This is a genomic window from Nocardia arizonensis, assembly GCF_001310275.1.
Classification (GTDB): domain Bacteria; phylum Actinomycetota; class Actinomycetes; order Mycobacteriales; family Mycobacteriaceae; genus Nocardia; species Nocardia arizonensis.
In genome coordinates, this window is sequence record NZ_LGYZ01000132.1 from 57,207 (window position 1) to 108,109 (window position 50,903).

Sequence of the window (50,903 nt, forward strand, 5' to 3'; positions counted from 1 at the left end):
GGTGTTGACTCCCAGTTCGGTGACGGCGAAGGTGAGCGCGGCTTCCAGGGAGGTGTCGAGTTCGTCGGGGGCGACGAGGTTTCCGACGTTACGAACGGTGAACAGGTCTCCGGGGCCGCTGCCGGTGATGACGTTCGGCACGATCCGCGAATCGGCGCAGGTCAGCAGCAGCGAGTGCGGCTGCTGACCTTCGCGCAGATCGTGGAGGTGTTCACGCAGCAGGGGGGCGTGGTGGCGGTGGTAGTGGTCGACACCGTCGATCACCGGCGCCAGCGCGCCGCCGCGGTCCGGGTCGTGGCGCTGGCGCGCTTTCCAGGGTGCGAGCCCGCGGATCAGCGACGCGGCCGGGTGCCGTTGCGGGCTGCGCTGCGCCGCCGCGGCGAGCGCGGCCGAGCCGATCTCGTCGATGAGGACGATGCCGCCCGCGCCGCGATGGCGGCGCACCCATTCCCCGATCGCCTCGGCGACGGCGTGGTCGAGGAAGTCGGCGGTGATCTCGACGGTGACGTGGCTGTCGGCGGGCACGGCGGCCAGCACTCGGGTAAGGCGCGGCAGGGACAGGAAACTGCACGTGCCCTCGATGGTCACCCGCCATCGGCGCGTGGGCAGTGTGCCCACCGGTTCGGCGTGCACCGACGCGCGCACCGAACGCCACAACACCAGGACCACCGCGAGCAGCAACCCGAGCAGCACACCTTCGAGCAGGTTCAGCAACATGACCCCGGCGATGGTGGTGAGGTAGACCGGCAGGTCTCCGGTGCGCCGTGCCAGGCGGATGTGGGCGATCTTGATCAGCTGGATCCCGATGACGATCAGCAGCCCGGCCAGCGCGGATTTGGGGATCTGCTGCACGAGCCCGGCCAGCGCGAGGGAGAACACGAGGATCCACACCCCGTGCAGGATGGTGGAGGCGCGGGTCCGGGCGCCCGCGGTGACGTTGGTCGCCGAGCGCACGATCACCCCGGTGACCGGCAGTCCGCCCAGCATTCCCGAGACCATGTTGGCCGCGCCCTGGCCGATCATCTCCCGGTTCAGATCCGAGCGCGGCCCGGTGTGCATCTTGTCCACCGCCACCGCCGAGAGCAGGCTCTCCACGCTCGCGATGAGCGCCATCGTCAGCACACCGCCCAGGAACGCGCCCCACGCGCCGTCGGGCAGCGCGGGCACGGCGATCGCGTCGAGGATGGAACCGTCCATCACGACCCGTTCCACACCGAGGGGAAAGACCAGCGACACGACGGTGGCGCCGAGTACACCGACGAGCGCGGCGGGCACCCGCGACAGCGGCGCGGGCACGTATTTCCAGCCGAACAGCACCGCGACCACCGTCAGCCCCACCAGCAGGTCACCGCCGTGCAGCGACCCGAGTTGCTCGGGGAGCCGGGTGATGTTCTGCCACACCGAACTGCGCGAGGATCCACCGAGCAGGACGTGGACCTGTTGCAGCGCGATGATCGCGCCGATTCCGGCGAGCATGGCGTGTACCACGACCGGTGAGATCGCCAGTGCCGCCCTGGCCACCCGGCTCAGGCCGAGCAGGATCTGCACCAGCCCGGCGGCCACGGTGATCGCGCAGGTCACCTTCCAGCCGAAACGCCCCACCAACTCGGCCACCACGACGGTGAGCCCCGCGGCGGGGCCGCTGGCCAGCAGCGGTGAGCCGCCGAGTAGCCCGGCCACGATGCCGCCGGCGGCCGCGGCGATGAGCCCGGCCATGACGGGGGCGTCCGAGGCGATCGCGATGCCCAGCGACAGCGGCAACGCGACGAGGAACACCACGATCGAGGCGGGCAGATCGTGGCGCGCGACCGCGCGGAGGCGGTCGAGGGTGTGAGCGGGCATGCCGGCGGAGGGGTCTGTGGACATGGGCATCCTTGTCGAGTTCGAGACCCGTGCCCCGGCAGGCACGAAAAGGGAAGGGACCGATGTGGACTCGAGCGTCGCGGTGACCGCTCGGCACGGCGCGACTCTACGGACCTATCGTCGGCAACGACAGTGACCGCAGTCACAGATCACGGCATTTATCAGCGGATTCTCAGAGAAATACTATGTCACATAGTATTTCGGTGCGGCGTGGATCGGCGCGGTGATGCCGTGTCGAGACATCGGATTCACCACGAGATCTCCTCGCAGTGCTTGCGGGCGGCCTCGGGTTCGATCTGGATGGTGGCGTGCGCGAGCCCGAACTGGTGGGACAGCAGTTGCTGCGCTTGCCCCAACACCGCGGCGGGGTCGGCGTCGGAGGCGGCCGTGAGGTGGACCGAGGCGACTTCCATGCCGCTGGTGACCGTCCAGACGTGCAGGTCGTGGGCGTCGCGGACGCCGGGCAGCGCGGTCAGCGCCAGGGTGATCGCGTCGATGTCGAGGGCCTCGGGGGCGTGCTGGAGCAGGATCCTGACCGCTTGGCGTCCCAGGTTGAACGCGCGCGGCAGCACGAACAGCGCGATCGCCACGCCGATGGCCGGGTCGGCGTAGCGCCAGCCGAACACCAGGGTGACGATGCCGCTGGCCAGCACGCCGATGGAGCCGAGCATGTCGGACATGACCTCAAGGTAGGCGCCGCGCACGTTGAGGCTCTCCTTGGCTCCCGAGCGCAGCAACAGGAAGGCCGCCACGTTCATCGCCAGGCCGACCAGCGCGACGATGGTCACCGGCAGTCCGGGGACCTCGGGCGGGGACTGGAAGCGTTCGATCGCCTCGTAGCCGACCCATCCCGCGACCGCGAACAGCAGGACCGCGTTGAGCAGCGCGGCGAAGACCTCGACGCGGTGCAGGCCGAAGGTGCGGTCGGGCCGTGCCGTGGCGCGCTGGGCGGCCATGATCGCGGCCAGGGCCATCAGGATGCCGAACACGTCGGTGAACACGTGCGCCGAATCCGACAGCAGCGCCAGCGACGAGGTCGTCAACCCGACGGCCACCTGCGCGACGACCGTGACCAGGCCCAGGCCGGCCGCGATCCACAGTTTGCCGACGTGGCGGCTGGACGCGCTGGCCCCGGCCGGTGCGTGTGAGTGTTGATGTCCCATCGTTGTGAACCTCCCAGCTATAATATAGTCACATTCGCATATGACAAAGTATCGGGTGTGATCTTCCGTGTCGCGCGGGGGTCATCGGTCGCGGGGCGCGGCGTGCGCGGTGGCCGCGGGCGCGCCGGGCGGTGTCCGCCCGTGCAGGTGGCGCAGGTAGTCGTTGTAGGCGAGCAGTTCGGGGTCCTCGCTGGTGGTGTAGCGCTCGGCGACGGTGTTGGCGCGGTGTTCGTCGCGATGCCAGCGGATCGCGAAGATCGTGACGACGATCAGCGCCACCGGTTCGCCGTAGGACCAGGCCAGAGCGCCCGCGGCGTTCTGATCGGCCAGGGGGTCGATGCTCCAGCGCGGTGGTGGTGTCGCGAACAGGGTGATCATCGGCGAGGTCGCCATCATGAGCACGACGCCGAGGAAGACGTGCAGCGGCATTTCGACGAAGATGTCGAAGAACCGGCCGAGGTTGGTCCGGCGGATCGGCAGCGGGCCGGTGGACAGGACCGGGACGATGAACAGCAAGCCGCTGGCCAGGAAGAACACCTCGAGGCCGAGATGGCCGACCGCACTGGCACCGAGGATGTCCATGAGCGGGGTGAGATAGAGCCCGTAGTAGCCGACCAGGAATACCGGGATGGTGCAGGCCGGATGCAGCGCCGCGCGCGCGAGGCGGCTGCGCAGTCCCCCCAGTGCCAGGCTCAGCAGGATCCGGCCACCGCCGTGGTGGGCGGCCGAGCGCAGCAGCAGCACTCCGGGGCTGCCGAGGACCCACAGCGGCGGTATCAGGATCGACAGGGTCAGATGCTGGAACATCCACACGCTGAACAGCCGGTACCCGTACCCCTCGATCCCCAGGCCGGTGACCGCGACGAGGATCGCGCATCCGGTCGTGAACGACACGGTGCGCCACCACGGCCACCGCCGCCCCGCGCGCCGCACCCGGACCACACCCCACCCGTAGCAGGCCGCGAGCACGAGCCCGGTCACCGGCAGGACCGGGACCGGCTGCGGGGCCCAGCCGAGAAAGGCCGTCAGCGACGGCGCGGCCTCGGGCAGGTGGACCGCGGTGGCCAGGGCCGTGAGCGGCATCGGCTTATCGGTCGCGGGGCTTGGGTCGCCCGCCTCGCAGGACCACGGCCAGCCCCGCCGCGATCAGCACGCCCGCCAACGCCAGCACCCACAGGATCGGGAACCCGGTGTCGGTGTCGGTCTTCGTGTCCGCGGTCGCCGGGGCGGGGGGTGGGGCGGCGGCGGTGTCGAGCGCGGCGGCGCCCGCCGAGGGCGAGGGCGCGGCGAGCGCGGTGACGGTGAAACCGTAGGAGCCGGTGATCGGGTGTCCGTCGGCCGAGACCACCCGGTAGCCGACGGTGAACTGCCCGGCGGGCAGTCCCGGCCGCAGTGTGGCGCGCACCGTGGGCCCGTCGACGGTCACGCCCTGCGCGACCCACTGCTCGTCGGCCGGCCCGCCCATCACCGACACCGTGGCGAACTGCTGGGCGATGCGCTGGTTGAACGTCAGCGTCACCGCTGTCGGCGTCGTGTCCAGGACCGCGCTGGGGGCCGGGTCGGAGCCCTCCAGCTCACTGTGGGCCGAAGCGGTGGCGCCTGTGGATGCCAGCGCGGCCGCGATCAGCGCGACTGCCGTCGCTGTTCGAATCATCCGATCCTCCTCGACCGGCGGGTCCGGTCGGCGCCCGCCACCTAAATACTATGCAACATAGTATCTGGGGTTCGGTGCCGCGGGTTGCGGCCCCGACCGCGACGCGGGTGGCGGGGTCGCGTGGAGGTCGGCGACGGTGTGCGGTGCCGGTCGCGGGCGGCGTGGTGCGGCACAATCGGGACGGGGAGAACGCGAGGAGAGCGGTGAAAGGACTGGGCGCACTCGAGGCTCGGGTGATGGACCTGCTGTGGGACAGCGACGAGCCGTTGTCGGTCCACGACCTGGTGGAGGGTCTGGCCGAACCCGGCAGGCGTCCACCCGCCTACACCACGGTGCTGACGGTGGTGACCCACCTGTGGGAGAAGGAGTGGGTGCTGCGGGAGAAGGTCAGCCGCGCCTACCGTTACCGTCCCCGCCGCAGCCGTGCCGAGGCGACGACCGAGGTGCTGCGCGGAATTCTCGACACCACTCCGGACGCGCCCGCGGTGTTGTTGCATCTGGCCCGCACCGCTTCCGCCCGCGAGATCGAGGCGCTGCGTCGGGGGCTGGCCGAGAGCGGCGATCGGTGATCCTGGCGCTGGGCTTGGCGATCGCGGCGGCGGTGTCGGCGATCGCGGCGCCGTCGGTGCTGCGTGCGGTGGAGTCGGTGGCCGCGCCGGTGGCCACGATCGCGGCATGGCTGGGAGCCATCACGACGGTCCTCGTGCTGACCCTGGCCGCGGTGGCATTCGGGCTCTGGCCCGGTCACGCTCCCGGCGAGCGGCCCCTGGAGACCCTGCTGACCTGCCTGAGCACGGTGGAGCATCTGACACCGGCCTCGGCGCGAGGTTTCCTGTGGACGGCCGCGCTGGGCGCGGGGCTCGCGGTGAGCGCGCGGCTGGTGGTGGTCGGCGCCCGCGATGTCCGCGCGCGCGGCCGCTCGATCCGCCACCACACCGAGGTGGTGCGGTTGCTGGGGCGCGCCGATCCGCGGCAGGCACGGCTGATCTGGCTCGAGCATCCGGTGCCGCTGGCGTTCAGCGTCGCGGGCAGGCGCGGCTACATCGTGGCCACCGACGGACTGGCCCGGCGGCTGACACCGCTCCAGCGCAGCGCGGTACTCGCGCACGAGCACGCCCACCTGCGCGGATTCCACCACCAGATCCTCGGCGTGTGCCGGGTCCTGGCCGCCGCCTTTCCTCGGATACCGCTGTTCGCCGCCGCGCCGACGGCGGTGGCGGCCCTGGTCGAACTGGCCGCCGACCGCCGCGCGGCGCGGCTGACCGATCCCGCCTCGATGCGCACCGCGCTGGAGGCGGTAGCGGCCGGATCGAACGCCGGCGGGCTCGACATGCCGCTGGTCGACGAGTCGCTCGAGCGCCGATGCCGTCGGCTGGCCCCCGGCGCTCCCGCGGTCTCGGCACTGCCCGCGGTGCTCGCGGGCGCGGGGGCGATCGCGGCCGGGATGCTGGTGGCCTGCCTGGCGGTCGGTCTGGTCGCCCTCGCGGCCTGCCTGGGACTGCCCTGACGAAGAGCGGAGCCACCTCGGTGACGCGGGGGCTCGCGTTCCGGGCGGCACCCGCGACGACACCGCTGTCGGTGTTCCGGTGGCGGTGCTGGGTGTCAGTTCGCCGGGAGCGGGGTGGTGCCGCGCTGGTCGAGGAGTTGGCCGATGGTGTCGGACTCGGCGGTCTGGGTGGTCAGGATGGTCTCGGCGAGGCGGGCGACGGCGGCGAGTCCGGCGTTGTCGCGGGCGTAGCGGGCCATCGCCAGCCCGCCTTGGTGATGGCGCAGCAGCAGTTGCAGGTACAGCACGTCGGCGGCCGGGCCCGAGGACTGACGCAGCCTGCGCAGTTCCTCGGGGCCGGCCATGCCCGGCATCGCCGAGGCCGCGGTCGCGGTCATGTTCGCCATGTCGTGGGTCGAGGGTGAGGGCCCGGATTCCCGGGCTCGCATCCACGTCATCACCGCGCCGGGCGCGCTCGCCGGTTGCTCCCACAGCGACAGCCACCCCTGCATCGTCCCGATCTGGCTCTGCTGGGTGGTGACCACGTCGTAGGCCAGCGTTCGGATCTCCGGATCGTCGGTGCGCGCCATCGCCAGCGCCGACATCTCCACCGCCTGTCCGTGATGGGCCGACATGTCCTGGGCGAATCCGACATCGACGACCGTGTGCTCGCGCAGATCCGGGCGGGGACTGATCTGCCACCCGACACCGACACCGAGCATCACCGCCGCCGCCAGCGCCGCGAGCAACGCCGGACGCACCGGCAGCCGGGGCCTGCTCCACCGCGACACCGACGGCGGATCGGGTCGAGCGTCGTTGTCCGGGACCGGGGCATCGAGGGTCATCTGTGGTCTTTCACGGAGTCGGGGTGGTGGATGGCGCGGGTGCTGTGTCGACGGGTACCGCGTCGGGGCCTGGCGGATCAGGTTGGAACGGCGGCGGGTCGTCCGGGTCGAAGCCGCCCACGACCGAACAGCTGGCGCCCGGTTCGGGATGGGTGTTCGGGTTCTGACGCAGCGCGGCGACGAACTGGTCGATTCGGCGGTCCTCGACCCGGTCCACGCGCAGCTGGCGGCCCCACGATTGCAGACTCACCCGCGTCGGCTGCCCCGGATACGGCGACATCAGCATGTAGCCCTGCCCACGCACCTTGCCCTCGAGGACGGCGATCTCCTGCGCCGAGAGCCCGCACGGATCGTAGGTGATCCAGACCGCGCCGTGTTCGAGGGCGTGTACCGCGTTCTCCGTGCGCAACGCCACCGTGTAGACCATCCCGCCGCACGCGGCCCAGTACTGGTCGTGGGGCCCGCCCATGGGCGGGCTGCGATCGTAGGCGACCCGCTGCGGGCTGCGCACGTGCTTGCCCGGCGCGTACTCGGCGCGTTCGACCCCCTCGATTCCCACCGACGGATCCGGGGTATCGGAATCGGGGAGGTAGCGCGCCCGCTCCGCCATATCCTGATACTTGGGAACCATGTGGTAAACGAGCACGCCGACGAGCGCGAGCACGCAGACCGCTCCCAGCACGAGCGGCCAGGACGGACCGCGCCGCGGTTCGAGCGCCCGCGGTATCGGTGCCCGTCGCCGGGAAGCACGCGCCGCGCCGCGCCGCCCCGGCGACCACGCAATCCTCATCGTGACCTCACACTCTCTTCCGAGCGCGAACCCGCGCCATGACACTTCGCCGCCCGAAACCGGCCGAGTCAAATACGAGGCTACATAGTTTTTCGTTGTTCGAGAGGAGGCGGTGTGCGCTCCGCTCGATGACGCAACAGGATTCGAACTCTCGCGCAGCTATATCTACGGAGCCATTTCGTACTATGTGACATAGTTTTTACTTAGAAGACACTGAGAATCCACGCGAATGTGGTGTCGATCACGGTGCGTCGCGGCGGCGATGGCTACCTTGCCCTTCGTGCAAGGAATCCCCTCATCAGGTTTCTCGAGCACATCCGCCGCGCCGGGCGGGAATGTTGGGCCCGTCCGGCGCGGCCCCCTCGGACTCGGCGTCGGGCCGGCACCCGACGCCGAGATCCGCGGCGGCGTGACGAGACGCTCGCCGCGGCGGTCCCGGTGATCGAATCGTCGAGGTGAACGCGCGGGATCGACGCGGCAATTCATAGCTTTCGGCTACTACAGTCTGGGGTGTGGGTGTGGGTGTGGGTGTGGGGCAGCGGGTTCGCGGGGCCGACGCGGCGCTCGGCGCACTGTGCGCCCTGCTGCTGCTCGCGTTCTCGCTCATCGGCTGTGACGATCGCCATGCCCGATCCGCACCGGACCCGGAGTCGGTCTCGACATCGCAATCCGCGTCGCCGATGTGCCTGGACGGCCCCGGCGATGTGAACACCGACGGCCGCGTGCCCCATGCCGGGCACTTCACCGCGTTGCCGGGACCGGCCCGCCACGAGCACGACGCTCTCGGGCGCGCGGTGCCGATACCGGCCGCCGCGCTGCCCGGCCCCGACGACGACACCACATCGGCGGTGCCGCGCTGTCACGGCCCGCCCACGGCGGCATCACCCGCGCGGGGAGGGCGGCAGATCCTGGTTCGTCTCTGTATCCAGCGGCGCTGAGGGGCCGGCGTCAGGCCGGGGTGTGCTGGTTGCCCGGCCGGTGAGCGCTGTCCACCCGGCCTCGGACCGCCCGCGAGTGCGCGGTGGTCCCGGATACAGAAAGCGACACCTCATGGACAATGTCGTGCTCGATTCCCCCGCGGGTCTGCGGACCCCGCAACTGGTCACCCGAGAACCACACGCGCTGATCGGCAACACCCCGGTGTTGTGGATCGGAGCGCCGCTGGCCCCGGCCGGGCGCGGGTTCTGGGCCAAACTCGAAGGAGCCAATCCCGGTGGGATGAAGGATCGCCCCGCCCTGCACATGGTGCGCCGCGCGCGCGAGCGCGGCGACCTCGCCGAGGGCGCGCCGATCATCGAATCCAGCAGCGGCACAATGGGCCTGGGGCTGGCCCTGGCCGGGATGGTGTGTGCGCATCCGGTGACGGTGGTGACCGATCCCGGCCTGGAACCGATCGTGGCGCGGATGTTGGGGGCCTACGGCGCGCGCGTGGACACCGTCACCGAGCCCCATCCGGTCGGAGGATGGCAGCAGGCCCGCCGCGACCGTGTCACCGAACTGCTGGCCGCCCACCCCGACGGGTGGTGCCCGGACCAGTACGCCAACCCCGACAACGCCGAGGGCTACCGGCGCCTGGCCCTGGAGCTGCTGGCGCAACTGGGCCGGGTCGACGTGCTGGTCTGCGCGGTCGGCACCGGCGGGCACTCCGCGGGCGTGGCGCGGGAACTGCGCAGGTTCTGCCCCGATCTGCGGCTCATCGGCGTGGACACGGTGGACTCGACGATCTTCGGGCAACCCGCCGCGCCGCGGCTGATGCGCGGACTCGGCTCGAGCATCCACCCCCGCAACGTCGACTACCCCGCCTTCGACGAAGTCCACTGGGTCGCCCCCGCCGAAGCGGTGTGGGCCGCGCGCACCCTGGCGGCCACCCACTACGCCAGCGGAGGCTGGAGCGTCGGCGCGGTCGCCCTGGTCGCCGGATGGGCCGCCCGAGTCCACGACCCGACCACGCGTATCGCCGCGGTCTTCCCCGACGGACCGCACCGCTACTTCGACACCGTCTACAACAACGCCTACTGCGACGAGCACGGCCTGCTCGACGCGCCGCCCCCGGTCGAACCCGACACCATCGACCATCCCCACCGCCATGTCGTCACCACCTGGACCCGGTGCACGACCGTCGTGGATCCCCGCACCGCCGGACCGGAGGCCCACGCGTGAGCATCTGGCACCGGTTCCGCGGATTCGACCGGCCCGCGCGACTGTTGATGATCAACCAGTTCGGCATCAACCTCGGCTTCTACATGCTCATGCCCTACCTCGCCGGATATCTGTCCGGATCGCTGGCGCTGGCGGCGTGGACGGTCGGGCTCGTGCTCGGGGTGCGCAACTTCTCCCAGCAGGGCATGTTCCTGCTCGGGGGCACCCTCGCCGACCGCTTCGGCTACAAACCCCTCATCGTCGCCGGATGCCTGCTGCGCACCGCGGGATTCGCGCTGCTGGTGTTCGCGACCTCGCTGCCGTGGCTGCTGGTCGCCTCGGCGGCCACCGGATTCGCCGGAGCCTTGTTCAACCCGGCGGTGCGCGCCTACCTCGCCGCCGACGCAGGATCGCGCCGCCTGGAAGCCTTCGCGGTGTTCAACATCTTCTACCAGGCGGGCATCCTGGCCGGACCGCTGGCCGGTCTGGCCCTGATGGCCGTGGACTTCCGGCTCGCCGCCGGTGTCGCCGCGGTCGTGTTCGCCGCGCTGACCGTGGCGCAGTTGTTCGCCCTGCCGGGCAGGCCGCGCGAGGCCGTCACCGAGGCGACCTCGGTCGCCCAGGACTGGCGCGCCGTCCTGGGCAACCGGCGCTTCGTGTGGTTCGCCGTCGCGATGACCGGCTCCTACGTGCTGTCGTTCCAGGTGTATCTGGCCCTGCCCCTGCACGCCCGGACCCTGGCGGGCAGCGACGAGAAGTGGCTGGTCTCGGCGATCTTCGTGGTCTCCGGCGTCGTCGCCATCGCCGGGCAACTGCGCATCACCGCCGCATTGGCCGCCCGGTTCACCACCGGCACGGCGCTGGTCGCGGGGATGTCGGTGATGGCGGTGGCGTTCGTGCCCCTGGCCTTGGTACCCACCGCCGAACCGTTCGGGTTCGTCGCGGCGTGTGCGGCGCTGCTGCTCACCGCCGTCGTGCTCGCGATCGGCACCGCCGCGGTGTTCCCCTTCGAAATGGACACCGTCGTCTCACTGACCGACGGAAGGCTCGTGGCCACCCACTACGGGTTCTACAACACCGTCGTCGGTATCGGCATCCTGATCGGTAACCTCGCCACCGGCGCGGTCTTCGGCACCGCGACCGCCCACGGGGCGACCCGCTGGATATGGATCGGCCTGAGCGCGACCGGAGCACTGGTCGCCCTCGGACTCGCACGGCTGCATCGACATTCACAGCCGCACACACCACACACGCACCGAGTCCCGGTCTGACCGGTGATCGATCGCCGACCGCGAGCTGTGGCTCCATCCCCCCTGACCAACGCACCGGGCGGGGTCGCGGCAGGCGCCGTCGCACCCGATCGGCCCACCACCACCGCGAATAACTACGCTGCATAGTATGTCGTGGTACCGGAAGCCTTCCCGTGAGCGTGAGGTCTCGAGCTCACACCTATCGCGTCCGGCGCCGGGCTCGGCCACGCTCGCATTCCTCTGCGCGAGCGTGGCGGGCACGGTCGCGGCGCTGGTCGTCGGGGTGTCGGCGGCGCGGGCGTTGAGTCTGCTCGGGCTTCCCGATCCGGGACCGGCGACGACCTACGGGCTGCCCGCCCTGCGCGCGCTCGCCGACCTGTCAGCGGCCGCGACGATCGGCTCATTGCTGTTCGCGGCATTCCTGACACCGCCACAACCCGGCGGGCTTCTCGATACCGGCGGATATCGCGCGATGCAACGCGCCTCGCTCTCGGCGATGACGTGGGCGTGTTGCGCGGCATTGCTGGTGCCCTCGACGGTGTCGGACACGGTCGGCCAGCCACTCGGTCGGGTGTGGCGTCCGGAAGTGTTGTGGCGTGCGACCGGCCAGATCCCGCTGGCGCAGGCGTGGGCCACCACGGCGGTGCTCGCGGCGCTCCTCGCCGTGAGCGCTCGACTGATACTGCGGTGGCGATGGACGCCGCTGTTGCTGGGTGCGGCGGTGGCGACCATGATGCCGTTGGCGCTGAGCGGGCATTCCTCCTCCGGCGGCGCCCACGATCTCGCTACCAACAGCCTTGTCCTGCACCTGATTTCGGCCGCGCTATGGGTGGGTGGGCTGTTCGCGGTCCTGGTCCACGCGCTGCGCGGCGGCGCGCACACCGACCTCGCCGCGCGCCGGTTCTCCTCGATCGCGACCGTCGCGTTCGTGATCGTCGCGGGCAGCGGAGTGATCAATTCCTGGGTCAGAGTCGCGCCGGGTGAACTGTTCACCACGACCTACGGGCGACTGGTCCTCGCCAAGATCGCCGCGCTGACCCTCGCGGGAGTCCTCGGCGTCGTCCAACGCCGCGCCGCTCTACCGGCACTGGCCGCCGATCCGCGCGACCGCGGTGCGCTGATCCGTTTCGGCGGCATCGAGGTGCTGATATTCGCCGTGACCGTGGGCCTGGCGGTCGGACTCGGCCGCACCCCGCCACCGCCACCGACCGCGGAGCCGACACCGGCCGAGGTGGAACTCGGCTACACCCTGTCCGGAGCCCCGTCGGCGGCCCGGCTGCTGGTGGAGTGGCGTTTCGATCTGATCTTCGGGACCTCGGCGCTGGTGCTCGCGCTCGTGTATCTGCTGGGCGTGCGGCGGCTGCGAGCACGTGGACAGAGATGGCCCTCGGCGCGCACGATCGCCTGGCTGGCGGGGTGCGTGGTGGTGTTGCTCGCGACCAGTTCCGGCGTGGGCCGCTACGCGCACGCGGTGTTCAGCGTGCACATGGGCCAGATCATGGCGTTGTCGGCGCTCGCACCGATCCTGCTGACCCTCGGCGGACCGCTCACCCTGGCCCTGCGGGCAGTGGCACCGGCCGCGCACCAAGACGTGCCCGGAGCGCGGGAGTGGATACTCGCCGCGATGGGTAGCCCGATCTCGCGCGCGCTCACCCATCCGGTCGTGGCCTCGGTCGTTCTCGCCGCAGGGCTCTACGCTCTCTACCCCGGCGGGATCTACCACGCCTTCGTGGATTCGCACGCCGCGCACCTGCTGATGAACCTGTACTTCCTGATCGGCGGGTATCTGTTCTTCTGGGTCCTGGTCGGCATCGATGAGACGCCACGCCCGATCACACCCTCGACCCGGCTCGCGATGGCTCTGGCCGCGCTGCCCTCACACGCGGTGTCCGGTCTGGCCGTGATCACCACGACGACCGTGATGGGCGGATGGTTCTTCGGCAGCCTCGCGCTGGGCTGGAACGACGATCTGCTCGGCGACCAAACCGTGCGCGGCGGAGCGGCCTGGGCGGTGGGGGAGATACCGCTGGTGATCGTGGTCTTCGTGCTTCTCGGCCGATGGGCGCGCGGCCGCGCTCGCCCCGCCGAGCCGACCGACAGGCGCAGCGGACACGATCCCGGCACCGACATCGGCGCCGCAATGCGGCGAGCCCAGCATGCTTCGAGCACGTGAATCCCGCACTGCGCCAGACTCTGTCGCGGAATCCATGACGATCACGCGCGCTGGGTCCGCCTCGATCACATGTCGATGCCGCGTGCCCGCAACCACGCCAGCGGGTCGGCCTTGCCGCCGCCGGTCCGCCAGACCTCGTAGTGCAGATGCGGGCCGGTGGATTGGCCGCGGTTGCCGACGGTGGCGATGGTCTCCCCGGCGCGCAGTCGTTGTCCCGCAGCGACGAAGATCTCGTTCATGTGCCCGTAGACGCCGATCGTCCCATCGTCCTGGAGCACCCTGATCCAGAGACCGAATCCTTGCGCGGGGCCTGCTTCGATCACGGTGCCGTCGGTGACGGCGACGATGGGTGTACCGATCGCGTTGGCGATGTCGAGTCCGTCGTGGTTCGTACCCCACCGAGGGCCGTAACTCGAGGTCAAGGTGCCAGCGACCGGTGCGAGAGTTCGAGGCCGCCTGGCCTCGGCCTCACGCTTGACGCGCACCTCCTCACGATCACGGGCACCCGCGAGCCGATCGGCGAAATCGGCGAGGTCGGGTATCGACGGAAGTTCGAGCAACATCGCCGTTTCCGAGCCGCCCGCGGCGCCCGTGGACCCGTCGTCGTCGGTGACCCGCACATGACCCTGCTCTTTACCGGACACGGCGTGCGCGGTAGAGGTTCCCCCGGCGAGGATCGCTCCGGCCGCCACCGACGCCAGCATCGCGCGTCCGCGAATATTCGTCGGAGCCCGATGACTGCGTGGCCTCCGAACCGGACTCGGCGTAGGCACAGTCACCGTCACTGCGGGATATCTGTCGGTCGGTGGATCGCACACGGGTGGGGCGACATACGGCGGTGGGTATCGATCCGGCCGCGGATGTGGGCTCGGCGGCCCCGCTACCGGCCATTGCGACTGCTCGATCGGGCGAGGTTCGGACATGGTCCTTCGGAAGGAATGCTCGTCGGCCAGCTCTTCGGGCCTGCGGTGTCGCGCCAATCGAGATCCTCCATCGAGAGTGACAGCCGGTGAATATCGGACCCGCCGAAGCAGATCACAAGCATATTACTATGCAACATAGTTTTTTGGTGTCGCCTGAACAACCCGGGAGTCGGCCCTGCGAACAGGCCGCGCGGCGGGGATCGTGGGTCTGCCCCGTGCGCGCCACCAGCCGCCGCGACTGTCGGACCGGGATGCCGCGTCGGCCAGACCTGCCCGGACCCGGCCGACCAAGTCGGGCACCCACCGGTGAACAGGGACCACGCGCGCGGCCACCGGACATCTGTTCGCCGGGATCGCTCGCGCGTCAGCGATTCATCATCGGCCTGTATCTCGTCCAGGATCTGATCCCGATCGCTACATCAGGATCATGGCTGGGGCTGGACTGCGAGGGAAGTAGCTGGTTTTCGCGCCAGTATGCGGAATGTGATCGCGCCGCGGCCGGTGCGGTTGACCGATTCCAGCGTGAATCCCGCGTCGCTGAGGTAGGGGCCGGGGTCGCGGGTCAGGTGGTCGGCGGCGAAGCGCACAGTGATCGTTTCGGCCGCGCGCATGATGGTGTTGGCCAGGCGGTTTCGGGCGGGGCCGTGTTCGGCGAGGACGAACCGCCCGCCGGGGCGTAGGACCCGGAACGCTTCGCGGGCGGCGGCGAGTGGGTCGGGGATGGTGCAGAAGGTGTAGGTCGAGACGACGGTGTCGACGCAGGCGTCGGGCAGGTCGAGGTGTTCGACGTCGCCGTGGCGCAGGGTGAACCGGTCGGTGTCGGTGGCCGGGATTCGGTCGCGTGCGATATCGAGCATCTGCTGGGATAAGTCGACGGCGGTGACGTGGGTGACCTGGGAGTCGTAGAGGGGCAGGTTCAGTCCGGTGGCGACGCCGATCTCGACGACGGTGCCCGATGCCTGCGCCACTGCCCAGGCGCGGGCGTTGCCCAGGAGCAACTTCTCCGACCACGCGATCTGGCGGTCGTACCCGGCGGCGACCCGGTCGAAGACTCGTTCGACCCTGCTGGTCGCGTGTGTACTCGTCACACCGGTCCACTCAACCAGCGCGCTCGTGCCGCCACATCAGGGACAACCCCGAAACCTGTGCCCGCACTGCCCATATCGTGACCCGCGCCCCCGGTGGGTGAGCCGATGTCGCGGCCAGCGAGACCGGTCATGACCGGTTGGTGGTTTCGGTGCGGACGACGGGCAGTCCGATTGTGGTGGGCGCGCAGCAGGCGCAGTCGGCGGACTCGGTCGGCGCGGCGGGCGGGAGTTGTCGAAGGGATACGGGTTCGGGTTCGGGTGTGCCGGGCAGTGCGCGCAGTCGTCCGGCGCGCACGCCGTTGGCGATGACGAAGACCTCGGCGACTTCGTGGACGAGGACGACCGTGGCCAGGCCGAGGACTCCGAAGGCGGCCAGTGGTACCAGCGAGGCGACGATCGCGGCCGAGAGGGCGATGTTCTGGACCATGATGCGCCGGGCGCGGCGCGCATGGGCCAACGCCTGGGGAAGATGTCGCAGGTCGGTGCCCATGAGGGCGATGTCGGCGGTTTCGGCATATGGGGTCCAGTGACGCGAAAAGTCGCGCTTAGCGGTATTTTCCCTGCTCGGGCTGAGGTGTGACGTGAGACCAGGCTGCCGTCGGAATCCGACCCGATCGAGGTGAGCGGGCCGGGTGTCGAGGCGGTGGATCCGACCGAGGCGTTTGATTCTGGTTGATTCGGTCGAACAGCGAGCGCGGTTGTGCCGCTGGTGGTTTCATGTGCGGCTGTGCGTGATGAGGGGGCCGTGGAGTACGGCCGGTTCGGTGTGTTGACGCGGGCCGATTTGGAGCGGTTTTTCTATCTCGACGATGAGGATCGCAAACTGATCGCGCAGCGGCGTCGTGACAGCAATCGCCTCGGCTTCGCTGTCCAACTGGTGACCGTGCGCTACCTGGGCACGTTTCTGCCCGACCCGCTCGATGTCCCCGACGATGTGGTCGCCTACCTGGCCGAACAGCTCAAGATCGCCGATCCGACGTGCGTGAAGTCCTACACAGAGCGCAAGCAGACCCGCTACGACCATCAGGACGAGATCGTCCGCGCGGACGGGTTGACCGAGTTCGCGCAGATCGAGGCCGAGTTGGTGGCGTGGGTCGCCGATCAGGCGTGGATGACCGGTGACGGCCCCAAGGCGCTGACCGCGGGCGCGGTGCGCTGGCTGCGCGAACGCGCCGCCCTGCTCCCGGGCGTCTCGACCCTGGAACGCCTCGTTGCCGAGGGCAAGCAGGCCACCGATGCGCGGTTGTGGACACATCTGGCCTCCCAACTGACCGGCCGGGAAGCCGGAATCCTATTGGAGCTGCTGGAAACCCGTGAAGAGGGCCGACGCAAGGTGGTGGAGCTCGAGCGCCTGCGCAAGGGCGCTTTCACCCCGTCGGTGACGGGCATGCGTCACGCGCTGGCACGGGTGCGGGACTTGAACGCGGTGGTCCCGGCGTCGGTGGACATCGCCGAGGTGCCGCCGCGACGGTTGATCGCCCTCGCCGCGCACGGGATCACCGGCAAGACCTCGCATCTGCGGCGTATGAAGTCGCAGCGGGAACGGTTGCTGGCGTTGTTGACCGCGACGGCGTTCACGTTGCGGGCCAAAGCGGTCGACGACGTGCTCGAACTGTTCGACCTGCTCATGGTCACCGACCTGATGGCGAAGGCCGAACGCCAGTCCAAGGACGAGAAGCTGCGCCGATACCCGCGGGTGACGCGTAACGCCGGGAAGCTCGCGCGGGCGGTGCGGGTGCTGCTGGAGATGAGCGAGGCCGACCCGGGCCTGTCGCTGGAACTGGTGTGGGATCTGATCGAGAACGCCGTGTCCAAGGCCGAGTTGTGGGCCGCGCTGGCCGCGATCGACGAGCTCGTGCCGCAGGCGGATCCGGAGTTCGACTCCCAGCGCCTCGAGGAGCTGGCGGGCCGGTTCGCCACGGTGCGGGCGTTTCTGCCCGCGATGATGCGCACCATCGAGTTCGGTGCCACCGGCGGCGCCGGGCCGGTCCTCAAAGCCATGCACACCCTGGCCGATCTGATCTCCCCGCAACGCAACCGCGGGCGGCCTGCCCGCTGGCTCGACGCCCGCCGTGTCGATCACGATCTGGTGGGCGGGGGCTGGCAGCGCCTGGTCTATCCGGCGGAGCGGCCGGAGAAACCGTGGACGGGGCCGCGTACACGCTGTGCGTGCTCGAGCAATTCCGGCGGCATCTGCGCTACCGCAACATCTTCGCCGAGGAATCCGCCAAATGGCGCGACCCGCGAGCACATCTGCTGTCGGGGATGGCGTGGGAGACCGCCCGTGATTCAGGCATGAACGCGCTCGGGCTGCCGGACAACCCGCGGCCGATGCTGGGCGAGCTGGCCGGGAGCGTAGACGCCGCCTACCGGGAGCTGGCCGCGCGTCTGGGCGACGACACCCCCGCCACCGTGGATTCCGACGGCAAGCTGCACGTGGCCGCGTTGACCGCGATCCCGGATCCGCCCGGCCTGACCGATCTGCGGCGCCGCGCGGCGGCGATGATTCCGCGGGTGGATCTGCCGGAGCTGGTCCTCGAGGTGATGTCGTGGCTTCCGGAGTTCGGCGAATCCTTCACTCACGTCGCCGGCACCAGCGCCCGAGTCGCCGACCTCGGCGTCTCTGTCGCTGCGGTGTTGTGCTCGCAGGCGATGAACGTCGGTCTGGCACCGGTGGTTTCGCCCGGCGCGGACGCGTTGACGCGGGATCGGTCGCGCCACGTCGACCAGCACTACATTCGCGCCGACACCATGGCCGCGGCCAACACGGTGCTGGTCAATGCTCAAGCGAACCTGCCGTTGGCGCAGCTGTGGGGCGGCGGGCTGGTTGCCAGCGTGGACGGGATGCGGTTCGTCGTCCCGGTCCGCTCGATCCATGCCCGCCCGAATCGAAAATATTTCGGCCCGAAACGGGGCGCTACCTGGCTGAATATGCTCAACGACCAGGCCGCCGGACTGAACGGGATGGTCGTTTCGGGTACTCCGCGTGATTCGCTCAACGCCGTCGATGTGGTGCTGCGCCAACCTGAAGGCAGCAAGGTGCCCGACGACATCATCACCGATAGCGGGTCCTATTCCGACATCGTGTTCGGAATCCTGCATCTCTTGGATCGCAAGTATCGGCCGCAGCTGGCGAACCTGCCTGACCAGCGGCTGTGGCGTATCGACCCGGCCGCCGACTACGGGCCCCTGGACAAGGCCGCGCGCGGCCGCATCGACCTGGACAAGATCGGTGAGCATTGGCAGGACATGTGCCGGATCGCGGTGTCGATGCATCGTGGTGAGGTGTCCGGGCACGAGGTCACGCGCATGATCTCCCGCGACGGTAACCCCACGTCACTGGGGCTGGCCATCGCACACTACGGGCGCATCTTCAAGACCCTGCACATCCTGCGCCTGGCTGACGACGAGCCGTATCGGCGCGAGGCCAAGGCGCAGGCGAATCTTCAGGAGGGACGTCACGACCTGGGCCGCAGCATCTTTCACGGCAAGAAGGGCGAGATCACTCGCGCCTACCTCGACGGCATGGAAGACCAGCTCTCAGCACTCGGCCTGATCTTGAACTGTGTCGTGCTGTGGAATTCGGTGTACCTGGACCGCGCGCTGGATGAGCTGCGCGCCCAGGACTACCCGGTCCGCGATGAGGATGCCACCCGGTTGTCAGCGTTCATCCGCAAACACCTCCGTCTGGAAGGCCATTACAGCTTCCACCTGCCCGAGCTCGGCGAAGGCCACCGGGCGCTGCGGGATCCCGACGTCCCAGACGATGACGACTGACACCGTCTGAGCTTCCCCCGCTTTCACGGAGGGCTTCCGGCAAAGCGGGGGAAGCTCAGTCCGGGGGGCGGGCGGGCTGACCGACGCTGTGATTCCGCGGGTCGATCCGCCCGCCGGCTCGCGGTTTGTCTTGCTGTCACATGCCCGGACAGCAGGGGCCCATCATGCTGCACATCCAGTCGCAGATCATCTTCAGCGGGTTCACGTAAATCACCTCCCTTGCAGTGGTGTGTTCGGGACGCGTCAGCGGCGCGATCGGCGACTTGCTGCTGACGCCGGCACCATGGTTCGCGGAGCCGCCGAGGGCATCTCGGCTGACCGGTGAACCGCAGCGATGCTAGACCTTCCATTCGAATGGAAGGTCAAACCGCGTAAGTTGCCGGTGATCGGTTGACCAGGCAGATCGGGGGTCACTGATTGTTTGTGTCTGCATCGGTGCGGCGCTGGACCGGACCAGCGCTGTGGTCTTCCCTGGCGGCGGCCCTATCGCCTGCTCGGAGGGTGTTTAGTTCGCGGGTCAGTGCCGCGATTTGTTCATCGACGCCGGTCTCGGCACGCCGGTGGCGGCGCATCGGCCGGATACAGGTGACGTAGGTGACGGTCGCCGCGGCCGTGGCCAGGATCGCGGCGTACCAGGTGGATGTCACGACGAATTCCCGGGCCGGTGCTCAGGTTGGCGGTCGGCTTTGAGGCGCTCGATTTCGGCGCGCAGCGTGTCGAGTTCGATCTGGCGGGTGTCGTCGCCGGTGTCGTGGCGGTTGCCGCGCATCATCATGAACATCATCGCGCCCATCCCGATGGGGCAGGCGAGGACCGCGAGGGTGAGTAGTACGGAGTTCATTTCTCGTTCCGTTTCCGACTCGAGGTGAACCAGGAATCCCGGGTTCACCAAAGGTTGTGGGGCTGCTGCCCGGTGGGTCGGCTGCGCTGGGCGGCCGACCCACCAGACAGGGCAGGTCGTTACGAGTCGACGGTGGCGGTGTAGCCGAGTTCAGCGACGGCCGCGATGACATCGTCGGGGGTGGTGGCGGTGTCGAGGTCGACGGTGGTGCGCGCTCTTTTCATCGACGTTTGGGTGTTGCGGACGCCGGGGAGGTCGGCCAGGGTGTCGTCGATGAGCAGCGCGCAGCTGCCGCAGTGCATGCCCTGGACCCGAAAAGTGTGTGTGGCCATAGGTTTTCGATCCTTTCGTCAGGCGATGGTGAGCAGGCCGGAATACATGCCCATGCCGCAGGTGTAATCCAGGCGGCCGGGTTGCAGGACCCCGAGGTCGATGCGGGTCTCCCCGGTGCTCGGCAGGACCTTCTGGATGCCGAGGCTGGGGATGACCAGCGACCGGATGCAGCCCTGGACGCCGTTGGTCTTGACCACCAGGGTGGTCGGGACACCGGCTTTGGCTTCGACGTTGCCGGGGGTGTAGGCACCGGTGCGGGCGGTGATCGTCACCAGCTGCACGCCGTCGGTGACGGTCGCGGCCGTGGCGTCAGCGGGGGGTTGACTGGCACCGAATGCTTCGGCGATGCGTCCGGCAGCCAACGGGGAGCCGGCAAGTTCGAGACCGCCGTTGAGGGTGTAGAAGCCCATGCCGAGCACGACCAGTCCGGTCGCCACGGCCAGCCGGCCGCGCCAGACGGTGGCCGCGACCCGGGCGGCGTACCCGAGGACGGCGAACAACGGTCCGGTACCGAGCACAAACACCGCCATGGCCGCCGCACCCCACAACGGGGACCCGGACGCGAGAGCGAGCGCTTCCACCGACAGGGTGATCCCGCAGGGGAGCAGGATCGTCAGCACACCGAGCACCGCGGGCGCGAATGCGGTGTGCAGGCGGGCGCCGCTGCGCACGATCCGCATCCACGAGGCGGGTGGTTCCACGACGATCCCGCGGAACCCGGGCACGCCGAGTTGGGCGAGGCCGAACACGATGATCAGCAGCCCGGCCCCGATCTGGAGCCAGGTGCGGGTACCGATCGACAGCTGCACGGCGCCGCCGAGGGCGCCGAGCGCGGCACCGAGCAGGGTGTGGGAGAGCAGTTTTCCGGCGAGGAAACCACCGACCGGTGCCAGATCGTCACCGAGGCGGGCCCACACCCGCGGCGGGGATTGCACGGCTGCGGTCTTGCTGGTTGTGGCGGTCGCGGTGCGCTGACGGGTGATGACGCCGGTCAGCAGACCGCCTTGGACGGCGGCACACGAGACGCCGCCAGCGAACAGGCCGGTGGCCAGGACAGGAACGAGATTCACGAAACGAACTCCTGCGTGAGGTAAGTACGGAGACATACACAGACGGCTCCCGCGGCGTTTATCGAACGCACGACGGGGGACGGGTCGGTCGCAGTGCGACAGACCCGCGGCATCTGCGGTTTATGTCCGCAGCACGCAGAGTTCAGCGAGGCTGGGCGGGCGCAGCAGCACCGTGCGCGGCTCGGGCCCCGCCAGCGGAAGGGGAATACGGATCGCGTGGGCGCGCCCGTGGTGGCGCAGCAACGCCACACCGGCCAGCAACGCGAGGAACACCGCCAGACAGGCCATCACGATTGCGGCCGGGGCCACGGGCTGTGAATGATCCGATCCGGCCGTCACCGACGCGGCGCTGGCCTTAACCATCACCGCACCCTGATCGTGATCGGCGTGGTTCATGCTCTGGTCGGCACCGGTTTGCGCCGGACCGCAGTGACCGGCCGCCGTGGCCGAGGCCGTCATGGACATGTCCATCGGCGCAGCGGCCCGGCAGTGCCCACTCCCGATCAGCGCGATCCCGACCAGCGCCGCCAGCACGACGACGAGCCGGAGAAGTCCGGCTCGCCGCACTGCGGGCGTAGCGCTGGTCACGACAGTGAGCCTACTGGTCACATCCGTGCACCGGCGGGTGTGGGCGGGTACGTGTTCGGGGATAGGTAGCCAGAGGTGAGGGCTGAACCCTCGAGGGGTGCGCAAGACCGAGCTGTTGCAGGGCATCCGCCGAGTCTCTGTGGCCGAGCGGTGGGCCGGGGCCGATCCCTGTGGCCGTTGCGCTGTGTGATCGGCCTTGACTCTGTACTCGAGTACAGGGTTGAGAATGTTGGTATGCGTAGCAGTGAGCTGGCCACCTGCGCCGGGGTGAACGTGCAGACGCTTCGGTACTACGAACGCCGGGGTCTGTTGGCGTCGCCGCCGCGTTCAGCGTCGGGGTATCGGGCGTATCCGAGCGAGGCTGTGGCGGTGGTCAGGTTCGTCAAGCGCGCCCAGGATCTTGGGTTCACTCTGGAGGAGATCGGTGAACTTCTCGATCTTGCCGATGGCGGACCGGATGATTGCGACGTGGCCCGGGAGCTGGCCGAAGCCAGGATGGTTCAGCTCGCCGAGCGGATCGTGGATCTGCAGCGGATGCAGCAGTCGCTCTCGGAGCTGGTTGCCACCTGTGAACGCCCGCGTAGCGACCGGAGCTGTCCGCTTCTGCACACCCTCCACGATGAGGAAGGCGAACGATGAAGCTGGAGATTCTGCAGGTCCCCGACTGCCCCAACGTTTCGGTGTTGGAGCAACGGATCCGGCAGGCGATCGGCAGCGAGCCGGTCGATGTGGAGGTCGTGCACCGCGTGCTCGATACCGCGGCCGGAGCTGCCGCTGCGGGAATGACCGGCTCGCCGACGCTGCTCGTCGACGGCATGGATCCTTTCGCCGTACCGGGTCAGGCGCCGAGCGTGTCGTGCCGTCTGTATCGGTCCGAGACCGGGTCGGTGAGCGGGGCGCCGTCGGTGGTAGCGCTGCGCGAGGCGCTGCACTTGGGGGACTCCTCCACTACATCGGGCAACGCACCGGGTGTTGCTGTGGATTGCTGCGCTCGGGCATCGGGTGAGTCTTCGGCGGCGGGGACGTTGAGCGCGTGGCGCGCGGCAGCGCAGCCCACCGACCCCGCCGAACGGGCAGTTCATCACGCGATCCTGCGTGGTTTCGCCAGCGAGGGCCGGGCACCGGCGGCGGCGGAGCTGACCGCGGTCGCCGCCGAGCACGATACTTCGGCGGAGCAGGTCCTCGAGCGTCTGCACACAGCCGATGTGATCCGCCTCGGCATGTCCGGCAGCGTCGAGTCGGCTTACCCGTTCTCTGCCTCACCGACACCGCACCGGGTGCGGATCGCGGCCGGGGCGCAGGTTTATGCGATGTGCGCCGTCGATGCCCTGGGTATCGCTGCCATGCTCGACACCGATGTCCTGATCGAATCGGTCGACCCGTCGACGGGCGAACCGATCACGGTGACCGTCCGCGACGCGGTCGTGGCGGCGCAGCCTCAGACAACGGTTGTGTTCGTCGGCGCACGGGCAACTGCCGGCCCGTCCGCCGACACCTGCTGCGGCTACCTCAATTTCTTCAGCGACCGGCAGACCGCGCAAAACTGGGCAGACACCCACCCAACAGCTCGCTGGGATCATCCTGGACCTCACCGACGCCCAGCAGCTGGGCACCCGCATCTTCGGGAACCAACTGCGCGTCTGACTGCGCTGCCGACGATCGGGGTTGGCTCGCGTGGTCCCGACCCCATTCTGCTTCAAGGACACAACTCGCCCCCCACGCCGGCGGGGGAACCACCAGTTCCATCGGCCCAGTAACTGCATCAGGGCCGGAACCAGCACGAGTCGCACGATGATCGCGTCGATGGCGACCGCGGCACCGAGAGCCAGGCCGAGTTGTTTGAGTTCGAGCGTGCTGGCGGTGAGGAAGCTGCCGAAGATGACGACCATGATGGCGGCCGCCGCGGTGATGGGTCGTGCGGTGCGGGTGAGACCGGAGGCGACGGCGAGTCGGTTGTCGCCGTGGGTTTCCCAGTGTTCGCGGATGCGGCGGATGAGGAACACCTCGTAGTCCATCGACAGGTTCCTCACCGTGCGGTGGTGATCATTTGCGGTCCGACTGTCCTCGACAGCATAGGCATTCGGCGATGACAACGCGCAGCACTGATGGTTGCCGGCCCCGCTCCTGGGTGACCGTCTTCACGCGATGTCAACGGTTGATGGTGTTAGCATCGCTTGATGACGATTAATAGTAGGGGTGATTGCCCACCCTCCGGGGAGGGGGCTCTCGAGCCGGCGGTGGCGCTGTTCCACAGCCTGTCGGATGCGACGCGGTTGGCGATCGTGCAGCGGCTGGCGGGCGGGGAGGCGCGTGTGGTCGACCTGATGAGCGGGTTGGGCTTGGCGCAGTCGACGGTGTCGGCGCACGTGGCGTGTTTGCGGGACTGCGGGCTGGTGGTGGGGCGCCCCGAAGGGCGTCAGGTCTTCTACAGCCTGACCCGCCCGGAACTGATGGACCTGCTGGCCTCGGCGGAGACGCTGTTGGCGGCGACGGGTAACGCGGTAGCGCTGTGCCCGAACTACGGCACCGAGGCACCGGCCGCGGGCGAAGCGACAGGACGGAAGGGGCGGCGATGAGCGACGCGTGCGGTTGTGGCCACGACGAGCCGACGACAGGAGAAGAGGGCGAGGAGCAGGCACCGCAGCGCCTGTGGGAGGTCGGTGAGCTGCGGGCCGCGGCGGTCGCGGGCGTGCTGCTGCTCGCGGCGCTGATCGCGGGGTGGGCCGCTATGTCGCGCCCGGTGGTGCTGACGCTCGAGGTGGCGGCGTTGGCGGTCGGCGCGTACACCTTCGTGCCGTCGACGCTGAAGCGCCTGGTCAAGGGCAAGATCGGGGTCGGGACGCTGATGACGATCGCCGCGGTCGGTGCGGTGATCCTCGGTGAGGTCGGCGAGGCCGCGATGCTGGCGTTCCTGTTCTCCATCAGCGAAGGACTCGAGGAGTACTCGATCGCGCGCACCCGTCGCGGGTTGCGTGCGCTGCTGTCGCTGGTGCCCGATCGCGCCACTGTATGGCGTGACGGCGTGGAGACCGAAGTGTCCCCGGCGGAATTGGCGGTCGGGGACACGATGGTGGTCAAGCCCGGTGAGCGGATCGCCACCGATGGTGTCATTCGCTTCGGGCGCACCGCCCTGGATACCTCGGCGATCACCGGTGAATCGGTGCCGATCGAGGTCGGTCCCGGCGCCGAGGTGTTCGCCGGTTCGATCAACGGCAACGGCGTCCTCGAGGTCGAGGTCACCACGACCGCGCAGGACAATTCCCTCGCCCGGATCGTGCGGATCGTGGAGGCCGAGCAGACCCGCAAGGGTGAGGCGCAGCGCCTGGCCGACAAGATCGCGAAACCGATGGTGCCCGCCATCATGATCGCGGCGGCGGTCATCGCCGTTCTCGGCAGCATTCTGGGGGATCCGAAGACCTGGATCGAGCGGGCGCTGGTGGTGCTGGTCGCCGCGTCGCCGTGCGCGCTGGCGATTGCGGTGCCGGTCACGGTGGTGGCCGCCGTCGGCGCGGCCAGCAAGCTCGGCGCGCTGGTCAAGGGTGGTGCGGCGCTCGAGGCGCTGGGCAAGGTGCGGGCTGTGGCGTTGGACAAGACCGGCACCCTCACCCGCAACCAGCCCGCCGTGGTGGAGGTCGCCGTGATCAACGGTGCGACCGAGGCCGAGGTGTTGGCGGTGGCCGCCGCGTTGGAGGCGCGCAGCGAACACCCCTTGGCGCGTGCGATTCTCGCCGCCGTCGATACGGTGCAACCGGCCACCGAGGTGGAAGCGGTCACCGGCGCCGGGCTCACCGGCCGGATCGAGGGTCGACCGGTCCGTTTGGGCCGACCCGGCTGGATCGAGGCGGGTCCGCTCGCCGGTGAGGTCGAACGCATGCAGCAGGCGGGCGCGACCGCGGTGCTGATCGAGGACGACGGCGCGTTGATCGGCGCTGTCGCGGTTCGTGACGAGTTGCGGCCCGAGGCCGCCGAAGTGGTGGCGCGGCTGCATGCGAGTGGTTGCCAGGTGGCCATGCTCACCGGCGACAACGAGCGCACCGCCGCCGCGCTGGCCGCGCAGGCGGGCATCGACACCGTGCACGCCGACCTGCGCCCGGAGGACAAGTCCCGCATCGTCGCCGAGCTGCGCACGCGACGATTCACCGCCATGGTCGGTGACGGCGTGAACGACGCGCCTGCCCTGGCCACCGCCGACCTGGGCGTCGCGATGGGCGCGATGGGCACCGACGTGGCCATCGAGACCGCCGATGTCGCCCTGATGGGCGAGGACCTGCGGCACCTGCCGCAAACCCTCGACCACGCGCGGCGCGCGCGGGCGATCATGCTGCAGAACGTGGGGCTCTCGCTGGCCATCGTCACGGCGCTGATCCCGCTCGCGCTGTTCGGGGTGCTCGGTTTGGCCGCGGTCGTGCTGGTGCACGAAGTCGCCGAGATCGTCGTCATCGCCAATGGCGTGCGCGCCGGTCGCACCACGCCGCTGGCACCGGCACCGGTCGGAGCCGCCCCGCAGGTCGGCGCGCTGGCCGGCACCGGATCATGAGTATCGACCCCGTAGTGACGCCCTCCCCGGCCACCGGTCGGGCGGCGATCCGGCACCGTGTCACGGTGTATGTGATCGCCGCCGGGATGGCGGGCATCGATCTGGCGGCCAAGGTGTGGGCCCAGCGCCGATTGGCGGGCAATCCGATCGAACTGGGGCCCGTGGACCTGCGGCTGGCGTTCAACCCCGGTGTCGCGTTCTCGATGGGAGCGGGCGCGCCCACCGGGGTGGTCCTGGCCGTGACGGGCCTGATTACCGCCTGCATGGCTGTGGCCGTGTGGCGGTGGGCACCCACGGCCAACACGTGGTGGCGCACCGGTTTCGCCGCGATTCTCGGCGGCGCGATCGCCAACGTCGTCGACCGCGCGCCCGACGGTGTGGTCACCGACTACCTGCGCACCGGCTGGTGGCCGACGTTCAACCTCGCCGACTCCCTCATCGTCGTCGGCGCCATCGGCCTGTGCGTTCTCACCGTGTTCGGCAGCAGCCCCGATGGGCGCCGAACCGACGACGACGCCTGAGCACTCTCGGCCCGGAACCTGCGGCGATGCTGATGGGAATGGAGCACGGTCCCGCCGGGGGTCGACTGCGACCCTCCGCGGCGGCCCGTCGCTCTGGTCATGATCGGCTCGCGTCTTCGCGACCACCGGGGACGGCACGGTGGCAAGGGCAAGGAGGATGCCCACGAGCTACCCGGCGGACACACCTGGGCAGTCTGGTCCACGGGACTGCGGATCGAAATGGATTGGCTGACACGACGAATGGGGCTGATCCGATGAGCCCGGCGGCGATCGCGCCCGGTCGACCTCCCAGCCGAGCCGCAGGTGATGGCCGTGCCGAACGCATACCGGGGCGATCACGATGCCTGCAAGGATATGCGAACCAGTGGAAGGTGAGGTCGAACGGCGAATCGGGTGGTACCCGGTGACAATCGTGGGGGTGGCTGGGAACATCGAGTTCATGCGTGCGAGTAGCGGGGGCGGTGACGAACCGGAATTCGAGCAACGCGTCGTCAGCCTGATCCACCATGTGCTGACCGAGGCGGGTGCCGACGGGACGATATACCGGGCGGTGACGCGGATTGCCTCGGAGACGCCGTGGTTGCATCCGATCATGCTGGTCTATGCACGTTTCGGTGTCGTGGTGCTTGCCGCCGTTCTCGCGGCGGCGTGGTGGCGAGCGGGGCCGGACCGTCGTGCGATCGGTGGGCTGGTCACCGTGTCGATTGCTGCCGGTCTGGCATTTGTGGTCTCGCGCGTCGCTGCCGAGGCGATCGCGCTCCCGCCGCCGTGCAGCACGGTGGCGGGAGCGTATGTTCTCGAGCGCTGTATGGCCGGTGAAACCCATACGATGCCCGATCCCCGTATCGCGGTCGTTGCGGCCGTGGCGGCGGTGGTGATGCCGATGAACCGGCGCCTGGCGGTGTTCGCGGTGATCTGGTCGATCGGGTTGGCGTTCTCGCGTGTGTATGTGGGTACCGCCTACCCGATCAGCGGCCTGGTCAGCCTGGCCGTCGGCGCGAGCGTCGGCGCGGCCGTCACCATCGTCGGCGCTGCGGCACTGCGGGCTGCTGCGCACCTCGCCCGCCGACGTCGCCCGCCGAGCGGGGCTCGACCCGGCACGGTGTCACGCTCGCCCGTTTCTGCTGGTGTGCAAAGCATTTCGTGATCAGGGGCGTCACCGTCATCGGGCGGGGCGGGTGTTCGCTGCCGCTGCCGGAGATTCGACGGTGTCACCCAGCTTTCCCGATCGCCGCAAAACGAACAAGGCCGTGGCCGAGGCCGCTCCGACGGCGAGCAGTGCGGCCCAGGCGAGGCCGTCGAGCCCGGTGCGGGCGGCGGCGTCGAGCGCCGCGCCGGTGCCGAGATTGCCGAGCAGGATTCCGACACCGACCACGGTGTTGTAGAAACCGTAGTGGGTCGCTACCAGACGCTCGCCGGTCAACGCGATGATGGTGTCCATCTCGAACGGGAACACCGCCGCGCTCCCGACAGCCAGGAGCGCCGCCGATACCGACATGGCTGCGGTGCTGAAGGGCCCGGAGCCGGGTATCAGCAGCAGTGGCAGGAAGGCCGCCGCCAGGATCGCCACGCCGGTAACCAGACCACGGTCGCGTCCCAACCGGCGGGTGAACCAGTCGGTGATGCGCAGCTGCCCGGCGACCGCGAGGACGCCGTACACGATGAACAGCATGGTCACCGTCGCAGTGGCGTCAGCCTTGCCGGCTACGCGGGCAGCCTGCAACGGCAGGGCCAGATACACCTGGAACGACAACACGTACGAACCGATCATCGCGACGGAGAAGGACACGAACGGCCGGTTGGTCACCACCGTGCGCCAGTCGTGCAGCACCGAGCTCCGTCTGGAGACCTGGCCGGGGTCGTGCGGTGGGAGCGCGGCAAGTTGGGCGAGGGTGAGGACCGCGAAAACCGTGGCCGCGACCGCGGCGGTCGCCCGGAAATCGACGGCCATCATCGCGAGTCCGACCAGCGGCCCCGCCAGCATGCCCGCCTGGTAGAAGACGTTGAACAAGGCGAAAGCTTCCACCCGGCGATCGGTGGCCTCGGCGGCGAGATATGCCCGCACCGCGGGATTGAACAACGCCCCCGCGAACCCTGTTGCGGCCGAGGCGATCAGTAGCGCCGGCAGGGCGTCCGCCAGTGCCAGCAGCGCGAAGCCCACGGTGCGCAGCAGGCATCCGGCCACGATCAGCGGCTTGTAGCCGAGCCGGTCGGCGAGGGTGCCGCCCAGCAGGAACATGCCCTGCTGGGCGAAATTCCGCACACCCAGCACGATCCCGGTTGTCAGGCCCGCCACACCGAGCGAGCCGGACACGTATCCGGCCAAATAGGGCATGAGCATGTAGAAGCCCAGGTTGATGCCGAACTGGTTGAGCATCAATATCCGGGCGGGCAGGGTGTAGCCGCGGTAGGCGGTGACCACCGCGATCATCGTGCGACCGTCGCTGCGGTGGTCCTGTTGTGCGCCTGCGGGTTTCGTGGGTCGACGACGGTCGTGCAGCGAGTCCAGGTCCGCACCACGTGTTCGGTCGGATGGGCGATGTTCTCGGGTTCGATGGGTGCTGCGACGCCCAGCAGGCCATGGCGATCGCAGTAGTCGTCATTGAAGACGGTGTCGAAATAGCGGTGAGGGCCGTCGGGGAATACCGCGGCGATCCGCGCGTGCCCGGGGTACTGCCCGGCAGCCCATCCGGCTACCAAGGCCACCGCGCCCACGCTCCACCCGCCGGTGGTGTAGTGGGTGCGGGCCAGGGTGCGCGCCGCCCACACCGCCTCGGCCGGGGCGACCCAGTGCACCTCGTCGAAGGCGGCATGGTCGACGTTGCGGGGGTGGATGCTCGATCCCAGGCCGCGCATGAGACGGGTGCCGGCCGGTTGACCGAAGATGGTGGAGGCGACGGTGTCGACGCCGATCAACCGCATCCTGGGATGGAACCGCCGAAGCACTCGGGCGATTCCGCCCGAATGCCCGCCGGTGCCGACCGAGCACACCAGGACATCGACGCGGCCCAGCTGGGCCAGCAACTCGAACGCCAGCCGATCGTAGGCATCGACATTGTCGGGATTGCTGTACTGGTCCGGGCACCATGCCGTCGGGTCGGCGGCAAGCAGTTGGGCGACCCGGTCACGGCGGGCCTGCTGCCAGCCGCCGCAGCGATGGGGCTCGGTGACCAGCTCCACGTGCGCGCCGTAGGCGGCCAGCAGGTGCAGCATCAGTGATTCCATGCCCGGGTCGGTGACCAGGGTGACCGGATGCCTGTACACCGATGCGGCCAGTGCCAGCCCGAGACCGAGTGTGCCGCTGGTGGATTCGACGATCCGGGCACCCGGCCTCAGCTCGCCCCGCGCGCGAGCGCGTTCGACCATGTGCAGGGCGAGTCGATCCTTCATCCCGCCGGGATTGGCTGCTTCGAGTTTGGCCCAGAATCCCCGGTTCCCCGGCGCGAACGGGGCACCGATCCGCAGGACTGGTGTATTGCCGACCAGCGCGTTGGGCCGCAGACAGCGGTATGCGGTGGTCACCGACGAGGTAGGGGTGGTGCACAGGGTGTCGAGCACAGCGTCGTTCATGGCGGACTCCGTTCCGTTCGGCACAGCGATGACCCGGGCAGCGGTCACCGGCAGACGGGCAGCTCACGTCGGCCTGGCGCTGACCGGTCAGCGTCGGCAGATGCCGAAACGGATGAGAAGAGCGCTACCGCTCTCGGTGCGAAGAGCGCGGGACGGAGGGCTTCGCGGCCGCGCCGCCGCCCACCCCGTGACGCCGACCAGGATCAGGACACCCGAGGAATGTGCGGGAGTCTGGACGTCTCGGTGGGAGGTGATCGTCGCGGCAAAGACGGCCTCATGGGCCGGGTGCGTGCAACTATCGGCTGGATTCGCAGGGCCCGCGGCCCCTGCCACCACCGTGGTACCCGCGGTCGGCGCGGCGACCGGGGAGCCGGGACCGAACACCCGGCAGTCGGTGACACCGAGCGTCAACACCACACCCGCCAGCGCCGCCACCAGGACCGGCCACACGTTCGATGTCCGCACACCACTGGCCACGGCAGCCGATCGTACGCCGCCCACGCAATACCCGGTTCGCGCCCGCACGCTCTACCCGAAGCCCCACTGAACTGCGCTTATATGTCTCTCAGTCAACTTACGCGTCGCCCGGAGCCATCGGAGTCGGCGCGCACGACGATGCGGAACGCGGTCCAGGCGACGTCTCGAAGCGCCGACGGGAGTCGGCGAGCGAGCCCCGCCGTAGGAATCGCGCCCCACAATCCCTCGCGGAGAAACACTTCGAAGGGCGTATGCAGAGCCGGCGTGTCGTCACGTGTTCGAGAGCGCAGCCGACGGTGCTGCGCGGCGAGCGGAGGATCTCGAATAATCATCGATAGAAACCGATTGTAGAACTATTTTTTGATAACATCGTCTGTGCACGATTGATTGGTGATGGTAGTCGCCGCAACGCACGTTCACCTCGCGCCCTGTTTCACTGGTTCGGGAGATCCCATGTCCGAGATCAACTCTCACGCGATGGCCGGGCTGTCCGCGACTCGCCGCTGGTCGGGCCTGGCGGCGCTGGTCATCGCGCTGCTCACCGTCGGGCTGGACCTGATGGTGCTCAATGTCGCGCTGCCGACGCTGGCGGGTGACTTGGGCGCGAGCACCACCGAGTTGCAGTGGATCGTCAACGCCTACACGCTGGTGGTCCTGGATCGGCAGGCAGTGAGCACGCTGCGCGGGATGTCCTTCACGGCAGCGACGCTGATCTCGCCCACCCCGTTCGGGCGACGTGATCGAGGCCGGGCCGCCCACGCCGGATGGCGGCTTGACGGACTGATGAAACACCCGCTGCACCAAACCATCGAGATGACTGCCGGCGTCACCCCGCTGCTGCTGCTCGGCATCCCCGTTCCGGTCGCTGCCGCGCTGTCGCTCGCCGTGGCCGTGCAGCTGCTGCTTCAGCATTCCAATGCCGACTACCGCGTGGGTCCGCTCAAATATGTGCTGGCCCTCAACGAAGGCCATCGCTTCCACCACCTCAAATGGGCAGGCATCGGCGACGTCAACTTCGGACTGTTCACCCTCGTCTGGGATCACCTGCTGCGCACCTACAGCTACGACCCCGCACGCCGTTTCAGCAGCGAGGACATCGGCATGGCCGCCAAACCCGACTATCCGGTCGGCTACCTGGCCCAACTCGCCGAACCGTTCACAGCTCACGGGGGCTGCCAGTTCACCGCCACCGCCCTCCAGCTCCCGACACAAACAGCGGACACAGCGCCCACCGAATCCCGAACCCGGTAAACCTCCTGCGCGAACGGCACCGATCTGCGTGCGAGGACGGTGCGGTAGCTACTCCGGTGCCCCGATGAGGAGGGGGCGCAGGAAGGACGCGGACTCGAGGGGACAGATGTGTCGGTATTGGTTGGTGTTGGTGCTGCCGGGCTGGGGCGACATCGCTACGGGGTCCGGTGATCATCCCGGTCCGGTGTGCCGGGCCAAGGTGCGGCGCAGTTTGCGTTCGGAAACCCTCCCATGGGAGAACGGTTCGCCGTCGACGAGGACGCCGGGGGCGAACAATACCCCGGCGGTGGCGGCCAGGCGTTGTCCGTCCTCGGTGCGCAGGTCGATCTCGGTCACGGTCAGCGGATAGTCCTGACCGACCCGGGCCAGGACCTGCTTGGCGTGCTCGCACAGCCCGCAGTCGGATCGGGTGAGCAAGGTGATGGCGATGGTCATGGTCGGCGTTCGGTGCGCAGGTCGGCGAGGAGTTTCGCGGTCGGCAGGTACATCGTGTGTTGGGGTGCGCCATCGTAGTCGGCGCGCCAGGCGATTACCCCGTCCGGGCCGACCAGCACGAAGCTGTGCCCGTCGCGCATCTGGCCCATCATCCCGTAGGAGTTGGCGTCGTAGGCGCGGGAGACCTTCAGGTCTGGATCCGACGCCACGACGGTGGTGAGGTGTTCGTCGGCGGCCTTGCGTCCGATCAGCGCGGCCGGGTCGGTGGTGATCGAGACGACCGCGTCCACCCCGGCGCTGGTCAAGGCGTCTGTGTTTCGTTCGAGGTCACGGATCTGATCCCAGCACGGCTGACAGGTCAGCCCCTCCTGGAAATACAGGAGCACGCTGCGGCCGCGGTAGGCGGTCAGGCTCACCGGCGTTCCGGCCCCGGATGCCAGGGTGAAATCGGGGGCCATTTCTCCGGTGCCGGGGTCCCCGGCCACGTGCGGGTAGCCACTGGCGCCCGCCCCGGGATCGGTGGCAGGCGAACCGGTTCGAAACACCACGTACAGGACCGCGACGACCACGACCACGACAAGCGCGACGGCCGCGACGGTGGCCGCAGGCGGGTGAGACCCTCGCGGCCCTGTCACCGATTGCCTTCGAGTCCGGTTCGAGCCGGTGGTTCGGTGCGCCGAATCCTGTGATCGAGGTTTGCTCATGATTCCTCCTCGATATCGTTGGAGCCCACTGCATCTCGCGAGGTCCGAGTAACGGTCGGTCGCATCGCGCGCCGGCCGAGGAGGACGGTTGCGCCGATCAGGATGAGGGCGAGTCCCCAGCCGGGCAGCCACGACAGTGCCTGTGCCACAGGGCGCTGAGGTGTTGTAGCCACGCCGACAGTTCGGTTTGCCAGCCGCCGCTGGGCATACCGGGCCCGGTGAACGCGAGCACGATCGCCAGTGCACCCATCGCGATCATCAGCGCGCCGCTGGCCGCGGTTCCCAGCGACAGGGTGCGCCGATGCTTGTGCCATCCCACGGTGAGGGTGTGGTCGCCGAGGAGCCGGGAGGCGTGTTCGTGGCGGCTGTCCCAGATCACGGCGATCACCGCGAGTGGGGCGACCATGCCCGCGACGTAGGCCAGCCCGACCGACAACGCGACCGGGAAAGACGCGGCCGCCCCCGAGAGCACCGCCACCCCGGCGAGCACCGGCGCGCAGCACGCCGAGGCCGCCCCGGAGAACACGCCCAGCAGATACGCAGACCGGTAACTGCCCTGGGTCGCCGCGCGCGCACCGGGCATCGGCAGGTTCGGGCGCCACCCGGCCAGCACCGCGATCCCGCCCACGATGGTCAACACGCCACCGATGGAGAACACCCACGCGTGCCCGCCGAACAACAGGCGGCTCAACACGCTGGCGCCGAGCCCGATCGGCAGGATCAGCGTCGCGACTCCGGCGCCGAACACCAGCGTCGCTGGGACGACCCCTCCCCGATGACGGAATCCGGTGGCCAGGTACGCGGGTAGCATCACAGACACGCAACACGGTGCCAGCAAGGCCACGACGCCGCCGAGGAACGACGCCAATAACGTTGTCCCGACCAGCAATTCGCTCATGACCGCTCACCTCCTTCGCGCATCGCCAGCCCTCATCCGGTCCATGAGCTGGTGAGCAGATCGGCGTGCGCCTGCTGGTTGACCTCCAACGCCAGCAACCCGATCCCCGCGACGAGTAGTACCAGGTGGCGTGGTGCTGCGACGGTGAGCCAACGGCCGGTCAGCCGCCCGGCCACCGCCCGCACGGCGAGCAGCGCGGCGGCGAGGACGACGATCGGCCCGGCCGGGTTGTAGCGCAGCGCGCGGACAAGGTCGCCATGGCTGAACAGATACACCGAGCGGGTGCCACCGCACGCAGGGTCCATGATCCCGAACCGGTGCAACGGTCCGTGCAGATCCGCCGACGGTACCCCGGCTACCGCCAGGACGACCACGACCGCGAGCAGCGCCGCCGCGGTCCAGGTCGCCCAGACGACGCTGTCGGTGTGCCGGAAACCCATGTGGTTCATTCGCGGTGGGCCTTGCGTACCCAGTGCGCGACGCTGCGTTCGAGCGCATCACGTTCCTCGGCCAGCGTCGCGTTCTCCGCCCGCAGGCGCTCGAGTTCGGCGCGTTCGCCGTCGTCGAGCCCACTCCCGCCGGATACACCGCGCAACGGTGCGCCGGCCGCTACCGTGCCGGGCTCGGAGGCCGGTTCGGTGACGGGCGTCGCCTTGAATCCGCGCAGCCGCAGACTGTTGGACACCACGAACACACTCGAGAACGCCATCGCGGTCCCCGCGATGAGCGGGTTCAGCAGCCCGAGCGCTGCCAGGGGCAGGGCCGCGATATTGTAGGCGAAGGCCCAGAACAGGTTGCCCTTGATCGTGCGTAACGTGCGGCGCGCCAAACGGATCGCGTCGATCGCGGCCATCAGATCCCCGCGCACCAGGGTCAGGTCGGAGGCTTCGATCGCGACGTCGGTACCGGTGCCCATCGCCAATCCGAGGTCGGCCTGGGCGAGCGCGGCCGCGTCGTTGACGCCGTCGCCGACCATCGCCACTACCCGGCCCTCACCTTGCAACCGGGTGATGACCTCGACCTTGTCCTTGGGCAGCACTTCGGCGATGACCTCGTCGATGCCGACCTCGGCGGCGATCGCGCGGGCGGCGGTGTCGTTGTCCCCGGTCAGCAGTACCGGACGCAGGCCGAGCTCACGCAGGTGTCGAATCGCTTGCGCCGATGTGGGTTTCACGGTGTCGGCGACCACCATTACCGCGCGTGCGACCCCGTCCCAAGCGACGACGACCGCGGTGCGGCCCAGTGATTCGGCCCGTTGTTTGTGCTCTTGCAGTCCGGTGGGGAGGTCGATGCCGTGCTCGGTGAGCAGCGAGGTGCGGCCCACCAGCACCGTGCGCCCTTCGACGACTCCACGCACGCCGAGGCCTTCCAGGTTCTGAAAGTCCCCAACCGCGGGGAGATCGCCGACGCGTTCGATCGCGCCGATGGTGATCGCGCGGGCGATGGGGTGTTCGGAGGCGTCCTCGAGCGCCCCGGCCAGCCGCAACACCGTGTGTTCGTCGACCTCGATGCCGGTCTGAACACCGAGCAGAGCCATCTTGCCGGTGGTCACCGTGCCGGTCTTGTCGAGCACGACGGTGTCGATGCGGCGGGTCGACTCGAGGACTTCGGGGCCTTTGATCAGGATGCCCAACTGGGCGCCGCGTCCGGTGCCGACCAGAAGCGCTGTCGGGGTGGCCAATCCGAGCCCGCACGGGCAGGCGATGATCAGCACCGCGACCGCGGTGCTGAACGCGAATGCTGCACCCACGCTGGCACCGAGCCAGAACGCGAGGGTGCCGACCGCGAACGCGATCACCACCGGTACGAACACCGCCGACACCCGGTCGGCGAGCCGCTGAATTTCCGCCTTGCCGGTCTGCGCGTCCTCGACCAGGCGTGCCATCTGCGCGAGCTGAGTGTCGGCGCCGACCCGGCTGGCACGCACTATCAGGCGGCCACCGGCATTGACCGTGGCACCGACCACCGCGTCACCGGGACTGACCTCGACCGGGACCGATTCACCGGTCAGCATGCTCGCATCGACCGCCGAACTGCCCTCGGTGACAACACCGTCGGTGGCGATCTTCTCTCCCGGGCGCACCATGAACAGGTCACCGACGATCAGCTCGTCGATCGGGATGCGTTGCTCGCGGCCGTTGAGTAGCACGGCGACGTCCTTGGCGCCGAGTTCCAGCAGTGCTCGAAGGGCCGCGCCGGCGCGGCGTTTGGCGCGGGCCTCGAAGAACCGTCCGGCCAGGATCGCTGCGGTCAGCACCGCGGCGACCTCGAGGTAGATGTTGCTGCCCGCCATCCCGCGTTCGACGGTCAGCGAGAACCCGTGGTGCAGACCGGGTTTACCCGCGTCACCGAAGAACAGCGCATACAGCGACCACCCGAATGCGGCCCCGGCACCCACCGAGATCAGGGTGTCCATGGTCGCGGCGGCGTGGCGCAGGTTCGTCCACGCTGCCGTGTGGAAGGGCCAGGCGCCCCATACCACCACCGGCGCGGCCAGGGTCAGCGACAGCCACTGCCAGTTCGTGAACTGCAGCGGTGGCACCATCGCCAGCAACACGACCGGAATCGCCAATGCCACCGACACTCGCATGCGTTGGCGCAGCGAGCGGGTGTGTTCGTCGTATTCCTCAGGCTCGGAGGGTGTTTCACTGTCGGGTGCGCGCTCCGATTGTGGTATCCGCGCGGTGTATCCGGTGTCCTCGATCACCCGGATCACTGCCGAATCCGCAGTGTCGGAATCGAGTTCGACGCGCGCCTTCTCCGTGGCGAAATTGACCGTGGCCACAACGCCATCCATTTTGTTGAGCCGACGCTCGATCCGGGCCGCGCACGACGCGCACTTCATCCCGCCGATCGCGAGCTCCAACTGCCGCGACGCTATCGCCTGCACACCCTCGACGGTGTCACTCATCGGCCAACCTTCCCGCCGTGCTTGTCACCGTGGGTATCCGCTCCGTGCTCCCCGGCAGCGGCAGGCGGCCCGCCGGGAGCCTTCGACCCCGTGTCGCCTCCTCCGGTAGGCAGGCCGGCCTGACCGGCTGAACCTCCCGGTTTGCCCGGCCCACCGGGTCCGGGCCGATCGTCGTGGGCGTCCGGCCGCTCGGCAGGGACCGTGCCGCCCACCGGATGTGCCGCACCTGCGTCGTTGCCACCGGTGCCTGTGGTCACGGCGCCGGGAGTTGTCGGGGAGCCCATCGCACCGCCGCTGGGCATAGTCGCCACGGTGACCGCTTGTGCGGGCATCGGCAGCCCGGTATCGGCGAGGCGACGAGGGTCAGCCGAGCGAGTGTCCCGTGTCGGGTCGGCCAGTACGCTCTCGAAGGGGACCGGTCCTGGCGCCGCAGCCATCACAGGCACCCCGGATACCGGCCCCGACGCAGCCTCGATGAGCGCGGTGACTGTCTGGCCACCCGTGGCTGGCGCGGGTGCGGTCCAGGTCGGCGCATCATCGGTCGCCGGTGCAGGCCCGATCGCGGTGGTGTGCTCGGACGACTCGCGGCGTCCGGGTTCGTGTGAGGGCGAATTCGCATCTACCGGTCCGAGGGTTCGACCGCCGACCCAACCCGCCGCCGCCACCGCAGCCAGCATGAGCGCGTAGCCGGCCAACCGTGCTGCGACCCTCATCGGACCAGCTCGTATCCGGCGTCGGTGACCGCCGCCGCGACCTCCTCGACTGTCAGCACTCGCGCGGCGTCGACCACCACCCGACCGGACGCGACGTCCACCGCGACGCTTTTGACGCCTTCGATGCCCTCCACCTCGCGGGTGACCGCGTCGGCGCAATGCCCGCATGACATCCCGCGCACCGTGTACACGAACTCGCTCACCTGAGAACCTCCGTCGATCCACACGCTTCCCGCGCGATGACCCCAGCATGAACCTTCCAGTACGATGGAATGTCAAGGAGAGAGTGCGAGGAGGACTGGGTGAAGATCGGCGAACTGGCCGCAGCCGGCGGGGTCACCGCGAAAACGATCAGGTTCTACGAGAACGAGGGCCTGATGCCCGACCCCGAGCGCACCCCCACCGGCTACCGCGACTACGGTCCCGAGCACCTGGCCCGGTTGCAGTTCATCCGCCGCGCCCAAGCCGCTGGGTTGAGCCTGCGCGAAGCCGGTCAGATCCTGTCGGTCCACGACCGCGGCGAACAACCCTGCGGCCACGTCCGAGCCATGCTCGGCCAGCGCCTGGACCAGGTCCGCGCCCAGATCGCCGAACTCATCACCCTCGAAACCCATCTGCAAACACTGCTCGACACCGCTCGCGCCGACCAGCCCACCAGCCACGACGACTCCGCCGTCTGCTGGATCATCGAATCCGACATCCCGGCCCCGAGCCACTTGCCGCCCGGCACTGAAAGGCCAGGTCGCGGCATGGAAGCCGCGATCGTAGGCGTCGACGCCGTTGTCCGGGAGAACCGAGATGGCGATGGACCACAACCCTGACCTCCGCGCATCCGACGCCGACCGTGAACAGGCGTTCCAGACCTTGCGCGCCGAGGTCGCCAGCGGCCGGATCACCCTCGACGAGTTCTCCGACCGCGTCGCCCACGCCTACCGGGCCCGAACGGTCGGCGACCTGCAAGCCCTCACCCGCGACCTGCCGACACCCGCACCGCAGCCCACGAGCCCCGCACCCGCCTCGGCCATCACCCTGCCCGTCGTGGTGATCGCCGCGATTGCGCTACTGGTCGTGCTCGGGGTCGCGGTACTGCTGTGGATGACGGTGATGATGCAGCACATGGGCCCGATGATGGGACGCTGACCAACCAAGCCGTGCCACTCCCATCCGTGGGTTATCGCCTTCGTCGGGCGGCCGGATCGGTCTGAGCCTGCCACCGGATCAGGGCCTCCACGGACGGGCGAGAGTATTTCCCGAGGGACCGGACCGAGGTGTGCCCGCTCATCCGCATCAGCATCGGCGTCGACGCCCCCTCTTCGGCGGCGTGGGTGAGCTTCGAATGCCTGAGCTGATGCAGCGTGAACGGGCCACGGTTGAACTCGCTGGTGTGGCGTTCGAATAGCTCGGCCGCCCGCCGATACGACAACCGCCCGCACAGCATCGACGGATCGATATCATCCACGGCCACACCGGGTTTGGCCTTGCGATCGGTCAGGAACACCGGGCCCTTCTTCCGGCCGGCCAGCAGTCGCGGCAATAGCCGCGCGGTACCGGTCTGCCACGCCACCACATCCCTCGCCCCGCCTTTGCGGGTCACGGTGCCGCACCGGTTCGCCATATCCAGATCCTGGATATCGAGCATCAACAGCTCGTCGGCACGGGCGGCGGTCTCATAGAGCATCGTCCACAGAACCCGTTCGCGCAGCGGCACATCCGCCGCGAGCAGCTGGGTCACCTCGTCACGGGTCATCGCCCGAGAGTGATCAGGTGGCACCTTCCGCGGCACCAACCGGACCAGCGGATCCCCGACCAGCCACTCCTGTTTGCGCCAGTACTCGCACGCACCCCGCAGAGCGGCCAGGCGCACGTTGAACGTCTGCGGCGACTTGCCGCCCCATTTGAACGTGAACCAGCCACCCACCCGCTCGGCCTCCAGCACGCCCACATCCGAGTCGGCACCGAAGTCGCGCACAAGCTGATTGAGGGCGATGGCGTAGCCGCGGCGGGTGGTTGGCGACCGGCATAGTCGCCAAGTACGTCCCGACAGCGTCGGCCAGCCGCACGCCCCGCACCGGCAACGCCCGCACCTGACCCACGTTCAGTCCTTTCGCCCGGGTCACCGGAGCCCAATCGGCGCTACCGCAGATAATTTACGGAGTCGCCTCGCCCGGGGAGAGGCATCACGCCAGCTCGAGACCGAGGTTACCGCAGATAACAGGCCATTGTCTGCGGTAACTCCTTAGCGCGACTTTTCACGGATCTGGCCATTGTGATTGCAATTTCATCGGATGCAAGACTCCGGTCGGTCTGCATACGAAGGGGCGCCCTGCCTCGAGTGCATGAGATGAATCGGCAAATACCTCAGGTCAATGGGACTGCCGAAGGTTCGGTGAGTCAGGGCACCGGTCCGGGATCGCCCGAGCCTACCAGTCATTCCTGGGAGCGCTGGGGTCGCCAGTGCTCGCCGTCGACCAGGCGATTTGCCTAGCTGATTAGGTTTGATGAAATATTCTTACGTTTGATGTAAGCGCTCGTGAAGGGTGGTGCATTGGGCGTAGACGGCAAGGTGCCGGGATCGGCGGCGCTGCATCTGGTGGACGGGCTGTCTCTGCTGCGGCCGGAGGAGCAGGTGCTCACCGCGATGCTCGACGGCTGGCGCAATCAGCAGCTGGCGCGGAATCTGGCGTTCTCCACGATTGGCGGTCGTGAGCGAGGGGTGCGGGCGTTCGCGGATTACGCGGACGCCTTTCCGTGGCATTGGAAGGCGCAGCATGTCGACGAATGGCTCGGTGACCTGCGGGCGGTGCGCAATGCGAAGCGGTCGACGCTGCGCAACTATCAGGAGGCGGTGCAGCTGTTCTGCGCCTATCTGATCGACCCGGCCTATCAGTGGGCGACGGTGTGTGAGCAGCGGTTCGGCACGCACCCGGTGCAGGTGGTGCACGAGTGGAACACCGCCGAGCACATCGACGAGGCCGAATCCGATTCCGGCAAGCGGGCTTTCACCCGCAAGGAGTTGATCGCGCTGTTCGACTACGCCGACGAACAGGTGGTGCGCATCCGCGAGGCCGGGCGCAAGGGCTGGCTCCCAGCGTTCCGCGACGCCGCGCTGCTGAAAACGGCCTACGCATTCGGCTTGCGGCGCAACGAAATTCGGATGCTCGACACCGCCGACTTCGGGCGTAATCCCGATGGTCCGGAGTTCGGGGAGTACGGGGCAGTCTATGTCCGCCACGGCAAGGCAAAGAAGGGCTCGACGCCCAAGCGGCGCAGCGTGCTGGCGATCTGGGACTGGTCGACCGAAGTGCTGGCCGAGTGGATCGAGGAATACCGGCCACTGTTCCCTACCGCCGGGTCACCGGCGTGCTGGCCGTCCGAACGCGGCCCACGGATCGGCCTGAGCACGCTCAACACACGGCTGGCCGCCTACCGTGACGAGCTCGGCTTGGACCCTGCGCTGGACTTCCACTCACTGCGGCGAAGCCACATCACCCACCAGGTCGAGGATGGTTTCGACGCTAGATTTGTCCAGGAGCAGGCCGGCCACGAACATGCTTCAACGACGTCGATTTACACCTGCGTGTCCTCGGACTACCGCACCCGCACGCTACGGCGGGTGCTGGATACGACCGTAGCAGCCGCGCTGAAACAGCCCGGGAGGAAACGATGAAACGTCGAGTCAGCTACCAGTGGCGGTTGCGGGAGACGATGGCCGCGGCGGGCATGTTCGCCGCCAACGACCTGGAACCGCACCTGCACGACCGCGGTATCAAACTGTCCTCGGTGCAGGTCTGGCGGCTGGTGACCCAAACCCCCGAACGGCTGTCGCTGCCGGTCCTGGCCGCGCTTTGCGACATATTCGATTGCACCCCAGCGGATCTGATCGCCACCAAGGCCGAGAACCAGGCCCGCAAGGCCGTCGCCGGCGACAAGGTCGTCGACATGAACACCACGATCCGGCCCAAACGCGCGCGCATCCGCGTCGAGGAATGAGACCCTCTTACAAGAACGCCGGACAGTACGAGCGCTGGCACGTCCGCGACTGCGTCCGATGCGGTCGGCGCGCCGGCAAGGCCGCGAACTGGGAAGGATCGATCTGCCGCACCTGCTACGCCAAGGCAGTGCGGTGTCACGGCCACTGTCCCGGATGCGGCAGCGACCGACTGCTCCCGGGCCGCCGATCCGGCGACGCGGCACCGATCTGCCGGGACTGCGCCGGAATCACCCGAGACTTCTTCTGCGACAGTTGCGGATTCGAAGGTGAACTGCACGGCGGACGACTCTGTACCCGCTGCACCCTCGCCCGGCAGCTACGCGAACTGCTCGACGACGGCACCGGCCAGATCCACCCTCAACTCGCCCTCTTGGTTGACGCCGTGCTCGGCATGCCCGAACCCCTGACCGGACTGAAATGGCTGCGCAGCACCGGCGTTCGCGGCCTGTTGGCTGACCTCGCGGCTGGACGGGTGCCGATCACCCACGACGCCCTGAAAGAGCTGCCCAACCAGCGGGCCGTCGCCTATCTGCGTGATCTGCTGATGAGCTGCGGCGTCCTGCCCACGGTCGACAAGCAGCTGTTGCACGCAGAGGCGCTGTTGCACCGCAAATTGACCGAACTGGCCGACAGCCCGCACTTCCGGATGCTGCGGCAATTCACGCTCTGGCATCAACTTCCCCGGCTTCGCCGCCGCGCACGACGCGGCCCGGTTGTCGACGCCGGCCGCTATTACCTCGGTGCGGTTGAGGAAGCGGCCCGGTTCTTGGCCTGGCTCGATGAGCGCGGCACCCAGCTCGGCGAGTGCGCCCAGGCCGATGTCGACCTCTGGCATGCCCAGGCCCTCGCGCACCGTCGCCAGTTGGCGCGTCCGTTCCTGATTTGGGCGAAAAGCACCGGACGTATGCCCAAACACGGCATCCCGACCACGACGGCCGGAGCCGGGAAACCCATCACCCAGACCCGTCGCCTCGCCCTGCTACGCCGGGCACTGACCGACCCGCGTCCGCCGCTGCGGTCCCGCGTTGCCGCCGCGCTCATGCTGCTCTACGGCCAGCCCGTCGCTCGTCTCGTCCGACTCACCATCGACGATGTCGTCAACGACGACGGCCAGGTGCTCATCCGGCTGGGCACACCACCGTTGCCGGTCCCCGAACCGCTGGCCGGAATGCTGCCGGAACTCGTCGACAACCGGCAGAACATGACCACCGTCAACCCGGAAAGCCAATGGCTGTTTCCCGACCGCCGGGCAGGGCAACCGGTGCATTTCAGCACCCTGCTCGGACATCTCCGCCAAGACCTCGGTCTGCCCGCTCAGGCCACGAAGTCGGCCACGCTCCGCCAGCTCGTCCTCCAAGCACCAGCACCCGTCCTCGCCGACGCACTCGGCTTCTCCGCCAAGCACATGACCCGGGTCTGGGGCGAGGCCGGTGGAAGCTGGACGACCTACTCCACCAGGGAAACCGGCCACCACTCAACGACGTGATCCGGGGGAATACAGACCAGTTGAATACGGATCCTTACCAGTCGAACACTGCGCCAGAAAGGGCGAAACACATTGCAGAGCAATCTATCTCGCGAATCGAGGGTGTCAGATATCGCTTAGCGCGACTTTCCTCGTCACTGGACCCCATATGCCGTTTCGATGGCGACGTCGGTGCCCATCGCGCCCATCGCGATCCCGACATCGGCGGTGGCCAGGGCGGGGGCGTCGTTGACGCCGTCGCCGACCATCGCGACCGCGCCGGAGCCGGTGGCGCGCAGGGTGTCGATGAGGGCGGCCTTGTCGCTGGGGTGCAGTTCGGCGTGGACGTCGTCGATACCGGCTCGGGCGGCCAGCGCGGTGGCGGTGCGTGCGTTGTCCCCGGTGAGCATGGTGACCGAGATCCCGGCCGCGCGTAGCGCGGTGACGGTGTCGGCGGCCTCGCGACGCAGTTCGTCACGGATCGCGATGACACCGAGCACGGCAGACCGGTGTTCGATGACCGCGACGGTGTTGCCCGCGTCCTGGAGCCGGTCGATCTCGGCGCCCAGGCTGGGCGCGGGTATCCAGGCGGGTTTGCCCAGCCGGGCGGGCGCACCGTCGACGGTTCCTTCCAAACCCGCGCCGGGCACTGTGGTGACCTCGGAGGCAGGGGTGACGGTCGGGGCGGCGGCGAGGATCGCGGCGGCGAGGGGGTGTTCGCTGTGGGCTTCCAGCGCGGCGGCCACGGCGAGAACCCATGCGGTTTCGATGCCTTCGGCGGTGACGATCTCGGTGACCACGGGCTGGTTGCGGGTCAGTGTCCCGGTCTTGTCCAGGGCGACGGCACCGACCGCGCCGAGGGTTTCCAGCGCCGCTCCGCCCTTGACCAGGACACCGAGTCGGCTGGCCGCGCCGACCGCGGCGACGACGGTGACCGGGACCGAGATCGCCAGCGCGCACGGCGCGGCGGCGACCAGGACGACCAGTGCCCGTTCGATCCAGACCGCCGGATCGCCGAGCAGGGCTCCGATTCCGGCGATGAGAGCGGCCAGGACCATGATCGCGGGCACCAACGGTGCCGCGATGCGGTCGGCGATCCGTTGCCGGGTGCCCTTGCGCTGCTGGGCGTCTTCGACGATGCGGACGAGTTTGGCCAGCGAGTTGTCCGCGACGGTCGCGGTGGCTTCCAGGGTGAGGACGCCGTTGGCGTTGATCGAGCCCGCGTACACGGTATCACCCGGCCCGACTTCGACCGGCATCGACTCACCGGTGATCGCCGACGTGTCGATCGAGGACCGTCCCTCGCGCACGATCGCGTCGCTGGCGACGCGTTCCCCTGCGCGGACCAGCATGCGATCCCCGACGACCAACTCCGCCGGGTCGATCGGTGTCGGGATGCCCTCGCGCAGGACGCTCACCCGGTCGGGGACCAAGGCCAGCAGCGCGCGCAGGCCCCGGCGGGCGCGGGCCAGGGAGTAGTCCTCGAGGGCCTCGCTGATGGAGAACAGGAACGCCAGCGCCGCCGCTTCGGCGTACTGGCCCAGTAACAGCGCACCGATCAGCGCGATGGTCATCAAGGTGCCCACCCCGATGCGGGCTCGGGCGACCCCGCGCACGGTAGCGGGCACGAAGTTCCATCCACCGATCGCCGCGGCGGCGAGGTAGGCCAGCGTCGCCGCGGTGTCGGCACCGGCCAGGTCGGTGAGGAAGCCCGCGATCAGCAGGACTCCGGCCACCGCCGCGAATTGCACTTCACGGACCTGCCACAACCGCTGCCGGACCTGTTCGGCGCCGGATTCGTGTTCGGAGGTCTTGTGTTCGTCGGGGCCGCAGCACGCGTCACTCATCGGATCTGGCCGTTCACATCGGCGGTGAGGGCGGCCTCGAGCAGGGCATGGGCACGCGGGTCGAGCCGGTACATCACCAGCTTCTTGTCCCGGCGGGACTCGACCAGTCCCGCCGATCGCAGGTGGCGCAGATGATGCGACACCAGCCCCTGGGAAGCTCCGACGATCCAGGCCAGATCACACACGCACAGCTCATCGCCCACGTGCAGCGCGTAGGCGATCCGCAGACGGGTGGGATCGCCCAGCGCCCGCAAGCGCTCGGCGCGCAGCGCGATCTGCTGTGCGGCGGGCAGGCTCGTTCGCAGGGACTCGGCATGGTCGAAGTCGATGCACAACAGCTCGCAGCGGTCGTCGGTCATAGTGTCAATCTAATATCCGTTGATATGTTCGGGCAATGGGTGGGGTGTGCGCCCACCCCCGACACCGCAGCGCTACCCTCTCCGGTATGCCGACCAGCCCCGATGCCCACGCGGTCCCGCGTGCCCGCATCGGCTGGCTGTTGGCCGCGCTCGGCGCGGTCCTGGCGATCCTGCTCGCCCAAGCCGGGAGCTGTCACGACTCGGTCACCGTGTGCGGGGACGAGACGATCTGCGCGACAGTGATCACCGGCCTGGGCCAGGCGGGGGCAGCGATGGCCGAAACCGTCGACCCGACACCGGAGTTCGCGGACTTCGGTGTCCTGCTCGCCCACGTCGCCGCTGATGCCGCGCCTGTCGTTCCGATGCCGACAGATCCGGCCGAGGTGCTCGGGCTGTGTGTGGCGCTGCTGCTCGCGCTGCTCGCCGCCGCTGTCGCGCTGACACGGTCGGGCGCGCTGCGCGCGGTGGTGGCGGGTGCCGAGCCTGTTCGAGTTCGTGCATCCGCCAGGACGCCGGTCGCGGTGTCGCTGACCATGTTGTGCGTGCTGCGGACATAGCCCACCTCACCCTCACCACCGCCGGACCTCACGGGCTCATGAGGCACTGACCGGCTGGGGCTGGCGTGCGCCCGATTCCGCGACGCGCTGCGCCCGGCGGCTCGAGCCTGGTTCCCCCCTTCTTTTTCGTTCCCTGTCCCAGGGATCTCCCCGTTGTTCCGATGGCGTGCTCGCTCGCGGGCGAGCGACGCCGTCGCCGTGTCGTGTGTCGACACGATGACGAAAGGTCGACGCGATGCTCGCGAAGATGACGCTCAGCACGAAAGTCGCCGCCCTCGTGGTGGTCGCGACGCTCGGGGTGATCCTCACCCTGGTCCTGATCAACCGCTCCTCCACCGAGACGGCCGCCACCGGGGGCGGCTCGGCGCTGGTGCGCCCCGACAGTCACCGACTCTCGATCGCTCCCGACGGCAAGGTCACCGTGGTGGAGTTCCTCGACTTCGAATGCGAGGTCTGCGGCGCGGCCTTCGCCGGGGTGGAACAGCTACGCGCCGAATACAGCGACCGGGTCACCTTCGTGGTGCGCTACTTCCCGATCCCGAGTCACCGCAACGCCGAGACCGCCGCACGGGTCGTGGAGGCCGCCGGGCAGCAGGGGCAGTGGGAACCGATGTACCGCAAGATGTTCCAGACCCAGGCGCAATGGGGCGATCAACAGGTCTCCCACGCCGACACCTTCCGTGGATTCGCCCGCGAACTCGGACTCGACATGGCCCAGTTCGAGGCCGCCTGGACCGCCCCCGACACCGGAACCCGCGTGCTGGCCGACCGCGCCGACGGCATGAGCCTGGGCGTACAAGGCACCCCGACCTTCTTCATCAACGACACCCGATTCACCGGACGACCCACCTACGCGGCACTCAAAGCCGCCATCGACACCGCACTGGCCGCATGAGCACGCCCACGACCCCCGCCACGCGCCGTCACCGCACACCGGTGCGCGCCACATCCGAATCCGGTTGCGCAGAAAGGGGATATCCCATGTCCGACCAGACTCCGGATCCGACTCGACCACTCGCCGCGGCCGCCGATATCCGCCCATTACAGACCTTGTCGCGGTCACGTCCGTCTCCATCCAGGGGTGTGGCCAGAGCGGTCGTGGTGTTGATCGTCTCGGTGACAGCCTGGATCGGCGCCATCACCACTGCCGCCGCCCACAGCGAGTTGATCGACTCCGACCCCGCGCCCGGCGCGGTGCTCGCCCAGGCCCCGGCAGCGGTCACCTTGACGTTCAACCAGAAGATCGGCGAGCAGTTCGCGACCGTCATCCTCGTCGGCGCCAACGACACGACCTGGCACGACCGGGTCAGCGTGGACGGCACCCACGTGCGGGCTTCGGTCCGCCCCGCCATCCCCTCCGGGGACTACACCGTCGGCTACCGCGTGGTCTCCGCCGACGGACACCCGATCTCGGGATCGTTCCGGATCACCGTGACCGCCACCGCCGATACCACCGCGCTCACGCCACCCGCGTCACCGCCTGCCGCCGCACCTGCGGCGACCGCGCCACCCGCCGAGCAGGCCGGGTTCCTCGTCCCGGCGGTCTTGGCGGCGGTCCTGGTCGTGCTGGTGATCGCCGCGGTCGTCGTACTCCGCCGTTCACGCAAGACCCGATGAACACCGAGGTGCGCACCGACCCCCGCCACCCGTCCCTGCCGTCGACCGCCGCCCGGCGCTACCTCGCCGTGGCGATCGTGCTGGTGGCCACCCTCCTCGCGTGGTGGGCCTCGACCACCCCCGAACCCAGCGCGCTCGCCGACAACGACACCATGGTGATCTCACCGTCGCCGGATCCGAACGCCGGCGGTGCCCTCGCGCAGTGTCCAGGCCAGGCCGCCCCGAGTGGTGCGAGAACCGCGCTGCACGGCATCCGCGCACGATGTCTGGGCGGTAGCGACGCCGTCGACCTCGGTGCCGCGCTCGCCGACGGGCCGGTCCTGATCAACCTGTGGGCATCCTGGTGCGGGCCGTGCCGTACCGAGATCCCGGTCCTCGACGCCTACGCCCGCCACCCCGACGCGATCACGGTCGTGGGCTTCAACATCGAGGACCGGCCCGACACCGCTCTCGCACTCTGGCGCGGCCTGGGCGTCACGTATCCGTCCTTCGTCGACCTCGCCGACGCGCGCGCCGCGCTCGCGGCCCCGCCGGTGCTGCCCCTGACCTACCTGCTGCGCGCCGACGGCACCCTGCGACGGATCACCACACCGGCGGTGTTCGACCACCTCGACCAGATCCACACCGCCGTCCAGGAGAACCTGTGACCTTCCCACTATCCCGCGTCGGCATGCTCGCCACGGCGGTCGCGATCAGCGCGACGCTGCTGAGCGGATGTTCTCTGCTCGACCCGCCCCGTTCGTCGAGCACCTTCGACTTCGTCTCCCCAGGCGGCAAGACCGACATCTTCTACGACCCACCCGAGACCCGGGGCGAGATCGCGCCGTTGGCAGGCCCGGACCTGATGACCGACCAACCGATCTCCAGCGCCGACCACAGCGGCAAGGTCGTGGTGATCAATATCTGGGGACAGTGGTGCGGTCCCTGCCGTGCCGAAGCCGACGACCTCGAACGCGCCTACGCCGCCACCAAGGACTCCGGGGTCGAATTCCTGGGCATCAACGTCCGCGACCCCCAACGCGACAAAGCCCGAGACTTCGTCACCGACTACAAAATCGGCTACCCCTCGATCTACGACCCCTCCATGCGAACCCTGCTCGCCCTCGGCGGGAACTTCCCGACCAGCGTCATCCCCGCCACCCTCATCCTGGACCGACGCCACCGCGTCGCCGCGGTCTACCTGCGCTCCCTACGTACCGAAGACCTCCAACCGGCCGTCGAACGAATCGCCGCCGAACCATGACCCGACCCCGCCATGTCCCCGCCCGGCCACTGGCCGCGACCCGCACCCGACACATCCAGGACCACCCGTGACAGCGCTGGCCTCCGATATCGGCACCACCTTCCAGAACCTCACCGCCACCGGCCCCCTCGCACTCGCGATCGCCGCCTGCATGCTCGCCGGACTCGTCTCCTTCGCCTCCCCCTGCGTGGTACCGCTGGTTCCCGGCTACCTGTCCTACCTGGCCGCGGTAACCGGAGCCGAAGCACCCGCAACCAGCGTCGCCGTGGCCCGCGCAGCGCCCCCGCCCGGGCGCTGGCGTGTCACCGGGGCCGCGCTGCTGTTCGTGGCCGGATTCACCGTGGTGTTCGTACTGGCGACCGCGTCGGTATTCGGCGCGATCACAGTCCTGCGGGTCAATCAGCAGCTGCTCCAACGCGGCGGCGGTGTCATCACCATCGTCATGGGTCTGGCGTTCCTCGGGCTGATCCCCGCGCTCCAAAACGACACCCGCCCTACCCCGCGCCGAATATCGACTCTGTCAGGAGCGCCCGTGCTCGGCGCGGTATTCGCCCTGGGATGGACCCCGTGCCTGGGCCCGACACTGGCCGGAGTGCTCTCGGTATCCGCAGGCACCCACGGCACCACCGCCGCACGCGGTGTCACCCTCATCGCCGCCTACTGCCTCGGACTGGGCCTGCCCTTCCTCGCGCTGGCCTTCGGCTCGGCCAAAGCCCTGCACGGACTGTCCTGGCTGCGCAGACACACCCGCACCATCCAGATCACCGGCGGAGTCCTACTCCTCGCCATCGGCATCGCCCTGCTCACGGGCGCCTGGGAGACATTCGTCGGCTGGCTACGCAACGAATTCGTCACCGCAGTCGTCCTACCCATCTGAACCCCCACCCCAGAATCGCTACCAAACATGATCGCGGCGACGACTTGTTCAGTGCCCAGCGACCCGAGCGCCTCAGCACCGAGATAGACGGCGTGGCCCTTCTGATGACTGCGGGACCGATGCCTGAACACGGCAACGAACCACCTGGGGGACTTCCCCTCCCGCTCCATCTGGCTCGTATCCACTGGTCAGACAGCAAATCGACACGCAAGCAGGTCGACCATGTCATCAATCACTTATGACTGCGTCATCACGAAAAAGTGATAAATCGGACAAAAAATCGCCTAAAAAACCCTCTACCTGCACTTTTAAGGTGTGAGAATGGAGCCGCCTGGGGGAATCGAACCCCGCACCGCCTCCGTGAGAACGCCCTGATCAGCGGTCCATGGTGCCGCATCTTCGCTGCTCAAACCACGTTTCAGAACGCGTCACTGCATTTCAGAACTTAAACCTACCATCAACTGATGACATGGTCATCACAGACAAATCGGACTCGCCCGGCGCTTCTCTGATGACGGCGTCATCACCCGTCACCACGGCGTAGGCGCGCCGACTGAACACCCGCGAAATTTCGGGCAGTAGTCGATGCAACGAACATCCGACCGGGCATGTGATCTACGAACCGATCCGCAACCTCGGCCGCCAACCGCGTCGTCGCCGCGTCGCTTGTAGCGGTCACGGCCGGACTTCGCCGATTCTGCGGATACTCCCACCCACCTATCTGACGCCCGGCAGTCGACGCCGAGATGTGATTTGACACACAGATCACACCTTGGCCGTCTCGCCACACTCAACCCTTCACGTCCACCGTGTCACCTCCGAGCGGAAACCCACCTGGATTTACCAGGTATTTGCCAGTTCGCGGCCTTTCGAACCGACCGTCCGGGGCGTATCCGGGAAAGGAAACAGACCATGCGTTACGCAGATTCGGATCATCGACACATCCG

Annotated in this window: 50 protein-coding genes and 3 pseudogenes (1 of these 53 only partly in view); 26 read left to right on the forward strand and 27 right to left on the reverse strand. The window is 68.8% G+C overall.

From position 1 onward, the window contains the following. The 4 genes from APZ21_RS30975 to APZ21_RS30990 all read right to left on the reverse strand — a co-directional run. Positions 1–1,866 carry the 5' portion of a SulP family inorganic anion transporter gene (locus tag APZ21_RS30975; protein WP_051030366.1) on the reverse strand. Its footprint begins 384 nt before the window's first position, so only the first 1,866 of its 2,250 coding nucleotides appear in the window; its start codon is at positions 1,864–1,866; the stop codon falls past the left edge of the window. 245 nt (positions 1,867–2,111) lie between these two features. Beyond that, on the reverse strand, positions 2,112–3,026 hold the full coding sequence (locus APZ21_RS30980) for a cation diffusion facilitator family transporter (protein ID WP_040714315.1): 915 nt from the start codon (positions 3,024–3,026) through the stop codon (positions 2,112–2,114). An 81-nt stretch (positions 3,027–3,107) separates the two neighbouring features. Next, positions 3,108–4,109, reverse strand: coding sequence for a cytochrome c oxidase assembly protein (locus tag APZ21_RS30985; protein ID WP_040714316.1), 1,002 nt, complete (start codon positions 4,107–4,109; stop codon positions 3,108–3,110). 4 nt (positions 4,110–4,113) lie between these two features. After that, a complete protein-coding gene (locus APZ21_RS30990) occupies positions 4,114–4,680 on the reverse strand; it encodes a copper resistance CopC family protein (RefSeq protein ID WP_040714317.1) in 567 nt (188 codons plus the stop codon). A gap of 203 nt (positions 4,681–4,883) precedes the next feature. Between APZ21_RS30990 and APZ21_RS30995 the strand changes: the two genes are divergently transcribed. Together APZ21_RS30995 and APZ21_RS31000 are read left to right on the forward strand one after the other, a co-directional pair. Beyond that, positions 4,884–5,249, forward strand: coding sequence for a BlaI/MecI/CopY family transcriptional regulator (locus APZ21_RS30995; protein WP_040714318.1), 366 nt, complete (start codon positions 4,884–4,886; stop codon positions 5,247–5,249). Continuing rightward, positions 5,246–6,187 carry a M56 family metallopeptidase gene (locus APZ21_RS31000; protein ID WP_040714319.1) on the forward strand — a complete coding sequence of 314 codons (942 nt, stop codon included), beginning with the start codon at positions 5,246–5,248 and terminating at the stop codon, positions 6,185–6,187. The genes APZ21_RS30995 and APZ21_RS31000 overlap by 4 nt, the downstream gene beginning before the upstream one ends. Positions 6,188–6,282: 95 nt before the next feature. On the opposite strand, the gene APZ21_RS31005 is transcribed toward APZ21_RS31000, so the two are convergent. After that, positions 6,283–7,011 carry a DUF305 domain-containing protein gene (locus APZ21_RS31005; protein ID WP_040714320.1) on the reverse strand — a complete coding sequence of 243 codons (729 nt, stop codon included), beginning with the start codon at positions 7,009–7,011 and terminating at the stop codon, positions 6,283–6,285. 10 nt (positions 7,012–7,021) lie between these two features. Continuing rightward, the gene (locus tag APZ21_RS31010; RefSeq protein ID WP_040714321.1) at positions 7,022–7,801 is read right to left on the reverse strand and encodes a DUF3105 domain-containing protein; all 780 of its coding nucleotides are present in this window, start codon (positions 7,799–7,801) and stop codon (positions 7,022–7,024) included. A 512-nt stretch (positions 7,802–8,313) separates the two neighbouring features. On the opposite strand from APZ21_RS31010, the gene APZ21_RS31015 reads away from it, so the two are divergent. From APZ21_RS31015 to APZ21_RS31030, 4 genes are all read left to right on the forward strand, one after another. Then, positions 8,314–8,739 carry a hypothetical protein gene (locus APZ21_RS31015; RefSeq protein WP_040714323.1) on the forward strand — a complete coding sequence of 142 codons (426 nt, stop codon included), beginning with the start codon at positions 8,314–8,316 and terminating at the stop codon, positions 8,737–8,739. A 112-nt stretch (positions 8,740–8,851) separates the two neighbouring features. Further along, on the forward strand, positions 8,852–9,961 hold the full coding sequence (locus APZ21_RS31020; protein WP_054816785.1) for a PLP-dependent cysteine synthase family protein: 1,110 nt from the start codon (positions 8,852–8,854) through the stop codon (positions 9,959–9,961). Then, a complete protein-coding gene (locus APZ21_RS31025) occupies positions 9,958–11,211 on the forward strand; it encodes an MFS transporter (RefSeq protein ID WP_082393594.1) in 1,254 nt (417 codons plus the stop codon). Before APZ21_RS31020 ends, APZ21_RS31025 begins: the two co-directional genes overlap by 4 nt. A gap of 127 nt (positions 11,212–11,338) precedes the next feature. Further along, the gene (locus tag APZ21_RS31030) at positions 11,339–13,363 is read left to right on the forward strand and encodes a cytochrome c oxidase assembly protein (RefSeq protein ID WP_040714325.1); all 2,025 of its coding nucleotides are present in this window, start codon (positions 11,339–11,341) and stop codon (positions 13,361–13,363) included. Positions 13,364–13,428: 65 nt separating this feature from the next. Here APZ21_RS31030 and APZ21_RS31035 read toward each other — a convergent pair whose 3' ends face one another. The 3 genes and pseudogenes from APZ21_RS31035 to APZ21_RS31045 form a co-directional block, all read right to left on the reverse strand. Then, entirely contained in the window at positions 13,429–14,067 is a 639-nt protein-coding gene (locus tag APZ21_RS31035) for a M23 family metallopeptidase (RefSeq protein WP_040714327.1), read from the reverse strand. 644 nt (positions 14,068–14,711) lie between these two features. Beyond that, positions 14,712–15,374 carry a class I SAM-dependent methyltransferase gene (locus tag APZ21_RS31040; protein ID WP_040714328.1) on the reverse strand — a complete coding sequence of 221 codons (663 nt, stop codon included), beginning with the start codon at positions 15,372–15,374 and terminating at the stop codon, positions 14,712–14,714. A 127-nt stretch (positions 15,375–15,501) separates the two neighbouring features. Beyond that, a pseudogene (locus APZ21_RS31045) lies at positions 15,502–15,885 on the reverse strand (cadmium-transporting ATPase); the annotation flags it as partial. Between the two features lie 216 nt (positions 15,886–16,101). On the opposite strand from APZ21_RS31045, the gene APZ21_RS35880 reads away from it, so the two are divergent. Both APZ21_RS35880 and APZ21_RS35885 read left to right on the forward strand, forming a co-directional pair. Next, positions 16,102–17,673: a DUF4158 domain-containing protein gene (locus APZ21_RS35880; RefSeq protein WP_239476937.1), complete on the forward strand. Its 1,572-nt coding sequence runs from the start codon at positions 16,102–16,104 to the stop codon at positions 17,671–17,673. After that, positions 17,568–19,151 (forward strand): transposase, encoded by a 1,584-nt coding sequence (locus APZ21_RS35885; protein WP_239476949.1) that lies wholly within the window; start codon positions 17,568–17,570, stop codon positions 19,149–19,151. The genes APZ21_RS35880 and APZ21_RS35885 overlap by 106 nt, the downstream gene beginning before the upstream one ends. Positions 19,152–19,561: 410 nt before the next feature. On the opposite strand, the gene APZ21_RS31055 is transcribed toward APZ21_RS35885, so the two are convergent. The 5 genes from APZ21_RS31055 to APZ21_RS31075 form a co-directional block, all read right to left on the reverse strand. Then, positions 19,562–19,798, reverse strand: coding sequence for a hypothetical protein (locus tag APZ21_RS31055; RefSeq protein WP_054816786.1), 237 nt, complete (start codon positions 19,796–19,798; stop codon positions 19,562–19,564). Further along, entirely contained in the window at positions 19,795–19,992 is a 198-nt protein-coding gene (locus APZ21_RS31060; protein ID WP_040714330.1) for a hypothetical protein, read from the reverse strand. Before APZ21_RS31060 ends, APZ21_RS31055 begins: the two co-directional genes overlap by 4 nt. A 119-nt stretch (positions 19,993–20,111) precedes the next feature. Next, entirely contained in the window at positions 20,112–20,324 is a 213-nt protein-coding gene (locus APZ21_RS31065) for a heavy-metal-associated domain-containing protein (protein ID WP_040714331.1), read from the reverse strand. A gap of 18 nt (positions 20,325–20,342) precedes the next feature. Beyond that, the gene (locus tag APZ21_RS31070; RefSeq protein ID WP_040714332.1) at positions 20,343–21,395 is read right to left on the reverse strand and encodes an urease accessory protein UreH domain-containing protein; all 1,053 of its coding nucleotides are present in this window, start codon (positions 21,393–21,395) and stop codon (positions 20,343–20,345) included. A 120-nt stretch (positions 21,396–21,515) separates the two neighbouring features. Further along, positions 21,516–21,983, reverse strand: a complete 468-nt coding sequence (locus APZ21_RS31075; RefSeq protein ID WP_156371420.1) for a hypothetical protein — start codon at positions 21,981–21,983, stop codon at positions 21,516–21,518. A 234-nt stretch (positions 21,984–22,217) separates the two neighbouring features. On the opposite strand from APZ21_RS31075, the gene APZ21_RS31080 reads away from it, so the two are divergent. Both APZ21_RS31080 and APZ21_RS36200 read left to right on the forward strand, forming a co-directional pair. Further along, positions 22,218–22,622, forward strand: coding sequence for a MerR family transcriptional regulator (locus APZ21_RS31080; protein ID WP_040714379.1), 405 nt, complete (start codon positions 22,218–22,220; stop codon positions 22,620–22,622). Continuing rightward, positions 22,619–23,740: an alkylmercury lyase family protein gene (locus tag APZ21_RS36200; RefSeq protein ID WP_306307404.1), complete on the forward strand. Its 1,122-nt coding sequence runs from the start codon at positions 22,619–22,621 to the stop codon at positions 23,738–23,740. Before APZ21_RS31080 ends, APZ21_RS36200 begins: the two co-directional genes overlap by 4 nt. Positions 23,741–23,758: 18 nt before the next feature. On the opposite strand, the pseudogene APZ21_RS33475 reads toward APZ21_RS36200, so the two are convergent. Beyond that, a pseudogene (locus tag APZ21_RS33475) lies at positions 23,759–23,998 on the reverse strand (MMPL family transporter); the annotation flags it as partial. A gap of 162 nt (positions 23,999–24,160) precedes the next feature. Between APZ21_RS33475 and APZ21_RS31090 the strand changes: the two are divergent. The 4 genes from APZ21_RS31090 (at position 24,161) to APZ21_RS31105 (ending at position 28,188) form a co-directional block, all read left to right on the forward strand. Further along, positions 24,161–24,559 (forward strand): ArsR/SmtB family transcription factor, encoded by a 399-nt coding sequence (locus APZ21_RS31090; RefSeq protein ID WP_051030369.1) that lies wholly within the window; start codon positions 24,161–24,163, stop codon positions 24,557–24,559. Then, positions 24,556–26,520: a heavy metal translocating P-type ATPase gene (locus tag APZ21_RS31095; protein ID WP_040714337.1), complete on the forward strand. Its 1,965-nt coding sequence runs from the start codon at positions 24,556–24,558 to the stop codon at positions 26,518–26,520. The genes APZ21_RS31090 and APZ21_RS31095 overlap by 4 nt, the downstream gene beginning before the upstream one ends. Before the next feature lie 14 nt (positions 26,521–26,534). Then, positions 26,535–27,041, forward strand: coding sequence for a signal peptidase II (locus tag APZ21_RS31100; RefSeq protein ID WP_239476939.1), 507 nt, complete (start codon positions 26,535–26,537; stop codon positions 27,039–27,041). A gap of 364 nt (positions 27,042–27,405) precedes the next feature. Then, complete coding sequence (locus APZ21_RS31105) at positions 27,406–28,188, forward strand: hypothetical protein (protein ID WP_054816788.1); 783 nt, start codon at positions 27,406–27,408, stop codon at positions 28,186–28,188. A gap of 15 nt (positions 28,189–28,203) precedes the next feature. Here the strand turns inward: APZ21_RS31105 and APZ21_RS31110 are convergent, their stop codons facing one another. The 3 genes from APZ21_RS31110 to APZ21_RS36565 form a co-directional block, all read right to left on the reverse strand. Further along, positions 28,204–29,472, reverse strand: a complete 1,269-nt coding sequence (locus tag APZ21_RS31110) for an MFS transporter (protein WP_040714340.1) — start codon at positions 29,470–29,472, stop codon at positions 28,204–28,206. After that, the gene (locus tag APZ21_RS31115) at positions 29,469–30,611 is read right to left on the reverse strand and encodes a PLP-dependent cysteine synthase family protein (RefSeq protein ID WP_040714341.1); all 1,143 of its coding nucleotides are present in this window, start codon (positions 30,609–30,611) and stop codon (positions 29,469–29,471) included. The genes APZ21_RS31110 and APZ21_RS31115 overlap by 4 nt, the downstream gene beginning before the upstream one ends. Before the next feature lie 87 nt (positions 30,612–30,698). Next, a complete protein-coding gene (locus APZ21_RS36565; RefSeq protein WP_476739090.1) occupies positions 30,699–31,136 on the reverse strand; it encodes a hypothetical protein in 438 nt (145 codons plus the stop codon). 405 nt (positions 31,137–31,541) lie between these two features. Between APZ21_RS36565 and APZ21_RS36525 the strand changes: the two genes are divergently transcribed. Continuing rightward, positions 31,542–32,339, forward strand: a complete 798-nt coding sequence (locus tag APZ21_RS36525) for a sterol desaturase family protein (protein ID WP_371852309.1) — start codon at positions 31,542–31,544, stop codon at positions 32,337–32,339. 171 nt (positions 32,340–32,510) lie between these two features. Here APZ21_RS36525 and APZ21_RS31130 read toward each other — a convergent pair whose 3' ends face one another. From APZ21_RS31130 to APZ21_RS31155, 6 genes are all read right to left on the reverse strand, one after another. Then, positions 32,511–32,774, reverse strand: a complete 264-nt coding sequence (locus APZ21_RS31130; protein WP_040714342.1) for a glutaredoxin family protein — start codon at positions 32,772–32,774, stop codon at positions 32,511–32,513. Continuing rightward, on the reverse strand, positions 32,771–33,409 hold the full coding sequence (locus APZ21_RS31135) for a peroxiredoxin family protein (RefSeq protein ID WP_204249189.1): 639 nt from the start codon (positions 33,407–33,409) through the stop codon (positions 32,771–32,773). Before APZ21_RS31135 ends, APZ21_RS31130 begins: the two co-directional genes overlap by 4 nt. Positions 33,410–33,575: 166 nt before the next feature. Further along, a complete protein-coding gene (locus tag APZ21_RS31140; RefSeq protein WP_204249190.1) occupies positions 33,576–34,376 on the reverse strand; it encodes a cytochrome c biogenesis CcdA family protein in 801 nt (266 codons plus the stop codon). A gap of 32 nt (positions 34,377–34,408) precedes the next feature. After that, positions 34,409–34,825, reverse strand: a complete 417-nt coding sequence (locus APZ21_RS31145) for a DUF2752 domain-containing protein (protein WP_051030372.1) — start codon at positions 34,823–34,825, stop codon at positions 34,409–34,411. Beyond that, positions 34,822–37,287: a heavy metal translocating P-type ATPase gene (locus tag APZ21_RS31150; RefSeq protein WP_082393596.1), complete on the reverse strand. Its 2,466-nt coding sequence runs from the start codon at positions 37,285–37,287 to the stop codon at positions 34,822–34,824. The genes APZ21_RS31145 and APZ21_RS31150 overlap by 4 nt, the downstream gene beginning before the upstream one ends. 709 nt (positions 37,288–37,996) lie before the next feature. After that, positions 37,997–38,203, reverse strand: a complete 207-nt coding sequence (locus tag APZ21_RS31155) for a heavy-metal-associated domain-containing protein (protein WP_040714345.1) — start codon at positions 38,201–38,203, stop codon at positions 37,997–37,999. A 99-nt stretch (positions 38,204–38,302) separates the two neighbouring features. On the opposite strand from APZ21_RS31155, the pseudogene APZ21_RS31160 reads away from it, so the two are divergent. Together APZ21_RS31160 and APZ21_RS31165 are read left to right on the forward strand one after the other, a co-directional pair. Continuing rightward, positions 38,303–38,713: pseudogene (locus APZ21_RS31160) on the forward strand (heavy metal-responsive transcriptional regulator); the annotation flags it as partial. A gap of 91 nt (positions 38,714–38,804) precedes the next feature. Further along, entirely contained in the window at positions 38,805–39,140 is a 336-nt protein-coding gene (locus tag APZ21_RS31165; RefSeq protein ID WP_162240399.1) for a DUF1707 SHOCT-like domain-containing protein, read from the forward strand. Between the two features lie 31 nt (positions 39,141–39,171). Here the strand turns inward: APZ21_RS31165 and APZ21_RS31170 are convergent, their stop codons facing one another. Beyond that, complete coding sequence (locus APZ21_RS31170; protein ID WP_239476941.1) at positions 39,172–39,936, reverse strand: tyrosine-type recombinase/integrase; 765 nt, start codon at positions 39,934–39,936, stop codon at positions 39,172–39,174. Positions 39,937–40,545: 609 nt separating this feature from the next. Here APZ21_RS31170 and APZ21_RS31175 point away from each other — a divergent pair. The 3 genes from APZ21_RS31175 to APZ21_RS31185 are packed head-to-tail and all read left to right on the forward strand — an operon-like array spanning position 40,546 to position 43,477. Next, positions 40,546–41,667 carry a tyrosine-type recombinase/integrase gene (locus APZ21_RS31175; RefSeq protein WP_239476943.1) on the forward strand — a complete coding sequence of 374 codons (1,122 nt, stop codon included), beginning with the start codon at positions 40,546–40,548 and terminating at the stop codon, positions 41,665–41,667. Next, positions 41,664–41,990, forward strand: coding sequence for a helix-turn-helix domain-containing protein (locus tag APZ21_RS31180; RefSeq protein ID WP_040712494.1), 327 nt, complete (start codon positions 41,664–41,666; stop codon positions 41,988–41,990). The genes APZ21_RS31175 and APZ21_RS31180 overlap by 4 nt, the downstream gene beginning before the upstream one ends. Further along, positions 41,987–43,477: a site-specific integrase gene (locus APZ21_RS31185; protein WP_051030118.1), complete on the forward strand. Its 1,491-nt coding sequence runs from the start codon at positions 41,987–41,989 to the stop codon at positions 43,475–43,477. The genes APZ21_RS31180 and APZ21_RS31185 overlap by 4 nt, the downstream gene beginning before the upstream one ends. A 134-nt stretch (positions 43,478–43,611) precedes the next feature. On the opposite strand, the gene APZ21_RS31190 is transcribed toward APZ21_RS31185, so the two are convergent. Beyond that, positions 43,612–45,303 (reverse strand): heavy metal translocating P-type ATPase, encoded by a 1,692-nt coding sequence (locus APZ21_RS31190; RefSeq protein WP_051030117.1) that lies wholly within the window; start codon positions 45,301–45,303, stop codon positions 43,612–43,614. After that, on the reverse strand, positions 45,300–45,662 hold the full coding sequence (locus tag APZ21_RS31195) for an ArsR/SmtB family transcription factor (protein ID WP_040712493.1): 363 nt from the start codon (positions 45,660–45,662) through the stop codon (positions 45,300–45,302). Before APZ21_RS31195 ends, APZ21_RS31190 begins: the two co-directional genes overlap by 4 nt. An 86-nt stretch (positions 45,663–45,748) precedes the next feature. On the opposite strand from APZ21_RS31195, the gene APZ21_RS31200 reads away from it, so the two are divergent. From APZ21_RS31200 to APZ21_RS31225, 6 genes are all read left to right on the forward strand, one after another. After that, positions 45,749–46,219: a hypothetical protein gene (locus tag APZ21_RS31200; RefSeq protein ID WP_040712492.1), complete on the forward strand. Its 471-nt coding sequence runs from the start codon at positions 45,749–45,751 to the stop codon at positions 46,217–46,219. Positions 46,220–46,466: 247 nt separating this feature from the next. After that, on the forward strand, positions 46,467–47,114 hold the full coding sequence (locus APZ21_RS31205; protein ID WP_040712504.1) for a DsbA family protein: 648 nt from the start codon (positions 46,467–46,469) through the stop codon (positions 47,112–47,114). A 188-nt stretch (positions 47,115–47,302) separates the two neighbouring features. Continuing rightward, the gene (locus tag APZ21_RS31210) at positions 47,303–47,836 is read left to right on the forward strand and encodes a copper resistance CopC family protein (protein ID WP_040712491.1); all 534 of its coding nucleotides are present in this window, start codon (positions 47,303–47,305) and stop codon (positions 47,834–47,836) included. Beyond that, entirely contained in the window at positions 47,833–48,483 is a 651-nt protein-coding gene (locus APZ21_RS31215; RefSeq protein WP_051030116.1) for a TlpA family protein disulfide reductase, read from the forward strand. The genes APZ21_RS31210 and APZ21_RS31215 overlap by 4 nt, the downstream gene beginning before the upstream one ends. A gap of 23 nt (positions 48,484–48,506) precedes the next feature. Continuing rightward, positions 48,507–49,079 carry a TlpA disulfide reductase family protein gene (locus APZ21_RS31220; protein WP_040712500.1) on the forward strand — a complete coding sequence of 191 codons (573 nt, stop codon included), beginning with the start codon at positions 48,507–48,509 and terminating at the stop codon, positions 49,077–49,079. Positions 49,080–49,146: 67 nt separating this feature from the next. Beyond that, a complete protein-coding gene (locus tag APZ21_RS31225; protein ID WP_040712490.1) occupies positions 49,147–49,956 on the forward strand; it encodes a cytochrome c biogenesis CcdA family protein in 810 nt (269 codons plus the stop codon). Positions 49,957–50,903 lie beyond the last annotated feature (947 nt).

Bases quoted from the DNA above. Each gene is read 5' to 3' on its own strand.
- APZ21_RS30980 (WP_040714315.1), bottom strand. From the start codon at position 3,026: ATGGGACATCAACACTCACACGCACCGGCCGGGGCCAGCGCGTCCAGC.
- APZ21_RS30985 (WP_040714316.1), bottom strand. From the start codon at position 4,109: ATGCCGCTCACGGCCCTGGCCACCGCGGTCCACCTGCCCGAGGCCGCG.
- APZ21_RS30990 (WP_040714317.1), bottom strand. From the start codon at position 4,680: ATGATTCGAACAGCGACGGCAGTCGCGCTGATCGCGGCCGCGCTGGCA.
- APZ21_RS31005 (WP_040714320.1), bottom strand. From the start codon at position 7,011: ATGACCCTCGATGCCCCGGTCCCGGACAACGACGCTCGACCCGATCCG.
- APZ21_RS31010 (WP_040714321.1), bottom strand. From the start codon at position 7,801: ATGAGGATTGCGTGGTCGCCGGGGCGGCGCGGCGCGGCGCGTGCTTCC.
- APZ21_RS31020 (WP_054816785.1), top strand. From the start codon at position 8,852: ATGGACAATGTCGTGCTCGATTCCCCCGCGGGTCTGCGGACCCCGCAA.
- APZ21_RS31030 (WP_040714325.1), top strand. From the start codon at position 11,339: ATGTCGTGGTACCGGAAGCCTTCCCGTGAGCGTGAGGTCTCGAGCTCA.
- APZ21_RS31035 (WP_040714327.1), bottom strand. From the start codon at position 14,067: ATGCTGGCGTCGGTGGCGGCCGGAGCGATCCTCGCCGGGGGAACCTCT.
- APZ21_RS31060 (WP_040714330.1), bottom strand. From the start codon at position 19,992: ATGAACTCCGTACTACTCACCCTCGCGGTCCTCGCCTGCCCCATCGGG.
- APZ21_RS31065 (WP_040714331.1), bottom strand. From the start codon at position 20,324: ATGGCCACACACACTTTTCGGGTCCAGGGCATGCACTGCGGCAGCTGC.
- APZ21_RS31080 (WP_040714379.1), top strand. From the start codon at position 22,218: ATGCGTAGCAGTGAGCTGGCCACCTGCGCCGGGGTGAACGTGCAGACG.
- APZ21_RS36200 (WP_306307404.1), top strand. From the start codon at position 22,619: ATGAAGCTGGAGATTCTGCAGGTCCCCGACTGCCCCAACGTTTCGGTG.
- APZ21_RS31090 (WP_051030369.1), top strand. From the start codon at position 24,161: ATGACGATTAATAGTAGGGGTGATTGCCCACCCTCCGGGGAGGGGGCT.
- APZ21_RS31095 (WP_040714337.1), top strand. From the start codon at position 24,556: ATGAGCGACGCGTGCGGTTGTGGCCACGACGAGCCGACGACAGGAGAA.
- APZ21_RS31110 (WP_040714340.1), bottom strand. From the start codon at position 29,472: ATGATCGCGGTGGTCACCGCCTACCGCGGCTACACCCTGCCCGCCCGG.
- APZ21_RS31115 (WP_040714341.1), bottom strand. From the start codon at position 30,611: ATGAACGACGCTGTGCTCGACACCCTGTGCACCACCCCTACCTCGTCG.
- APZ21_RS36525 (WP_371852309.1), top strand. From the start codon at position 31,542: ATGTCCGAGATCAACTCTCACGCGATGGCCGGGCTGTCCGCGACTCGC.
- APZ21_RS31130 (WP_040714342.1), bottom strand. From the start codon at position 32,774: ATGACCATCGCCATCACCTTGCTCACCCGATCCGACTGCGGGCTGTGC.
- APZ21_RS31140 (WP_204249190.1), bottom strand. From the start codon at position 34,376: ATGAGCGAATTGCTGGTCGGGACAACGTTATTGGCGTCGTTCCTCGGC.
- APZ21_RS31145 (WP_051030372.1), bottom strand. From the start codon at position 34,825: ATGAACCACATGGGTTTCCGGCACACCGACAGCGTCGTCTGGGCGACC.
- APZ21_RS31150 (WP_082393596.1), bottom strand. From the start codon at position 37,287: ATGAGTGACACCGTCGAGGGTGTGCAGGCGATAGCGTCGCGGCAGTTG.
- APZ21_RS31165 (WP_162240399.1), top strand. From the start codon at position 38,805: ATGGACCACAACCCTGACCTCCGCGCATCCGACGCCGACCGTGAACAG.
- APZ21_RS31180 (WP_040712494.1), top strand. From the start codon at position 41,664: ATGAAACGTCGAGTCAGCTACCAGTGGCGGTTGCGGGAGACGATGGCC.
- APZ21_RS31185 (WP_051030118.1), top strand. From the start codon at position 41,987: ATGAGACCCTCTTACAAGAACGCCGGACAGTACGAGCGCTGGCACGTC.
- APZ21_RS31190 (WP_051030117.1), bottom strand. From the start codon at position 45,303: ATGAGTGACGCGTGCTGCGGCCCCGACGAACACAAGACCTCCGAACAC.
- APZ21_RS31195 (WP_040712493.1), bottom strand. From the start codon at position 45,662: ATGACCGACGACCGCTGCGAGCTGTTGTGCATCGACTTCGACCATGCC.
- APZ21_RS31200 (WP_040712492.1), top strand. From the start codon at position 45,749: ATGCCGACCAGCCCCGATGCCCACGCGGTCCCGCGTGCCCGCATCGGC.
- APZ21_RS31205 (WP_040712504.1), top strand. From the start codon at position 46,467: ATGACGCTCAGCACGAAAGTCGCCGCCCTCGTGGTGGTCGCGACGCTC.
- APZ21_RS31215 (WP_051030116.1), top strand. From the start codon at position 47,833: ATGAACACCGAGGTGCGCACCGACCCCCGCCACCCGTCCCTGCCGTCG.
- APZ21_RS31220 (WP_040712500.1), top strand. From the start codon at position 48,507: ATGCTCGCCACGGCGGTCGCGATCAGCGCGACGCTGCTGAGCGGATGT.